This window comes from Variovorax sp. N23, assembly GCF_025486315.1.
Classification (GTDB): Bacteria; Pseudomonadota; Gammaproteobacteria; order Burkholderiales; family Burkholderiaceae_C; genus Variovorax.
Genome location: NZ_JAOOPY010000015.1, coordinates 113,573 through 154,798 on the forward strand (window position 1 = coordinate 113,573; position 41,226 = coordinate 154,798).

The 41,226-nt window shown below is 68.8% G+C and carries 42 protein-coding genes, 1 tRNA gene, 1 pseudogene and 1 riboswitch (1 of these 45 running past the window's edge); of the genes and pseudogenes, 18 read left to right on the forward strand and 26 right to left on the reverse strand.

Translation table 11 applies throughout. The features are described from left to right. The 5 genes in view from N8A90_RS20305 to N8A90_RS20325 are tightly spaced (at most 45 nt apart) and all read right to left on the reverse strand, a layout consistent with a single transcriptional unit that may run on beyond the window. A protein-coding gene (locus N8A90_RS20305; RefSeq protein WP_262076849.1) for a PAS domain S-box protein crosses the window boundary here: on the reverse strand, nt 1-820 show its beginning. The gene continues 1,196 nt to the left of window position 1, outside the view; the window shows 820 of its 2,016 coding nt (coding positions 1-820); it begins with the start codon at nt 818-820; its stop codon lies off the left edge, out of view. Nucleotides 821-834: 14 nt separating this feature from the next. After that, entirely contained in the window at nt 835-1,572 is a 738-nt protein-coding gene (locus tag N8A90_RS20310; RefSeq protein WP_262076851.1) for a winged helix-turn-helix domain-containing protein, read from the reverse strand. Between the two features lie 44 nt (nt 1,573-1,616). Continuing rightward, nucleotides 1,617-1,976: a TraR/DksA family transcriptional regulator gene (locus N8A90_RS20315; RefSeq protein WP_262076853.1), complete on the reverse strand. Its 360-nt coding sequence runs from the start codon at nt 1,974-1,976 to the stop codon at nt 1,617-1,619. Between the two features lie 44 nt (nt 1,977-2,020). Further along, nucleotides 2,021-2,674 (reverse strand): BON domain-containing protein, encoded by a 654-nt coding sequence (locus N8A90_RS20320; protein ID WP_262076854.1) that lies wholly within the window; start codon nt 2,672-2,674, stop codon nt 2,021-2,023. A 45-nt stretch (nt 2,675-2,719) separates the two neighbouring features. Further along, nucleotides 2,720-3,250 carry a universal stress protein gene (locus N8A90_RS20325; protein WP_262076856.1) on the reverse strand — a complete coding sequence of 177 codons (531 nt, stop codon included), beginning with the start codon at nt 3,248-3,250 and terminating at the stop codon, nt 2,720-2,722. Nucleotides 3,251-3,919: 669 nt separating this feature from the next. On the opposite strand from N8A90_RS20325, the gene N8A90_RS20330 reads away from it, so the two are divergent. Both N8A90_RS20330 and N8A90_RS20335 read left to right on the forward strand, forming a co-directional pair. Beyond that, complete coding sequence (locus N8A90_RS20330) at nt 3,920-4,069, forward strand: hypothetical protein (protein ID WP_262076858.1); 150 nt, start codon at nt 3,920-3,922, stop codon at nt 4,067-4,069. Nucleotides 4,070-4,289: 220 nt separating this feature from the next. Next, a complete protein-coding gene (locus N8A90_RS20335) occupies nt 4,290-4,493 on the forward strand; it encodes a hypothetical protein (protein WP_262076860.1) in 204 nt (67 codons plus the stop codon). Between the two features lie 54 nt (nt 4,494-4,547). On the opposite strand, the gene N8A90_RS20340 is transcribed toward N8A90_RS20335, so the two are convergent. Further along, the gene (locus N8A90_RS20340) at nt 4,548-5,069 is read right to left on the reverse strand and encodes a hypothetical protein (protein WP_262076862.1); all 522 of its coding nucleotides are present in this window, start codon (nt 5,067-5,069) and stop codon (nt 4,548-4,550) included. Nucleotides 5,070-5,257: 188 nt separating this feature from the next. Between N8A90_RS20340 and N8A90_RS20345 the strand changes: the two genes are divergently transcribed. Further along, nucleotides 5,258-5,491 (forward strand): hypothetical protein, encoded by a 234-nt coding sequence (locus N8A90_RS20345; RefSeq protein WP_262076864.1) that lies wholly within the window; start codon nt 5,258-5,260, stop codon nt 5,489-5,491. 135 nt (nt 5,492-5,626) lie between these two features. Here the strand turns inward: N8A90_RS20345 and N8A90_RS20350 are convergent. The 6 genes from N8A90_RS20350 to N8A90_RS20375 form a co-directional block, all read right to left on the reverse strand. Next, nucleotides 5,627-5,702 (reverse strand) — tRNA-Asn (locus N8A90_RS20350). Between the two features lie 68 nt (nt 5,703-5,770). Then, nucleotides 5,771-7,906 carry a TonB-dependent siderophore receptor gene (locus N8A90_RS20355; protein ID WP_262076866.1) on the reverse strand — a complete coding sequence of 712 codons (2,136 nt, stop codon included), beginning with the start codon at nt 7,904-7,906 and terminating at the stop codon, nt 5,771-5,773. 36 nt (nt 7,907-7,942) lie between these two features. Beyond that, the gene (locus N8A90_RS20360; protein ID WP_262076868.1) at nt 7,943-8,854 is read right to left on the reverse strand and encodes a thiamine phosphate synthase; all 912 of its coding nucleotides are present in this window, start codon (nt 8,852-8,854) and stop codon (nt 7,943-7,945) included. Beyond that, nucleotides 8,851-9,669, reverse strand: coding sequence for a thiazole synthase (locus tag N8A90_RS20365; RefSeq protein ID WP_262076869.1), 819 nt, complete (start codon nt 9,667-9,669; stop codon nt 8,851-8,853). Before N8A90_RS20365 ends, N8A90_RS20360 begins: the two co-directional genes overlap by 4 nt. Before the next feature lie 6 nt (nt 9,670-9,675). After that, entirely contained in the window at nt 9,676-9,873 is a 198-nt protein-coding gene (thiS, locus tag N8A90_RS20370; RefSeq protein ID WP_262076870.1) for a sulfur carrier protein ThiS, read from the reverse strand. After that, nucleotides 9,870-10,958: an FAD-dependent oxidoreductase gene (locus N8A90_RS20375; RefSeq protein ID WP_262076872.1), complete on the reverse strand. Its 1,089-nt coding sequence runs from the start codon at nt 10,956-10,958 to the stop codon at nt 9,870-9,872. The genes thiS and N8A90_RS20375 overlap by 4 nt, the downstream gene beginning before the upstream one ends. Before the next feature lie 47 nt (nt 10,959-11,005). Here N8A90_RS20375 and thiD point away from each other — a divergent pair, with 47 nt between their 5' ends. After that, on the forward strand, nt 11,006-11,863 hold the full coding sequence (thiD, locus tag N8A90_RS20380) for a bifunctional hydroxymethylpyrimidine kinase/phosphomethylpyrimidine kinase (RefSeq protein ID WP_262076873.1): 858 nt from the start codon (nt 11,006-11,008) through the stop codon (nt 11,861-11,863). A 96-nt stretch (nt 11,864-11,959) separates the two neighbouring features. After that, a riboswitch (TPP riboswitch) is annotated at nt 11,960-12,062 on the reverse strand. Between the two features lie 364 nt (nt 12,063-12,426). Continuing rightward, nucleotides 12,427-13,410: an NAD(P)H-quinone oxidoreductase gene (locus tag N8A90_RS20385; protein WP_262076874.1), complete on the forward strand. Its 984-nt coding sequence runs from the start codon at nt 12,427-12,429 to the stop codon at nt 13,408-13,410. On the opposite strand, the gene N8A90_RS20390 is transcribed toward N8A90_RS20385, so the two are convergent. From N8A90_RS20390 to N8A90_RS20430, 9 genes are all read right to left on the reverse strand, one after another. Then, on the reverse strand, nt 13,407-14,441 hold the full coding sequence (locus tag N8A90_RS20390; protein WP_262076875.1) for an NAD(P)/FAD-dependent oxidoreductase: 1,035 nt from the start codon (nt 14,439-14,441) through the stop codon (nt 13,407-13,409). The genes N8A90_RS20385 and N8A90_RS20390 overlap by 4 nt on opposite strands. Before the next feature lie 7 nt (nt 14,442-14,448). Then, a complete protein-coding gene (gene fdxA / locus N8A90_RS20395) occupies nt 14,449-14,778 on the reverse strand; it encodes a ferredoxin FdxA (protein WP_262076877.1) in 330 nt (109 codons plus the stop codon). Between the two features lie 74 nt (nt 14,779-14,852). After that, on the reverse strand, nt 14,853-16,175 hold the full coding sequence (locus tag N8A90_RS20400; protein WP_262076879.1) for a sulfate adenylyltransferase subunit 1: 1,323 nt from the start codon (nt 16,173-16,175) through the stop codon (nt 14,853-14,855). Next, on the reverse strand, nt 16,175-17,125 hold the full coding sequence (gene cysD / locus N8A90_RS20405) for a sulfate adenylyltransferase subunit CysD (RefSeq protein WP_262076880.1): 951 nt from the start codon (nt 17,123-17,125) through the stop codon (nt 16,175-16,177). The genes N8A90_RS20400 and cysD overlap by 1 nt, the downstream gene beginning before the upstream one ends. 12 nt (nt 17,126-17,137) lie before the next feature. Continuing rightward, the gene (locus N8A90_RS20410; protein WP_262076881.1) at nt 17,138-17,758 is read right to left on the reverse strand and encodes a phosphoadenosine phosphosulfate reductase family protein; all 621 of its coding nucleotides are present in this window, start codon (nt 17,756-17,758) and stop codon (nt 17,138-17,140) included. Between the two features lie 227 nt (nt 17,759-17,985). Then, nucleotides 17,986-18,384, reverse strand: coding sequence for a DUF934 domain-containing protein (locus N8A90_RS20415; protein ID WP_262076882.1), 399 nt, complete (start codon nt 18,382-18,384; stop codon nt 17,986-17,988). A 55-nt stretch (nt 18,385-18,439) separates the two neighbouring features. Beyond that, nucleotides 18,440-20,233, reverse strand: a complete 1,794-nt coding sequence (locus tag N8A90_RS20420; protein ID WP_262076883.1) for a nitrite/sulfite reductase — start codon at nt 20,231-20,233, stop codon at nt 18,440-18,442. A gap of 214 nt (nt 20,234-20,447) precedes the next feature. Next, nucleotides 20,448-21,344, reverse strand: a complete 897-nt coding sequence (locus N8A90_RS20425; protein ID WP_262076884.1) for a transglutaminase family protein — start codon at nt 21,342-21,344, stop codon at nt 20,448-20,450. A 69-nt stretch (nt 21,345-21,413) separates the two neighbouring features. After that, nucleotides 21,414-21,647 (reverse strand): hypothetical protein, encoded by a 234-nt coding sequence (locus N8A90_RS20430; RefSeq protein WP_262076885.1) that lies wholly within the window; start codon nt 21,645-21,647, stop codon nt 21,414-21,416. Between the two features lie 79 nt (nt 21,648-21,726). Here N8A90_RS20430 and N8A90_RS20435 point away from each other — a divergent pair, with 79 nt between their 5' ends. From N8A90_RS20435 to N8A90_RS20445, 4 genes are all read left to right on the forward strand, one after another. Beyond that, nucleotides 21,727-22,830, forward strand: a complete 1,104-nt coding sequence (locus N8A90_RS20435; RefSeq protein ID WP_262076886.1) for an SAM-dependent methyltransferase — start codon at nt 21,727-21,729, stop codon at nt 22,828-22,830. Continuing rightward, complete coding sequence (locus N8A90_RS20440; RefSeq protein WP_262076887.1) at nt 22,830-23,690, forward strand: DUF1295 domain-containing protein; 861 nt, start codon at nt 22,830-22,832, stop codon at nt 23,688-23,690. The genes N8A90_RS20435 and N8A90_RS20440 overlap by 1 nt, the downstream gene beginning before the upstream one ends. Then, complete coding sequence (locus N8A90_RS25415) at nt 23,687-23,785, forward strand: DUF6134 family protein (protein WP_316044025.1); 99 nt, start codon at nt 23,687-23,689, stop codon at nt 23,783-23,785. The genes N8A90_RS20440 and N8A90_RS25415 overlap by 4 nt, the downstream gene beginning before the upstream one ends. 73 nt (nt 23,786-23,858) lie before the next feature. Continuing rightward, nucleotides 23,859-24,272 carry a DUF2177 family protein gene (locus N8A90_RS20445; protein ID WP_262076889.1) on the forward strand — a complete coding sequence of 138 codons (414 nt, stop codon included), beginning with the start codon at nt 23,859-23,861 and terminating at the stop codon, nt 24,270-24,272. 30 nt (nt 24,273-24,302) lie between these two features. Here the strand turns inward: N8A90_RS20445 and N8A90_RS20450 are convergent, their stop codons facing one another. Continuing rightward, nucleotides 24,303-24,959, reverse strand: a complete 657-nt coding sequence (locus N8A90_RS20450; protein ID WP_262076890.1) for a ChrR family anti-sigma-E factor — start codon at nt 24,957-24,959, stop codon at nt 24,303-24,305. Then, nucleotides 24,956-25,513 carry a sigma-70 family RNA polymerase sigma factor gene (locus N8A90_RS20455; RefSeq protein ID WP_262076891.1) on the reverse strand — a complete coding sequence of 186 codons (558 nt, stop codon included), beginning with the start codon at nt 25,511-25,513 and terminating at the stop codon, nt 24,956-24,958. The genes N8A90_RS20450 and N8A90_RS20455 overlap by 4 nt, the downstream gene beginning before the upstream one ends. Nucleotides 25,514-25,721: 208 nt before the next feature. Here N8A90_RS20455 and N8A90_RS20460 point away from each other — a divergent pair, with 208 nt between their 5' ends. The 3 genes from N8A90_RS20460 to N8A90_RS20470 are packed head-to-tail and all read left to right on the forward strand — an operon-like array spanning nt 25,722 to nt 29,160. Continuing rightward, nucleotides 25,722-27,101 carry an NAD(P)/FAD-dependent oxidoreductase gene (locus N8A90_RS20460; RefSeq protein WP_262076892.1) on the forward strand — a complete coding sequence of 460 codons (1,380 nt, stop codon included), beginning with the start codon at nt 25,722-25,724 and terminating at the stop codon, nt 27,099-27,101. Continuing rightward, entirely contained in the window at nt 27,101-27,892 is a 792-nt protein-coding gene (locus N8A90_RS20465) for a DUF1365 domain-containing protein (RefSeq protein ID WP_262076905.1), read from the forward strand. Before N8A90_RS20460 ends, N8A90_RS20465 begins: the two co-directional genes overlap by 1 nt. Then, nucleotides 27,889-29,160, forward strand: coding sequence for an SAM-dependent methyltransferase (locus tag N8A90_RS20470; protein WP_262076893.1), 1,272 nt, complete (start codon nt 27,889-27,891; stop codon nt 29,158-29,160). Before N8A90_RS20465 ends, N8A90_RS20470 begins: the two co-directional genes overlap by 4 nt. 46 nt (nt 29,161-29,206) lie before the next feature. Here the strand turns inward: N8A90_RS20470 and N8A90_RS20475 are convergent, their stop codons facing one another. Together N8A90_RS20475 and N8A90_RS20480 are read right to left on the reverse strand one after the other, a co-directional pair. Next, nucleotides 29,207-29,698 (reverse strand): GAF domain-containing protein, encoded by a 492-nt coding sequence (locus N8A90_RS20475; RefSeq protein WP_262076894.1) that lies wholly within the window; start codon nt 29,696-29,698, stop codon nt 29,207-29,209. 74 nt (nt 29,699-29,772) lie between these two features. Beyond that, nucleotides 29,773-30,195 (reverse strand): hypothetical protein, encoded by a 423-nt coding sequence (locus N8A90_RS20480; protein ID WP_410087716.1) that lies wholly within the window; start codon nt 30,193-30,195, stop codon nt 29,773-29,775. 220 nt (nt 30,196-30,415) lie between these two features. Between N8A90_RS20480 and N8A90_RS20485 the strand changes: the two genes are divergently transcribed. The 6 genes and pseudogenes from N8A90_RS20485 (at nt 30,416) to N8A90_RS20510 (ending at nt 40,258) form a co-directional block, all read left to right on the forward strand. After that, complete coding sequence (locus tag N8A90_RS20485) at nt 30,416-31,636, forward strand: helix-turn-helix domain-containing protein (protein WP_262076895.1); 1,221 nt, start codon at nt 30,416-30,418, stop codon at nt 31,634-31,636. 44 nt (nt 31,637-31,680) lie between these two features. Further along, nucleotides 31,681-32,364, forward strand: a complete 684-nt coding sequence (locus N8A90_RS20490; RefSeq protein WP_262076896.1) for a hypothetical protein — start codon at nt 31,681-31,683, stop codon at nt 32,362-32,364. A 295-nt stretch (nt 32,365-32,659) separates the two neighbouring features. Next, a complete protein-coding gene (locus tag N8A90_RS20495; RefSeq protein WP_262076897.1) occupies nt 32,660-34,060 on the forward strand; it encodes an EAL and HDOD domain-containing protein in 1,401 nt (466 codons plus the stop codon). A 167-nt stretch (nt 34,061-34,227) separates the two neighbouring features. Next, nucleotides 34,228-36,348, forward strand: a complete 2,121-nt coding sequence (locus N8A90_RS20500; RefSeq protein WP_262076898.1) for a TonB-dependent siderophore receptor — start codon at nt 34,228-34,230, stop codon at nt 36,346-36,348. A gap of 14 nt (nt 36,349-36,362) precedes the next feature. Continuing rightward, nucleotides 36,363-38,783, forward strand: a complete 2,421-nt coding sequence (locus N8A90_RS20505) for a sulfite reductase flavoprotein subunit alpha (protein WP_316044026.1) — start codon at nt 36,363-36,365, stop codon at nt 38,781-38,783. Nucleotides 38,784-38,909: 126 nt separating this feature from the next. After that, nucleotides 38,910-40,258 (forward strand): annotated as a pseudogene (locus N8A90_RS20510) (IS5 family transposase). Nucleotides 40,259-40,447: 189 nt separating this feature from the next. Here the strand turns inward: N8A90_RS20510 and N8A90_RS20515 are convergent. Continuing rightward, on the reverse strand, nt 40,448-40,966 hold the full coding sequence (locus N8A90_RS20515) for a hypothetical protein (RefSeq protein ID WP_262076900.1): 519 nt from the start codon (nt 40,964-40,966) through the stop codon (nt 40,448-40,450). Between the last annotated feature and the right edge of the window lie 260 nt (nt 40,967-41,226).

The following is a 41,226-nucleotide window of genomic DNA, read 5'->3' on the forward strand; positions in this document are numbered from 1 at the left end:
AGCGCAGTTCGTCGTCGCCCAGGCGCTGCAGCGATGCGCAGCGCACCGCCAGTGCGCCGATGGTCCGGCCGCGATCCGACAGCGGGACGGCCAGGAGATGGCCGGCGTCGGCGGCGCACGAAGGCGAAGGGCTCGACCGTGCGGAGTCGCCGGTGGTGACCACGCGGGTGGCGAGTTCGAGCACATCCCGGGGCACGTTTGGGCCGGCGAACTTGTTCGCCGTGAGCCCGATACCGGCAGCGAGGCGAAAGCTTAGCCCGTCGGGCTCGAGCAGCAGCACCAGCGCGGCATCGGCCCCGAGCGCTTCGGCGGCCATGGCCGGCACCTGCGCGAGCAGCGCCTGGGTGTCGCGCGCGTCGACGGCGAGTCGACCGAAGTGCGCGAGGTGTTCCGCATAGCGCGCACGTTGCAGCGCCTGCTGCACGCGCGGGTAGCTGCCGACATCGCGAATGGCGGCCACCACGTAGGGCAGCCCGTGGTCGTGCAGGGGGCTCAGGGCGATCTCGACGCGCACTTCGGAGCCGTCGCGCCGCCTGGCGACCAGGTCCATCTGGGTGCCCATGGGACGGGAGCGCGGCTGCTCGCCGTAGGCGTGGCGGTAGGCGGCGTGGCGCGGGCGCACCGCGTCGGGCACGAGCGCCTCGACCGGCAGGCCGATCAGCGCGTCGCCGCTGTAGCCCAGGAGGTCGACGGCAAAGGGGTTCGCCAGGACGATGGTGCCCTCGGCGTTCACCAGCAGCAGCGCGTCGGGATAGGCCGCGAAGATCGAACGGAAGACCTTGCCGTCCTCGATGTCGAAGCTGAAGGGCTTGTGTTCCATGCGGGGGCGGCCGTTCAGGCCGTGTCGACCCGTGGTGCGAACAGATAGCCCGCGCCGCGTACCGACTTGATGAGCTGCGGGCTGTCGGCATCGCGCTCGAGCTTGCGGCGCAACCGTCCGATCTGCACGTCGATGGTCCGGTCGAAGGGACCGCCATCGCGCCCGCGGGTGCGTTCGAGCAGGTAGTCGCGTGAAAGCACCCGGCCCGGCGCGTCGCTCAGGGTGTGCAGCAGGTCGAACTCGCCGCTCGTGAGCACGACCTCGTGGCCTTGCGGCGCCATCAGCCGCCGTGCCGCGATGTCGAGCTCCCAGCCCTCGAAGCGCTTCACCGAGGGCGGTGGCGCGGGTGCCACCGCCGCCGCGCTCGCGGGTGTCGGTGCCGGCACGATGCGGCGCAGCACCGCCTTGATGCGGGCCAGCAGCTCGCGCAAGTCGAAGGGCTTGGTGACGTAGTCGTCCGCGCCCACCTCCAGGCCGACGACCTTGTCGACCGCGTCGCCGCGCCCGGTCACGATCACGAGGCCGCATTGCCAGTGTTCACGCAGCTGCCGGGCGATGGCGAAGCCGTCCTCCCCGGGCAGCCCCAGGTCGAGCAGCACCAGCACCGGGGCGTCGCGTGCCATCAGGGCGAGCAGGTCGGGGCCGCGGTGCAGCTGGCTGACGCGAAAGCCGTGGCCCTGCAGGTAGGTCGCCAGCAGCCGGGTGATGTCTTCTTCGTCGTCGAGGACGGCCAGATGGAGGAGGGAGGTCACTGCGGCATGTTAGCGCCTGCGCATGACCTTCCGCCACCAGGGAATCAGTGGGGCGTGTGCGCCTCGAACGCGGTCTGGCAGGCCGCGCAGCGCACGGCCGTGGGCTGCGCGAACAGCCGGGCGCGCGGAATGTCCTCGCCGCAATCGATGCACACGCCGTAGTCGCCCGTGCTCATGCGGTGCTCCGCGAGCGCGATATCCCGCACGGTGGCACGGTCGATCGCCGCTTCGGCCATGCGCATGTCGTCGACACGCTCGGTCTCGGCTTCGTCGGCCCGGTCATGCACCTCGGGGGCGACTTCGGTAGGCACGTCGACCTCGCGGAGTTCGTCGAGGGCCTGACGGCGCATCGCTTCGAGCTGACCGGCGAGGCTGACGAGGTCGGAGGGGCTGAGGTGCTTCATGGTGCAGTTCCTGAATGACGGGGCGGGGGCGGCGGGCGCGGCCGCTACGCTTCGACGATGAGGTCGTTGATCACCGCGGTGACGCCGGGGGCCGACCAAGCGGCGCCCTGAATGGCGGCGCGCTCGGTCCACGAATGCACGACGCCGCTCAGCGTGACCTCGGAGCCGCGCACCCCGACCTGGACGTGATTCGCCTGCCGGTCCGCCTGGCGCGCCAGGGCATCGTGGATGTTCTTCTCGACGTTGTGCGGGTCGAGCCGCGGCCGGATGTGGATGGCGTTGGTGACGCCGGTCACGCCCATCAGGTTGCGCACGGCACTTTCGGCCGCCTGCCGCTGGTAGCGCCATTCGACTTCGCCGTCGAGCGTGATCCAGCCGTTGTCGACCATCACCCGCACCTTGTCCTTCGGAACGAGCACATGCCACATCAGGCCGCGTTCGGCCGCCAGGGCGATGTCGGCGTCGCTGCGCTCGGCGTCGGCAGGCAGCTTGACGCTGAGGTCGATGGCCAGCGCCTTGACGCCCCGGACCCGCTGTGCCGCGTGTTCGGCGGCCTCTTTCTCGGCGTGGCTGGCGAGTTGGCCGGTGAGGGTCACCACGCCGTCCTTGACGATCACGCCGACCGTCGTGGCCTGGATGGCCGGGTCCCATTCGAGTTCGGCCATGACGTCGCGTTGGAGTTGTGCATCGGCTTTCATAGGGGTCTCCGGGTGGGTCGAAGTGAGGGGGGAATGGCGCGGCGGCTATTCGATGGACAGCGCGCCGCTGGGCAGGTGGACGCGCAGCGGCTTTTCGTCGGCGGTCTCCCGCACCGGTTCGGCCGGTGGCTCCGGGGCGCGCACCAGCAGCACGGGCACCGGCGACAGACGCAGCACATATTCCGCGCTGCTGCCCAGCACCAGGCGGCCGACGCCGCGGCGGCCGTGCGTGCCGATGACGATCACGTCGGCCGGCCACGTCTTGGCTTCGGACACGGTGAGTTCGTGCACGCGGCCTTCGACGCTGTCGTAGAGCACCGTCTCGGCTTCCAGGCCGGCAGCGGTGACCTGGGCCTTCGCGTCCTCGAGCACCTTGCGGCCGCCCTCGCGCAGGGCGCTCATCCAGTCGCCCGAATAGCCGGAGTAGGCGTCCATGGCGAGTGCGAAGGACAGGTCGTCCACGACGTGGATCAGCCGCAACTTGCCGTTGGTGAGGCGCGCGAGGCGGATGGCCTCTTGCAGGCCGCGATCGGACGTCGGACTGCCGTCGACGGGAACCAGGATTCGTTGGTACATGGAGGCGCTCCGTGGTGAGGAAGGCGTTCAGTATGGAAGCCGGAGGGTGACGACGGCTTGACGCGCGTCAAGCCATCGGGGGGCAGCGCCGGGTGCGCGGCTGAACGACGACCGCACGCAGGGCTGGGGCCCGTTCGGGCCGTGGCGCTCGGCACGGCCGCTGCTTGACAAAGCACTTCACAATGCAACATATTGCGGAAAGTGTCATGAAATGTGTCTTAAACAAGGGGTCGCAACTCCTGGCGATGCATAAGCGCGAAAAAGTCCCTCGGCCTTCGTGGCGGTAGCGACTACAAACCCGTCATCAAAGATTCACCGGAAGCACTATGACGAGTTCTGGACGATTGGCACTGAGTGTGAACGAGCTGGAGGAAGGCGAGTTTCACTATGTCTTGCTCGAGGCAGTCACGATGCCCGGAGAGCTGCTTTGTTTCCGACCCCGCGAAATGGGGGAGCGGGGCCACAACAGCCCCATCGACGCATGGTTCTCGGGTCTTGGCGTCGTGAGACGGCTCGAGGAGCGCTGACGCCGGGAGGGGCCCGTGGCAGCCTTGCCGCGTTGGCCGGATCGTTCTTTTTTGCGCCGCAGCCATCGTTTCCCTGTCTCGGACGGAATCGGTACTCGGTGCTTGATTCTTCCCCTTCGACGAGGGGTACCGTAAGGCTGCGATGGATTTCGAACTGTTTGTGGCGTTGTTCTGTGTGATCGGCATCGGGTGGCTCACGATCGTGCCGACCTACCGTGGATGGGGACATCTCGAACAGAAGATGGCCGAGCGTGTCGAGACGACCATCGCCGCCCTGGACGAGCCCGATTGATTCCCGCCGCGCGCAGGGCCGGCCCGCTGGGCGTTCGCCGGTTCTTGGATGCTGAGCGCGGCTTGTCTGCGCCGTGGCACGCCGCTGTGGCGCATCTGTAGTGCTTTGGACCTCGATGCTCGATGACGTGGACGAGCATCTGTGGCGGCGGGTGTAGGACGAGGAGGCATCTGTGACATTGATCACACAGCGTTTCTCGAGTTGTCCGCATGATGCGGACATGCACAAACTCATCGCACTTCTTCTGGGTCCGTTGGCGATGGCCGCATTGGTCTACAGCTTCGGCTTTGTTTCCATCCTGGTGTGCTTCGCCCTGGCACTGGCAACGCTCGTGTTCTCCAACGGACCGGGTGATGAGGAATCGGCCCGTTATGCCGCGGCCGAAGGTGCCGGCGAGCCCTCGACTTTCATGGGCGGACTCTGAGCGCCTCGGCGCCCTGTCGCGGACTCCTCGGCCCGCTCACGGCACCGGTCTTCTTCAGGCGTATTGCGGCTGTGCTTCGCTCGCAGCCCGGGAGCGCGCCGACACACGCCGAGCATCCACCAGACGCGCCGTGAGCTGCGCCGTCATCTCGACCAGGGCGGCGTCGCGCCGGCGTTCTTCTTCGCTCAGGCTCCTGCAGGGCGCATAGAGCGTGCCATAGTTTCGGCCGTCGGCCAGCAGCACCGGAACACGAATGAAGCACCGCCCCAACGGGCCGAACACCTGCCGGCAGACGGCCAGCACATAGACGTCGCCCGTCGCATCGTCATGGAATCCGCTGCGTGGCGGCATGATCGTCGCAGGCCTTAGCGGGGATTCGTCGCGCAGTTCGGCGACGAATGCCGCGTCGGTGCCGTGCTGCTCCTTCAACAGCGTCAAGACCTTTCGCACCGTCTCGTCGGCCATCGGATCGCGTGACTGCGGTGTGGTGACCACCAGATCGCAGGCCGTCACCTCGAGCGCGCCGAGGGAATACTCGAAGGAGAAGGGTTGCGAAGCATCGGACATGGTGGTCATCGGGATTCGGGCAGAGGCCTCTATTGGAAACCCGAAGCCGTCGAAAATGAATACCTTCGTGTTCCTGAAAACGGGCGTATTTCACGCAATGTATCGCTAAAGCGAACCAAGGTACTCATCGCCGAGCCGTTAGCATTTGCGCATGTCCCGCCATGTCGGCGGGGCCAACCACATGATCGAGCCCCCTCATGTCCCCCGAAGCTTCCCTGACGACGAGTGCTTGTCCGCTGTGCGTGGAACTGGTGAAGCACTCGGCCCGCGAGACGCCGCCGCATGCATCCCTGCGCCTGCTGAGTGCCAAGCCGTGGGCCGAGACGTTGAACCGGCGCGCGGCGGGCGCACTGGAGACTTACGTGTGCCAGGCATGTGGCAAGGAGCGGGTGCGCGACACCAGTCCGAGCTATTCGGCGCGGTGGATGTAAAGGGATCTTCGGCGCGGCCACCCCGCGCTGCGTGCGGCGACTGGGTGCGCTCGGCGGTTTTTCAGATCGGATGTCGGAAATGAAAATGCCCCGCTACGTGAGTAGCGGGGCATTCAGTCGCCTTGCGGCTAATTTTGGCTCCTCGACCTGGGCTCGAACCAGGGACCTACGGATTAACAGTCCGGCGCTCTACCAACTGAGCTATCGAGGAACAAGCCTCAGATTATAGCGTGGTTTTTGGGCCTCTTTGAAGAGGTGCGATGTTGCGCTGCAAAGTTTTTACAACGCTGCCGTGACGGCGAGTCGCAGCGTCCGCGGCGCACCGGGAAAGAGGTAGACGTGGCCGTACTGGTAGGGCGACTCTTTCCAGTAACGCTTGTCGGCGAGGTTCTCTATGCCGAAGGTCCATCGCGTGGCCACACCGCTGATCTTCGTGTCGTAGCGCAGCGCCGCATCGAAGCGCGTCCATGCGGGCAGCGTGATCGATCCGTCCGGCAGGACGTTGCGGCGACCCTCGTGCGACATCTGGCCCTGCAGCTCGAGGCCGGGGATGGTGGCGATGCGGTAGGCCGCTTGTGCCCGGAGGACTTGGCGCGGTACGTTGGTGGGGCGTTGGCCATTGATCGCCGTGTCGCCGCTGCCGCTGCGCTTCGCATCGATTAGCGTCAGGCCGCCCGCGAGGCGCCATGGGCCCTGCGTCCAGTCGCCATTGAGTTCGAGGCCGCGGTGTTCTGCCTTGCCGTCGTACTGCCCGGTGCACGACGCTCCCGTGTTGTTGCAGCTGTCGATGTTGGTCACGGGCCGTGAGATGTCGAACAGCGCCGCTTGCCAGTTGAGCGCGCCGGAGGTGCCCTTCAGGCCCAGCTCGCGCTGACGCGAGGTGAGGGCCGGCAGCGCCTCGCCGGCATTGCTGTATTGCGACACCTTGTTCGGCACGACCTGCGATTCCACACCTTCGCCCCAGCTGGCATAGGCCATGAGCCCCGGCTGCAGCGCATAACTGACCGCGACCCAGGGCGTCGTGAGGCCGTCCTTGTAGCCTGTGGGGCGGGAGCCATCGGTGCGCACGCTGTCGCGGTCGAGCCGCGTGTGGCGCACGCCGAGCCAGGTGGTGAAGCGGTCGTTCCAGCGGATCGCATCCTGCAGCGACAACTCGGTCGAACGCTCGTCGCGGTTGGTGTTGGCATCCGTCAGCGTCGGGTCGGCTGGAACGATCGCCGTGCCCCACACATTGCCGGTGCCGACGTAGTTGTAGGCCTGGTCCTGGAAGCGGTTGCGCACGCGGCTCGCCATGATGCCCATCGTGAGCTCGTGCCGCACACTGCCGGTCATCACGTTGCCCTTGAGGCTCAAATTGCCCGCGGTTTGCGTGCGGCGCTCATCGTCGCTGCGGAAGTCGTAGACGTCGTAGGTGCCGTCGGAACAGTAGCGGTCGTAGTTGCCCTCGGCGCCGCAGCCGAAGGCATAGGCGAGCCGGTCGTCGCTCTTGAGCCGCTGCTGGCCGACCTGCGCGCTCCAGCGCCAGTCGGCGTTGATCGCCTGCGTGAAGCGCAGCGTGCCGGTCAGCCCCTCGAACACCGAGGGCTGCGACCACGGCTGGTTGTTCAGGTTGATGCGCGGGTCGACCGGTGCCGGCAGCGTGTTGCCCAGCAGGCTGAAGCCGTTCTGGCTCGGCTGCGTCTTCTTGCTGTATTCGATCTCGGCCTCGATCACCGAGTCGCGCGTGATGCGCCAGTCGGTGGCGAGCGAAAACAGGTGGCGCTCGCCGTCGAGCGCGAAGGTGCGCGGCTTGAGGTCTTCGGTCGCGACGTTGATCCGGTAGCCGAACTGGCGGTCTTCACCGAAGCGCCCGCCCAGATCGACCGCGCCGAGCACGCTGCCGCGGCCCGACACCTCGGTGCGCACCTCGCGCAGGTCCTGCTCGGTCGGTCGCTTGACCACGTAGTTGACCAGGCCACCCGGTGCGCTGGTGCCGGCCTGGATGCCGCTGGTGCCGCGCAGGATTTCGACGCGCTCCTTGTTGTCGAGCGGGATGGCCGTCTCGGCGCTGATCGGCAGGCCCTCGCGCCGGTAGTTGAAGCGGTTGTCCAGCACGAAGCCGCGCACCGTCAGGTAGTCCCAGTAGCCCGCCGAGTTGTACGCGTCGGTCACCGACGGGTCGAACTGCGTGAGGTCGGCGAGCCGCCGCGCGCCGCTGGCTTGCAGTTGCCGGTTGTCGATGACGGTGGCGGAGATCGGCACGTCCTTCAGCGGCAGATCGCCGAAGCCGCTGATGTCGGCCTGCGGCGGCGTGCTGCGTGCGTCCACGGTGACGGGGGCCAGGGTGGCCTCCTGGGCGTGCGCGACGGCACCCGTCATCGAGAGCAGGGCGGCCGCGACGGCCAGGGCGATGGAGGTGGGGCGAGGGGTGTGCATGGAATGTTTGGGTACGGGGAAGGAAGTCATCGGGATTCAGTGCGCCGCGGCGATGGCGGCGTTCAATCGCGCGGCCATCGCTTCGGGGTCGTCGGCCGCGATCAGCGCACGCACCATCGCGGCCGAGCCGACGCCGGTGGCGAGCACGGCCGGCAGCCGCTCGGCATCGATGCCGCCGATCGCGACCTGCGGGTAGCCGCGCAGCAGCCGCGCGTAGGCATCGAGGCGAGCCACGCCCTGTGGCGCCGTCGCCATCTGCTTGAGCGTGGTGGGGAAGACGGCGCCCATCGCGATGTAGCTCGGGCTCACCGTGTCGGCACGCACCATCTCGGCATAGCCGTGCGTGCTCACGCCCAGCCGCAGGCCGGCCGCGCGGATGCGCCGCAGGTCGTCGGGTGCGAGCGCCTCGAGGTCTTCCTGCCCGAGGTGCACGCCGTAGGCGCCCGCGGCGATGGCGGCCCGCCAGTGGTCGTTGATGAAGAGCCGCGCGCCGGTGCCTTGCACGGCCTGGACGGCAGCGGCGACTTCGCGGTCGATGGCGCCGGCGTCGGCCGACTTGAAGCGCAGTTGCACCGTCGGCACGCCGGCGCGCGCCATGCGGCCGACCCAGGCGGCGTCGGGCAGCACGGCATAGAGGCCGAGGCGCTCGGGGCAGGGCGCGAAGGCGTCGCTGCGTGCGCCGGGCGGGAAGGCGCCCATGCCGAAATCCGCCGGTGCGTCGGGCCAGGCCCGTGCGTCGAAGCGCCCGGTGCGCACGCTCTGCGCATGCCAGGCACAGGCCAGGCATTCGGCATCGGCGTCGATGAAGCCGAGCGTCATGCAGGCCAGCTTGGCGGCGCGGTACACCGGATGCTCGGAGCGAAATTGCACCGGTGGCGGCATGACCGTGCCGAAGCGTCCGGCATGCGCGGCGACGATCTCGGCGGCGTGTGGAGTGATGTCGTTCATGCGGCGTCGTGATGCCAGAAGGGCGTGCCGAGGACCGGCGTGCTGGGTTGTGCGGATGCCTGCGCCGCCATCGCGCCCGCGCGGTGCGCGCTGCGGCCGGCCCGCACCGCGTCGGCGAAGGCGCCGGCCATCGAGGCAGGGTCTTGCGCCAGCGCCACGGCGGTGTTGAGCAGCACGCCGTCGTAGCCCCACTCCATCACCTGGCAGGCATGCGAGGGCAGGCCGAGGCCGGCGTCCACCAGCAGTGGTACGTCGAGCCGCTCGCGCAGCAACTGCAGCGCATACGGGTTCATCGGACCCCTGCCGGTGCCGATGGGCGCGGCCCATGGCATGACGGCCTGGCAGCCGACGTCGACCAGGCGCTGGCACAGCACCAGGTCGTCGGTGCAATAGGGCAGCACCTGGAAGCCGTCGCGGATGAGCCGCGCGGCGGCGTCGACCAGGTTCAGCGTGTCGGGCTGCAGCGTGTAGTCGTCGCCGATCAGCTCGAGCTTGATCCACGGCGTGTCGAACAGTTCGCGTGCCATCTGCGCGGTCGCGATGGCTTCCTGCACGCCGTGGCAGCCGGCGGTGTTGGGCAGCACCGGCACGCCGAGTTGCTTGAGCAGGCGCCAGAAGCCGTTGTCGTCATGGCCGCCGGTGCCGGGCACGGCGGTCTGCCGGCGCAGTGATGCCGTGAGCATGGCCGGCCGCGCGCGGCGCACCGCGGCCTCGAGCACGTCGGGCGAGGGGTAGCGCGCCGTGCCCAGCAGCAGGCGGCTGGGGAAGGTCTGGCCGTAGAGGACCAGCGGGTCGTCGGGTGTCGATGCGTTCATGGCGTTCTAGCCTCCGGTCACCGGTCGGATGACCTCGATGCGGTCGTCGTGCTTCAGCGCGTGCACGGCATAGGCCGAGCGCGGCACGAACGCGCGGTTCACCGCCACTGCGTAGGGCGGCACGGCGTTCATCGCGGCCAGGGCGTCGGCCACCGTGGCCGGCTCGGGCAAGGCGTGCGGGGTGTCGTTGATCAGCACCTTCATGCCGCCGTCTCCATCGGCAGGCCGAGCCGCTCGGCCAGTGCCGAATGCCCGGTGGCCAGCACCTCCAGCGCCATGTCCAGCATCGCGGGCGCGATCATGAAACCGTGCCGGTAGAGGCCGTTGATCTGCAGCACGCGCGGGCGCGGTTGGCGTATCGCCGGCAGGTTGTCGGGCAGCGTCGGCCGGCACTGCGTCGCGATTTCCAGGATGCGCGCTTCGGCGAAACCGCTGTGCACCGCATAGGCTGCGCTCAGTAGTTCGAGCGTCGAGCGCACGCTGGCCGGCGACAGGTCGGCCGACTCGATCTCGGTCGCGCCGATGACGAACACGCCCTCGGGCTTGGGCGCGATGTAGAGCGGGTAGCGCGGGTGCACCAGCCGCACCGGCCGCGTGATGGCGACCTCGGGCGCGTGCACGCGGACCACCTCGCCGCGCACCCCGCGCACGGCCGGCCACTGCGGGCGGGCGCCGAGTCCGCGGCAGTCGATCACGCGTTCATGGGGTTCGGGCGAAAAGTCTTCAGGCGAACGGGCGTCCTGCCAGTGCAGGCGCACGTTCGGCATCGCCTCCAGCGCGGCGCGCAGCGCACCGAGCAGCGCGCGGTTGTCGAGCTGGCCTTCTTCCGGTAGGAACAGGCCCTGCGCGAAGCGGGTGCCCAGGGCCGGCTCCAGCGCCGCGATGCGATCGGCATCGACGCGCTGCATCGCCGGCAGGGCGGGCACCTGTTGGCCGGTGCATTCGAGCACCCGCGCCAGGCGCGCCGCCTCGGCTGCGTCCTGCCGGTGCCACAGCACCAGCGTGCCCTCGCGCTGGAAGAAGACCGGCGTGTCGAGCGTGGCCAGCAGTGCCGGCCATCGCCCCAGCGCGTGGTGGCCCATGCGCACCACCGACGCGGGCGCCACGGCCGATTCGGCCAGCGGCGCGAGCATGGCGGCGGCCACGCGCGCCGCGGCCCCGTCGGCCTCCGGGCCGGCCGTATCGAACACGTCGACCTGGCAGCCGGCGCGCGCCAGGCCGAGCGCCATCAGGCGGCCCATCAGCCCGGCGCCGAGCACGGCGGCTGCATCGAAGGGCAAGGCACTCATCGCATCGCCGCGACGGTGCACCGCACCCATCGCCCATAATTTTCGGGATGACGAACCCGCCCGCCACCGACCCGCCGCCGACGCAGCGCTATGCCCGCGTGCTCTCCATCGCCGGGTCCGACAGCGGCGGCGGCGCCGGCATCCAGGCCGACCTCAAGACCTTCGCGGCGCTCGGCTGCTACGGCATGACGGCGATCACCGCGCTCACCGCGCAGAACACGCGCGGTGTCAGCGGTGTCCACGGCGTGCCGGCCGAATTCCTGAAGGCGCAGATCCAGGCGGTGGTCGAAGACATCGGTGTCGATGCCGTCAAGCTCGGCATGCTGCCGACGCCCGAAATCGTCGAGGTGGTGGCCTGGGCCATCGACCGCTACCGGCTGCCCAACGTCGTGCTCGACCCGGTGATGGTCGCGAGCAGCGGCCATCGCCTGATCGCATCCGAGACCGTGGCCCGGATGACGCAACTGCTGTTCCCGCGCGCAGTGCTCGTGACCCCGAACCTCGACGAGGCGGCATGGCTGATCGGCCACGGCATCGGCGGCATCGATGCGCTCGACAGTGCGGTCGACGCCCTGCTGGCGCAGGGCATGCGCGGCGTGCTGCTCAAGGGCGGGCATCTGTCGGGCGACGACCTGGTCGACGTGCTCGGGCTGCCGGGTGGGGCGCGCCACCGCTACGCATCGCCGCGCATCGCCAGCCGCAACCTGCACGGCACCGGCTGCACGCTCTCGTCGGCCATCGCCGCCCAGCTCGCGCTCGGCCATGCGGTGCCCGAGGCCGTGGGCCTGGCGCGCCGCTACGTGCTCGGCGCGATCGCCGCGGGCGCCGGCCTGCAGACCGGCGGCGGGCACGGCCCGCTCAACCACGGCTTCGCGCCGGTGCCGATGCATCGGCTGCCGCGGTGATCATGTGTGCCATCCATTTGCTCCATGCAAAGTGTTTGGCAGGTGGGCATGGCCCGAAAGCACAAGCGCGGCGACCGGCGTGCGGTGCGGCATTGCGGCGTGTCGGGCCGGCTTCCCTGCGCGAGGATTACCTCAATCAGGTTCAAAGGGACTCTCTCAGCCGTTGCACGCGTGTGCGTCGGCACCCCTAGCGGATCGCTGCACGGGTTGCGTGCAGCGGGGGTGATTCTAGGGCCTGTTAACGCTATTTCCGGAGATTGCGTTGCCCGGCCCAGGGGCTGGATGCAAGGCGCCCGGGCGCAGCAAGGCTGAAGCCTTGCAAGCGCGGGCAACGCCGCAGACGGCCCCTGGGCCGGGCAACCCGAAGGGAAGGTATGCCCAGGCCGACCACTCGGCGTTGCGCTCCTTGCATGTGCCGACGCACATGCGGCGTCACGCGCCTTGATTGGCCGGCCTGGGCATGCCTTCGCAACTCCGGAAATAGTGTTAACAGGCCCTCCACCGGCGCACGTCGCGCGTCTTGGGTAGGCTCACGCGCCTCATTCCGATTTCCTGATCTCCGCATGAAAGCCATCACCTTCGACGATTTCGGCACGGCCGATGTCCTGCAACTGACCGACGTTCCCGAGCCCGTGCTCCGCCCCGACGATTTGCTGGTGCGCAACCGCGCGGTGGGCGTCAACCGCGCCGACCTGAACCAGCGCCGTGGCGCCTATGGCCGCGCCGACTTCGGCGACTCGACGCTGATGGGCCTCGAGATCGCCGGCGAGGTGATCGCGATGGGGGCGAACGTGGCCGGCTTTGCGCTGGGCGACCACGTGATGGGCATCGTGGGCGGCGGCGCCTATGCCGAGATCGCGCGCATCGACCATCGCATGGCGATGCATGTGCCGCCAGGCCTCGACGACGCGCAGGCGGCGGCCGTGCCCGAGGTGTTCGTGACCGCGCACGAGGCCCTGGTGCATCTGGGCCGACTCGAGGCCGGCGAACGCGTGCTGATCCACGCGGCGGCCGGTGGCGTCGGCTCGGCCGCGGTGCAGCTCGCCCACGCCGTCGGCGCGCAGGTGTTCGCGAGCGCCAGCGGCGACAAGCTCGATCGCGTGCGCGCCCTGGGGGCCGACGTCGTCATCGACCACCGCACACAGGACTTCGCCGAGGTCGTCGCGGCCGAGACCGGCGGGCGCGGTGTCGATGTCGTCATCGACTTCGTCGGTGCCCCTTACTTCGAGCGCAACGTGCGTGCGCTGGCTGACGGCGGGCGGCTGGTGCAGGTCGGCGTGATGGGCGGCACGGCGGGCGCGAGCATGCCGATCGACCGGCTGCTGTTCGGCCATCTGCAGATCATGGGCACGGTGATGAAGTCGCGGACGCCAGCGGTGAAGCAGGCGATGACGCGGCGCTTCGCGCAGCGCTGGTTGGCGCAGTTCGGCGCGGGTGAACTGCGGCCGGTGATCGACACGGTGTTGCCGCTGGCACAGGCGGCCGAGGCGCATCGCCGGATGGAGGCGGGCCTCAACGTCGGGAAGATCGTCCTGTCGGTGCCTTAGCCGCCCACTGGGCCACCCACGCCCAGCAGCTGGTGCAGGCGTGTGCTGGTCGTCGTGTACTGCAGGTGGATCGCCTTGCCGGGGAACACCAGGGCGGCGGCGCCCCAGGCGGCCAGTGTGGCCTCGTGGAAGCCGCAGACGATCAGCTTCCTCTTGCCCGGGTAGGTGTTGATGTCGCCGACGGCGAAGACGCCGGGCGCGCGCGTCTCGAATTTCTCGGTGTCGACCGGCACCTGCTTGCGCTCGAGTTCGAGGCCCCAGTCGGCGATCGGTCCGAGGCGGGGCGAGATGCCCAGGCAGGCGATGAAGGCGTCGATCGGACGCGACACGATGCGGGTGTCGGGCAGCGTCACTTCCAACTCGCTCCCGTCGAATCCCGACGGCTGGCCCACGACGAAGTCGAGCGCGCCGTCGGCGACCTGGGCGCGCAGCGCCGCAACCTTGGCCGCATCGGCCTGGAACCCGTCGCGCCGGTGCAGCAGCGTGACGTGGGCGGCCTGGCCCACCAGTGCCAGGGCGGTGTCGAGCGCCGAGTCGTCGCCGCCGTTGACCACGACTGTCCGGCCCGCGAAGCGGTCGAGATCGTCGGGGTGATAGAACAGCTTGGAACCCTCGAACGCCTCGATGCCTTCGATGGCCACCCGGCGCGGCACGAAAGCGCCTACGCCGGCCGCGATGATGACGGTCTTCGCGAGGAATTCGGTGGCGTGGTCGGTGGACAGGCGCCAGCGCCCGTCGGGCTCGCGCGCCAGCGTCTCGACGCGTTCGCCCAGGTGCATCTCGGGCTTGAACGGGGCGACCTGCAGCAGCAGCGCATCGACCAGGCCACGGCCGGTGGTCGCCGGCGTGCCCGGGATGTCGTAGAGGGGTTTGTCGCCATACAGCTCGACGCACTGGCCGCCCGCGTGGGGCAGGGCGTCGACGATGTGGCAGGGGATCTCGAGCAGCCCCAGCTGGAAGGCCTGGAACAGCCCGACCGGGCCGGCGCCGATGATCAGCGCGTCGGTCTCGATCGGTGGGCGCGCCGGCATCTGGCGCTTACTTCACCAGCTGCGAGATCTTGTTCGGCTTGTCTTTCCAGTCGTCGGCATCCGGCAAGGGCGCCTTGCGCTTGGTGATGCTCTTCCAGCCATCGGCCAGCGCCAGTTCGGCATTGAGCTTGATGAAGGCGAGCTGGTCGGCCGGCAGGTCTTCTTCCGCGAAGATGGCGTTGGCCGGGCACTCGGGGATGCAGACGGCGCAGTCGATGCATTCGTCCGGATCGATCACCAGCATGTTCGGGCCTTCGCGGAAACAGTCCACGGGGCACACGTCGACGCAATCGGTGTATTTGCAGCGGATGCAGTTTTCGGAAACGACGTGTGTCATGAGAGTCTGTGCCGGCGGTTCTCGGCGTAGTGAAATCGGGGGAAACCCCGCATTTTAAGGGCTCGCGGAAAGCGTCAGCCCGCAGCCGGACGAACCAGCACCGCGGCCGCGGTCTTGTGGGTGGCCGTATCGACCAGCACGAGCGAGCCGAGCGCCCGCGATTGCGTGAAGGGCAGCACCGCCAGGGGCTGCTGCAGCGCCAGCACCACGTCGCCGATGGCGTTGGCTTCCAGCTGGGTGGCCGGCCTGGCTTCGAGCGTGGCGATGTCGAGCCGGTCGACGATCCGCGCCACCTTGGCCTTGACCCAGCGGTGGCCCTGCAGCGCCCAGTAGATGCGGCCCGGCACCAGCGGCTCGTCGTCGAGCCAGGCGACCGTGGCGGTGATCTCGCGCACCGGCGTGAAGGCGTCGGGCGCCAGCAGCCAGTCGCCGCGCGACACGTCCAGTTCGCGGTCGAGCACGATGCCCGCGCTGTGGCCGGCATGCACCGTTTTCGGCTGGCGCGTGTGGCCCAGCACCTGGGCCACCGTGGCGCTCTGGCCGCTGGGCATCACCGTGACTTGCTGGCCGGGCTCGACGTGGCCGCTGGCGACGCGGCCCCAGAACACGCGGCGGCCCTGCGAGGTGTCGGACGATGCCGAAAACTTTTCGACCCACTGAACGGGGAAGGCGAAGGGCACGTCTTCGTCCTGCGCGGTCACCGGCAGGCCTTCGAGCAGGTCGAGCAGGGCCGGGCCCTGGTAGCCGCACCAGCCTTCGTGGGCCGACACGACGTTCCAGCCCTTGAGGGCAGAGATCGGCACGATGGCGGCCACCTGCACGCCCGCGCTGGCGGCGAAGGCGTTCAGCGCGTTCGAGATGCGTTCGAAGGCCAGCTCGGCATCGGTGATGGCGTCGAGCTTGTTGACCGCGAACACGATCGACTGCACGCGCAGCAGATGGCACAGCAGCGTGTGGCGGCGCGTCTGGGCCAGCAACTCGCCCTTGACGACCTCGCCGTCGCCCACTTCGGCCGCCCAGGCCAGCTTGGTCGCGTCGACCAGCACGACAGCGGCGTCGGCGCTGGACGCGGCCGTGACCATGTTGCGCGTGTACTGCTCGTGGCCCGGCGCGTCGCCGATGATGAACTTGCGCCTGGCGGTGGCGAAGTAGCGGTAGGCCACGTCGATGGTGATGCCCTGTTCGCGCTCGGCCGAGAGGCCGTCGGTCAGCAGGGCCAGGTCGGTTTCACCGCCGCGCTGCACGCCGGCCAGTTGGTCCTGCAGCACGGTCTTGCTGTCGACCAGCAGGCGGCCGATCAGCGTGCTCTTGCCGTCGTCGACCGAGCCGCAGGTGATGAAGCGCAGGGCGGCGCCGGTGTCGGCGGCCACGTTGGATTCGAGGGTGGTGGCGGTCATCAGAAGTACCCGTCCTTTTTGCGTTTTTCCATGGAGGCTTCGGACGTCATGTCGTCCATGCGCGTGGCGCCGCGCTCGCTCACGTCGACGCTCAGCGTCTCGAGCACCACGTCGCCGGCATCGGCCGCGAGACTGGCGACCGGGCAGGTCGTCGTGATGTCGCCCACGGTGCGGAAGCGCACGTCGCGCGTCTGCACCGTCTCGCCATCGCGCGGCGGGGTCAGCGGCGTCACCGGCACCAGCAGGCCGCGGCGTTCGACCACTTCCCGCTTGTGCGTGTAGTAGATCGACGGCAGCGCGACGTTCTCGCGCTCGATGTACTGCCACACGTCGAGCTCGGTCCAGTTCGAGATCGGGAACACGCGGAAGTGCTCGCCGGGTGCCAGGCGCGTGTTGAACAGCGTCCAGAGTTCAGGGCGCTGATCTTTCGGCTGCCATTGGCCGAAGGCGTCGCGGTGCGAAAAGATGCGTTCCTTGGCGCGCGCCTTTTCCTCGTCGCGGCGGGCGCCGCCGATCAGTGCGTCGAAGCGGAACTCCTCGATGGCTTCGAGCAGCGTGACCGACTGGTGCGCATTGCGCGATTCGCCCGGGTGCGCCAGCCGCACGGTGCCACGCGCCATCGAGTCCTCGACGCTGCGCACGATCAGCTCGGCACCCAGTTCCTTGGCGCGGAAGTCACGGAAGTCGGTCACTTCGGGGAAGTTGTGGCCGGTGTCGATCATCAGCAGCGGGTAGGGCAGGCGGCCCGTGCCGAAGGCCTTCTCGGCGCACTTCAGCAGCACCAGCGAGTCCTTGCCGCCCGAGAACAGCAGTGTCGGGCGCTCGAAGGCAGCGGCGACCTCGCGCAGGATGAAGATGGCTTCTTCCTCGAGCGCGTCGAGGTGCGTGTTGGACAGTTGCGCGGGAGAGTGCATCGGTTGCAGCAGTTCGGAGTCGGTGCGGGCGTTCATCGGAGGGTTTCCTCAGTGCGACAGATGCAGACCGCACTCGCGGTTGTCTTCGCCCTTGGTCGGGTCCACGTAGTCGAAGTTGTTGGGCAGGCCGTGCTTCTCGCAATATTCGTAGAGGTCTTTCGACGACCAGTGCAGCAGCGGCGCAACCTTGATGAGGCCGTCGGGGTTGATGCTGACCGGGTCCATCTGCGCACGCACGGCCGTGTCGGTAGCGCGCAGCGCGGTGAACCACACCTTCGGCGCCGTCTCGCGCAAGGCGCGGGCGAAGGGTTCCAGCTTCACCTCTTCGGTGAAGGCGGCGTGCCGCGGGTCGTCCAGCGCCGGCGTGGGGCCGTCCACGGCTTCGCGGTGTGCCCGCGAGCGGCGCGGGAGGTAGATGTGCAGATCCAGCCCGAGCTGCTTCGTCACTTCGTCGGCGAAGCGGTAGGTCGCTTCGGTGTTGTAGCCGTTGTCCATCCAGACCACCGGCACGTCCGGCTTGGCGCGCGTGACCATGTGCAGGATCACGGCCTCGAAGGGGCGGAAGTTGGTCGTGATGATCGCGGGCTGGCCGAGGCCGATGGCCCAGTCGACCAGGCCGCTGGCGTTGCGGCCCAGTTCGGTGTTGACGTGTGCGAGATCGATGCGCATGAGGCGGAGTTTTCGGTGGGGAGCCCGAACTTTAGGGAGCTGCCTTATGGAAGCAAACGATCTTTTAGTTCGCGCCTTATGCGGATAAGCAAATGCGCCAGCGTTCATGCGGGTTGCGGGGCGATTCGGGCGTCAACCTGGATATGGGCCGTCACCGGGTCCCGCATCGAACGCGCGAAAAAAAAGCCGCGCACGAAGCGCGGCTGGGTGTGCGTATCGGAGGAACGTCAGGCGTGTTCGCGCTTGAAGATCGGGTCGGCCGTCACCGCATCGCCCTGGTAGAAGGCCGCGAATCGATCGAACTGGCGCTGGGCCGCCGAGGCGTCGACGCCTTCGCGCAGCACGGCGCTGGAAAAGCCCATGCGCTGCATCTGCACCAGCTGGTCGATCAGCACGTCGCCGGTGGCGCGGATCTCGCCCTGGAAGCCCAGGCGCCGGCGCAGCAGGAAGGCCTGGCTGTAGGCCCGGCCGTCGGTGAACTTCGGGAAGTGCAGGTCGATGCGCTCGATGTCCTGCAGACACACTTCGATGGCGAGCGGGTCGGCGTCGTTCGCGAGCTGCAGCACCTTCGGGCTGCCGTCGTCGACATGGTCTTCGGCGGCGATCAGTTGCAGGGTCTTGTTCATTCGGAAACCTCCGCGCTACGCGCTGCGGTATTCGCCTTGGGAGCGGCCCGGCGGCTCATGCGGCCACCTCTTCGGCCTTGAAGCGCGCGCCGTTGGCGGCGGCCTTGAACGGGTCGGGGCCGACCCGGCGCAGCGTGTCGATGAAGGTCTCGCGCTTGCCGTCGACGATTTGGCGGGTGTCGCGGTAGGTCGAGAGCACGGCCTCGATCACCTCCGGCACTTCGGCCGCGGTGAAGGACGGGCCGACCACCTTGCCGGCCTGCGGCGCGCCGCTCAGGTCGGAGCCGTCGGAGCCGGCCAGCGTGACCTGGTACCACTCCTTGCCGTCCTTGTCGACGCCCAGGATGCCGATGTGGCCGCTGTGGTGGTGGCCGCAGCTGTTGATGCAGCCGCTGATGTGCAGGTCGATCTCGCCCAGGTCGTCGAGTTCGTCCAGGTCCTGGTAGCGCTCGGTGATGGCTTCGGCGATCGGGATGGAGCGCGCGTTGGCCAGGTCGCAGAAGTCGCCGCCGGGGCAGGCGATCATGTCGGTCAAGAGGCGCACGTTGGCGCTCGCGAAGCCGGCCTCGCGGGCCGCCAGCCACAGCGCGTGCAGGTCTTCGGCATGCACCCAGGGCAGCAGCAGGTTCTGGTCGTGCGTGACGCGGGCTTCGCCGGCGCTGAAGCGGTCGGCCAGGCGCGCGGCCGTGTCGAGCTGGTCGGCCGACGCGTCGCCGGGCGCCTGCTTCAGGCGCTTGAATGACAGCGTGACAGCGCGCAGCGCGGGGTTCTGGTGCGGCGCCACGTTGCGGGCCAGCCAGCGCGCGAACTGCACATCGTCGGCCGCGTGCTGGCGCAGCTCGGCCTCGGTCTTGTCGGCGCTCTGCAGCACGCGGGTGGCCAGCGTCGGCGGCACGAAGGACGCGGCCACGCGGTCGAACTCGGCCTGCGTGATGGTGTGCGGCGCGCCGTCGTGCTCGATGATCTGCTGGTACTCGGCCTCGACGTCGTCGATGTAGCGCTGGCCTTCGGCCTTCACCAGGATCTTGATGCGCGCCTTGTAGATGTTGTCACGGCGGCCGTAGCGGTTGTAGACCCGCACCACGGCTTCCAGGTAATTCATGATCTGGTTCCACGGCAGGAACTCGCGCAGCACGGTGCCGATGATCGGCGTGCGGCCCATGCCGCCGCCCACCTGCACGCGGAAGCCCAGCTCGCCGGCCTCGTTCTTCACCAGGTGCAGCCCGACGTCGTGCCAGCCGGTGGCGGCGCGGTCTTCGGCGGCGCCGGTGATCGCGATCTTGAACTTGCGCGGCAGGAAGGCGAATTCGGGGTGCAGCGTGCTCCACTGCCGCATGATCTCGGCGAAGGGGCGCGGGTCGGCGATCTCGTCGTGCGCAACGCCGGCGCGCTCGTCGCTGGTGATGTTGCGGATGCAGTTGCCGCTGGTCTGGATGCCGTGCATGTCGACCGTGGCCAGCAGGTCCATCACGTCGGCGCTCTTGGCCAGGGGAATCCAGTTGAACTGGACGTTCTGGCGCGTCGTGAAGTGGCCGTAATGGGTCGGCATGTGCTTCGTGCCCAGCAGGCCCTGCTTTTCGGTGGCGCGGCGGTAGACCTCGGCCTCGGGTTCGTCGTATTCGCGGGCGATGCGGGCGAGCACGCGCAATTGCTTGCTCGACAGTTCGCCGTAGGGCACGGCCACGCGCAGCATCGGGGCGTAGCGCTGCACGTACCAGCCGTTCTGCAACCGCAGCGGCTTGAATTCGTCCTCGGCGAGCCTGCCGGCCTGCCAGCGCTCGAGTTGATCGCGGAACTGCGCCGCGCGCTGGCGCACGAACTGGCGATCGAAGTCTGTGTATTGGTACATCGTGTGTGGGTCTTGACGCGCGGTGCATTCGGCACCGCCCGGAGGGCATCGACTTTAGAAGTCGCGCTCAGGGAAACCAACTACTTTTTGGTTCGCGCATTATGCGGATAAGCATATTCACCAGCAGCCATGCGGGTTGCCGGGCGATCGAAGGCCTTGTGCGGATAAGGGCGCGCCACGCTGTCCGGGCCTGCGGCGCGAGGCCGCAGCGCCGTCAGCCGGGGCGGCGCTTCACCTGGACGGTGGCTTCCAGGCCTTCGTAGGCATCGCGCTCCCCATACCAGCTTCCGGACACCGGCGCCGCGAAGGCCGGGTCGCGCGCCACCGCCACGCGAATCAGCTGGCCGCTGCCGAGCAGGTTGTTGGTCGGGTCGTAGGCCACCCAGCCGGCGCCCGGCAGGTAGGCCTGCAGCCAGGCGTGCGTCGCACCCGCGCCGGTGATCGCTTCGCCCGGGCCGACCGTGGTGTCGTCGAGCGCCGCGTCGTACAGGTAGCCCGAAACGAAGCGCGTGGCCACGCCCAGCCGCCGCGCCGCTTCCATCATCAGCAGCGCGTAGTCGCGGCAACTGCCGCTGGCCAGGGCCAGCGTCTGCAGCGGCGTCTGCGTGCCTTCCTCGTCCCGCGTTTCGTAGCGGAAGTTCTGGTTGATGTGCTGGTTCATGCGCTCGAGCAGGTCGCGCGTGCCGGTGGGCCCGTCGTGCCGGAAGAACTGGTGGGCCCAGGCGATGAGCTTGCCGTCCGGGTCGTCGTGGTGGGGGCGCAGGTAATGCTCCAGGTCGAACCGGTCCTGCACCGAATAGGCGAAGGGCAGGTGTTCGGCCGAAGGCGACAGCAGCGACAGGTCCTGCGTCAGGTCGGCCCGCTCGATGGTGAACGAGCACACCAGCCGCAGCTCGGTGGCCGGCCGGATGGGCTGCACCAGCGCCACGGAGTTGGAGTGCGGGTCCTGGATCATCCGGACGATCGCTTCGGGGCTGACCTGCAGGTCGGTGGCCAGCACCCGCAGGTCATGGCTGTCGCGCGGGCGGAACATCACGCGGTGCTCGCCGAAGGTCACGGGCGTGCGGTAGCGGTAGACCGTGGTGTGGACGATGTCGTAGCGGATGGGCATGCGGGCATTCTGCGCGAGCAGCGTGCCCGATGACCAGCGAATGCGGATGTCGACGGCCCGTGGCGTGCGTCAGAAGATCAACTTGCCCAGGCCGAGCACGACGGCCAGGCCGATCAGAAAGATGATGAAGATGATCCACAAGATGATTTTCATGGGCGGGGTTCCAGTTGGGGCGTGTGAGGGGGCGTGTGATTTCGGACAGCGCACAGCGTGCCGCGAACGAGGGCCGAAGGTGCTCGGCTGGCGCGCAGTCGTCGTGTAGGAGCGGACCACGGGCCGCGGCAAGGCGACGAGGGACGCCACCGACTGATCCAGGGCGGCGCTCGCTGCGTATGCCTGGCAGGCCATCCGCCTCCGGGGGGCCTTGCACCAGGACACGCCCATGCCGTACGCCACCGAACTCGCCCTCCGATCCGTCGAGCGGGGGCTGGTGCCCGACCCGCTCGTGCGCATCGGCATCCGCCGCCTGCTGAAGGCCCGCCTCGCCCAGATGCGCGCCGGGTCGACGGACGAGGCTGCCGACCTGGCCTTCGCTTTTCTCCATGAGATGCGCGAGGCCGCGCTGGCGCCGCTGCCCGAGAAGGCCAACGAGCAGCACTACGAAGTGCCCGCGGCCTTCTTCGGCGAGGTGCTGGGCGCGCACCGCAAGTACAGCTGCGGCTACTGGCCCGAAGGCGTGAAGACGCTCGCGGCCGCCGAAGCCGCCGCGCTCGACCTCACCTGCGCGCGCGCCGGGTTGGCCGACGGGCAGGACGTGCTCGAACTCGGCTGCGGCTGGGGTTCGCTCACGCTGTGGATGGCGGCGCAGTACCCGGGCAGCCGCATCACCGCGCTGTCGAACTCGCATTCGCAGCGCGCCCACATCGAGGCCGAGGCCGAGCGCCGCGGGCTGACCAACGTGCGTGTCGTTACCTGCGACATCAACGTGTTCGACACGGCCGCGCGCTTCGACCGCGTGGTGTCCGTCGAGATGTTCGAGCACCTGCGCAACTGGCCGCGGGCCTTCGCCAGCGTGGCCCGCTGGCTGCGCGACGAGGGGCGCTTCTTCATGCACGTCTTCGCCTACCGCGGGGCGCCGTACCCCTTCGTCGAGCGCGATGCGAGCGACTGGATGAGCCGCCATTTCTTCTCCGGCGGCATGATGCCCAGCGACGACCTTGCGCTGCACTGCCAGGACGACCTGCGCGTGCTGCAGCAGTGGCGCTGGAACGGCACCCACTACCAGCGCACCGCCGAGGCCTGGCTGCGCAACATGGACGATCGGGCGGCGACGCTGATGCCGCTGTTTCGACAGACCTACGGCGCCGATGCCTCGGTGTGGTGGGTGCGGTGGCGGCTGTTCTTCCTGTCGGTGGCGGAGCTCTTCGGCTACGACGGCGGGCAGCGCTGGTGGGTCAGCCACTACCTGTTCGAGAAGCGGGTGCGTGTCGAGACGATGCGGCCGGCACCGCAGTCGGCACCGAGCGTCGCCTCGCTGGCCGCGTGATGCCGGTGGCGTCGGGGTACTTCGGGGATGCGGCATCGACGGGTGGCGTGGCCTTCGCCGGCCTGGCCTTCACGGTGGGCCTGCTGCTGCTCACCTGGGTGGCCAGCCTGGTGCGGCGCGATGCGAGCCTGGTCGACCGGGTGTGGTCGATCGCCATCGTCGGCGCGGGTTGGGTGTTCTTCCTGCAGGCGCCCGAAGCCGGCCAGCCCGGCGGCCGTCCGCTGTGGATGCTGGTGCTGGGCAGCGTCTGGGCGCTGCGCCTGAGCCTGTTCATCACCTGGCGCAACTGGGGCCATGGCGAAGACCGGCGCTACCGGCAGATCCGCGCGCGCAACCAGCCGAACTTCGGGGGGAAGAGCCTGTACCTGGTGTTCCTGCTGCAGGCGGTGCTGGCCTGGGTGGTGGCGGCGCCCTTCCTGGCCGGCCTCGGCGACATCGGCGACATCGGCGGCATGCGGCCGTGGGGCGTGCTCGACGTCGCCGGGCTGGCGCTCGCGGCCTTCGGCCTCGTCTTCGAGGCGGTGGGCGACGCGCAGATGGCGCGCTTCAAGGCCGATCCCCGTCATCAGGGCCAGGTGATGGACCGCGGCCTCTGGCGTTACACCCGCCATCCCAACTACTTCGGCGAGGCCTGCGTGTGGTGGGGCCTGTGGCTGGTCGCGCTGGGTGGCGCGGGCTGGGGCGCGGCGTGGAGCGTGGTGTCGCCGCTGCTGATGACCGTGCTGCTGCTCAAGGTGTCGGGCGTGCGCCTGCTGGAAAAGGACATCACCGAGCGTCGCCCGGCCTACCGCGATTACATCGCGCGCACCAACGCCTTCGTGCCGGGGCCGCCGAAGGGCCCGACGCGCGCACGGTGGTGAGCGATGCGCGTTTCACTGTCAAGTTGCTGGGCCTCACGGTCTGTCGCTACACGCATCGGGCGGTTGAGCAGTGGCGCGGCAACTGCCTGCGGTGATCCGGGCGCGCGCCCGATGCGTAGGGAAACCAGGCACGACCCGTGCCGCACCATCGATTCCAGGAGCAGCCCCATGTCCATCCGGCAGTACGCCATCGCCTACGTGGCCACGGCCGTCGTCTTTCTGGCGCTCGATGCCGTCTGGCTCGGCACGATGGCCGACCGGCTCTATCGGCCCGCGATGGGCTCGATCATGCTGGAGCGTTTCGCGCTGGCACCCGCCGCGGCGTTCTATCTGATCTATATCGTGGGTGTCGTGGTCTTCGCGGTGGCGCCGGCCCTGCAAAGCGGCCGTTGGACGACCGCGCTGGGCTACGGCGCGATGCTCGGGCTCATGGCTTACGCGACCTACGACCTCACGAACCAGGCGACGCTCAAGGACTGGTCGTGGACCGTGACCATCGCCGACCTCTGCTGGGGCACCTTCGTCACGGCCGTGTCGGCTGCGGCGGCGGCGCGAATCACTATGGCGATCACGGCCCGCTGATCGGTCGGCCCGCCGCGCGGGCCGCCGAACTCACATGCCCACCAGCGCGCCCAGCGTGCGCGCGATCGCGCCCTTGAACAGCACGCGCCCGTCGACCGAGGCCAGGCAGATGCATTCGCCGCCGGCCTCGACCACCGGCTGGTGCTCGAAGCTGCCGTCCGCTTCGTCGAAGTCGCCGGGGCCGAAGCGGGCGCGTCCGTCGTGGAAGGCGCCATACAGCACCTGGGTCAGCTCGCAGTCGCTGTGGGTGTGCGCCGGCAGGTTCTTGCCGGCGCCGATGCGCAGCAGGAAGACGTTGGCCGCGGCGGCGTCGGGCAGCGTCACGCGGCTCCACCGCATGCCGGGGCCGAGCCAGCGCCAGCGGGTGGCTCGGCACCCGGCCAGCGATTGCGGCCAGCGCATGCCGGGCGGCAACTCGGGGTGCGGTGCCGGCTTGCGCGCGTCGACGCGTTCCACCGGCGCGTCGATGGCGGCCATCGTGCGGGCCAGCGCTTCCGGCGCCAGCAGGGCAGGCGGGAGCGCCTCCAGCATCGCGCCGCCCACGGCTTCGAGCGTCTCGACCCGCTGCCGGCAATGCGCGCACTGTTCCAGGTGGCTGGCCACGACCACCGAGGGGCCGCGCGCCAGGCTACCGGCCGCCAGGGCAAGGAGCAGGTCGTCGTCGGGATGGTGTTGGATCGTCATCATTCGAGTCCGTCGAGAAGTCGGCGCAGGTGCATCACCGCCAGGCGCACGCGCGATTTGACCGTGCCGAGCGGGATGCCGAGTTCGCGCGCGATCTGCGCATGGGGCTGCTCCTCGTAGAAAGAAAGGCGCAGCACCCGCGCCTGCTCTGCGGGCAGCTTGTCGAGCGCCTGACGCAAGCCGGCTTCCCGCTGATGGATCAGCAGCAGCTCGTCGGGCTGGGGCAGGCTGTCGGGCGCCTCCTCGGCGTCCGGCTCCTGCGCATCGACGATGCGGTTGCCCAGGCGGCGGAAGTGGTCCACGCGCAGATTTCGTGCGATGGTGAAGATCCATGTGGAGACGCTGGCGCGCGCCGCATCGAAGCTCGCCGCCTTGCGCCAGACCAGCACCATCGCTTCCTGCGTGAGTTCCTCGGCCAGGCCGTCGGACGTGCCCAGCCGCACGAGGTAGGTCTTCACGCGGGGCGCGAAGTGCTTGAACAGCGCCGCGAAAGCCTGTCGATCGGCCGAGCGTGCCACGGCCTCGGCCAACCGGTTGAGTTCTTCGCTTGTGGGCATCGTGTCGCGGCTCGGGTGCAGTGTCACGATCGACAGCCAGGGCGACCGGGGTGGAATCCGCGAGGCGGCTGGCGCCGTGGTGTGTCGGGCGGTGTGCATGCCCTGGCGTACGCACCCCCGCAGGAATTAGATCACAGCGATGCCGAAACCAATCCAAATGCGCCGTGGCTGCGTAGAAGGGCCGACACATGATCTTCCGGAGTTGCCCATGACCATCGCCACCGCCCACGACGGCGGGCTGCCGTCCACCCGCGGCCCTGCGGGCCCGGTGCTCGACATCGCTGTCATCGGCAGCGGCATTTCGGGGCTGTCGGCCGCCTGGCTGCTGTCGCAGCGGCACCGCGTGACGCTGTTCGAGGCCGACAGCCGGCCCGGTGGGCACAGCAACACGGTGGCGGTGCAGGGCGCGCGGGGCCGCATCGCGGTCGACACCGGCTTCATCGTCTACAACGAGGCGGCGTACCCGAACCTGACGGCGCTGTTCGCGCACCTCGGCGTGGCGACCCAGGCGTCGGAAATGTCCTTCGCTGTCAGCCTGGACCAGGGCGCGCTCGAGTATTCGGGCACCGACCTGCGCGGCCTGTTCGCGCAGCGCAGCAACCTGGTGAGCCGGCGCTTCTGGTCGATGCTGCGCGACCTGGTGCGCTTCTACCGCCAGGCGCCCGGCGACGCGGCGCGCTTCGGGCTCGTTCCGCTCGACAGCTACCTCGACGTGCGCGGCTACAGCCAGGCCTTCCGCGACGACCACCTGTACCCGATGGCCGCCGCCATCTGGTCGACCCCGGCGGCGCGCGTGGGCGACTACCCGACCGAAGCCTTCGTGCGCTTCTGCGAGAACCATCACCTGCTGCAGCTGACCAAGCGCCCGCGCTGGCGCACCGTGACCGGCGGCAGTGCGCGCTACGTCGAGCGGCTGACAGAGGGCCTGGGCGAGCGGCTGCGGCTGGACAGCGCGGCGGTCGAGGTGCGCCGCGGCGCCGACGGCGTGTCGGTGCGCACCGAGGGCGCCGGCGCTGCCGGGCGCTTCGACCAGGTCGTGATCGCCACGCACGCCGACCAGGCGCTGCGCCTGCTGCCCGACGCCAGCGACGACGAGCAGCGCGTGCTGGGGGCCTTCGGCTACAGCCGCAACCGGGCGGTGCTGCACAGCGACCCGGCACTGATGCCGCAGCGCCGCGCCGTGTGGTCGAGCTGGAACTACGCGGCCGACCGCCGCCGCCACGACCCGCCGTGCGTCACCTACTGGATGAACCGGCTGCAGGACATCCCGCAGGAGACGCCGCTGTTCCTGACGTTGAACCCGACCCGCGAGCCGCGGCCCGAGCACCTGATCCGCAGCGAGATCTACGAGCACCCGCTGTTCAACATGGCGGCGATCCGCGCGCAGGACGCACTGTGGTCGCTGCAGGGACGCCGTCGCACCTGGTTCTGCGGCGCGTACTTCGGCGCGGGCTTTCATGAAGACGGCCTGCAGGCGGGCCTGGCCGTGGCCGAGGCGCTGGGCGGCGTCCGCCGGCCGTGGTCGGTGGCCAACGAGTCCGGCCGCATCCGGCTGCCGGCCCGGCCGGTGGTCGAGGCACGCGCTTGATGGCGGACGGCGCGCTCTATGTCGGCCGCGTGATGCACCAGCGGCTGCGTCCGGCGCGGCATCGCCTGCAGTACCGCGTGTTCTCGCTGCTGCTGGACATCGATGCGCTGCCGGCGTTGGCGCAGCGGCTGCGCCTGTTCTCGCTCAACCGCTTCAACCTGTTCAGCCTGCATGAACATGACTACGGCGCGGGGACGGGTGTCGGCTTGCGCGAGCACGTCGAGCGGCAGCTGCATGCGGCCGGCCTGGCGGGCGGCGGCGCGATCGGGCTGCTCACCATGCCGCGCATCCTCGGCTACGCCTTCAACCCGCTGAGCGTGTACTTCTGCGACCGGCCCGAGGGTGGGCTGCAGGCCATCCTCTACGAGGTCAACAACACCTTCGGCCAGCGCCACAGCTACCTGATTCCGGTCGACGACGCGCAGCGCGAGGCGGCGCACATCGAGCAGCACTGCGCCAAGCGCTTCCACGTGTCGCCCTTCATGGACCTCGACATGCGCTACGCCTTCCGCGTCGAGCCGCCGGCGGCCGAGCGCCCGGGGCTGGCGGTGGGCATCACCGTGGCCGATGCCGACGGGGCCGTGCTGATCGCCCGCTTCGACGCGCGCCGCCAGCCGCTGGGCGACGGTGCGCTGGCGCGGGTCTTTCTCACGCATCCGCTGCTGACCCTGAAGGTGGTGGCGGCCATCCACTGGGAGGCGTTGCGGCTGTGGCTGAAGGGCGCACCCTTTCGCCGATGCCCGCCGGCACCCGCACAGTCCGTCACCATCGCGGCACCTCCCGAACCATGAGCACTTCCACCTCCGCATCGAACGGCCTGGAGGCCGATGTTCTCCATCTTGCCGACGGCACCACGATGGCTTCGTGGACGCGGCGGCCGCTGCGCCGTCTGCTGGTGCGGCTGCTGCGCGGGGTGGCCTGCGGGGCGCTCCTGGTCGAGCTGCCCAACGGCGAGCGCGTGCTCGGCCGCGGCGCGCGGACCGGCCCGCATGCCGCTCTCACGCTGCACCGCTGGCGGCCGCTCGCACGCCTGGTGCTGCGCGGCGACATCGGCCTGGCCGAGAGCTACCGCGACGGCGACTGGTCGAGTCCCGACCTGAGCGCGTTGCTCGAATTCGGCATCCGCAACGAGGCCGGCTGCGGCCGCGCCTGCGAGCCCTCGCTGCCGGCGCGCTGGCTGGGCCGCATCGCGCACCGGCTGCGCGCCAACACGCGGCGCGGCAGCCGCCAGAACATCGCGTTCCACTACGACCTGGGCAACGCCTTCTACGCGCAGTGGCTCGACCCGCAGATGATCTATTCGAGCGCGCTCTACACCCGCGGCGACCAGACGCTCGAACAGGCGCAGGCCGACAAGATCGCGCGCGTCGTCGAACTGCTCGATCTCGAGCCCGGTTCGACCGTGCTCGAGATCGGCTGCGGCTGGGGCGCGCTGGCGCTGGCGATGGGCGGGCAGGGCGGCGCGCAGGTCACCGGCCTCACGCTGTCGACCGAGCAGCTGGCGCATGCGCGCGAGCAGGTTGCGGCGCAGGGGCTGGGCGCGCGCATCGACCTGCGCCTGCAGGACTACCGCGACGTGGCGGGCCGCTACGACCGCATCGTCTCCATCGAGATGCTCGAAGCCGTCGGCGAGCGCTACTGGCCGGTGTACTTCGACACGCTGCGCGACCGGCTGGCGGACGACGGCGTGGCGGTGGTGCAGGTCATCACCATCGACGACGCGCAGTTCGCGTCGTACCGCGACACGCCCGACTTCATCCAGCGCTTCATCTTCCCCGGTGGCATGCTGCCGCCGCTGGAGGCGTTGCGCACGCAGGCCGCGCGGGCCGGGCTGACGCTCGAGGTGGCCGAGTCTTTCGGCATGAGCTATGCGGCCACGCTGGCCGAATGGCGGCGTCGCTTCCTGGCGGCGTGGCCGGCCATCGAGCCGCTGGGCTTCGATGCCGCATTCAAGCGGCTGTGGGAGTACTACCTCTGCTACTGCGAAGCCGGCTTCCGTGCCGGACGGGTCGACGTGCGGCTGCTCAGGCTGCGCCACGCCGACGCGGAACAGCACTGACGTTCTTTCCACAGAAATGCGCGCCGGGCCGCAGGGCGAAGGCGGGCTACCGCTCGGTAGCGGCGTCAGGGCGCTTGGCGACCTGCAAAGACGGCAGACAGGCCGCAAGGGTGCGGGCCGTCAACTGCAGCAGCTCGAAATCCTCGTCGGCAAGCGGAGCGGCGTCCAGGTCGAAATGGCAAATCGTTCCCGTCGCTTCACCCTCGTCGCCGACGAAGGGCACAGCGTGATACGAGTTGAGCAGCCCTCTGTACGGATGCCCGTCGAGGCGGGGGTCCGTGGACGAATCGGATGTTCGAAACTCACCGTAGGCAAAGGTGAATTGGCAGAAGCTCATGCCATACGGCACGGCCAGCAGGTGTTCGGGAAACGGCATGTCGAGCTTGTCGACGAACGCGATGTTCTCCAATCGCCGATCCGGCGTCACGCGGTACACCGCGCTGTAGCGTTGAACGACGCGCTCGTTGAGCAGCTTGAGCGCAGCGATCAGGTCGCCTGCCTCGAGCGCCGCCTTTATCGCGTCGAATGTTCCATCCATTTCTACACCTCGAGAGATGTTGGGGTAAAGCTCATTCTGTACCTCGAGCGCCGTTGCGTCCAACCGGCCATGGGTCAGCGGCGGTACTCGTCGCGCCGGTTGTCGTAGCCGTCGTAGCGATCGGGAATGCCGTCGTGGTCGCGGTCGCGGCGGTAACCGGGCGGCGGATAGCGGCGGTCGTCGTAGTAGCGCGGCCGCGGCACCGCGTAGTAGGGCGCGTAGCCCGGCGCAGGGACGTACTGCACGGGAGGCGGCTGCAGGTACACCGGTGGGCGATACACCGGCGGCGGCGCGTAGTACACCGGTGGCGGGGCGTAATACACGGGCGGCGGCGGTGGCGCATAGATGGGCGCCGGGGCGTAACCGGGCGACACCACCACGCCAGGAATGCCGATGCTGACGTCGATGTCGGTGCGCGCCTGCGCGCCGGCACCGGCCAGCAGCGCCATGAAGAAGAAAGTCGTCGTGCCGAGGCGGCGCAGGATGGGGTGTGTCATGAACCGTGGTGAAGTGGTGTGCACTCCAACGCCTGACCCCCTGCAGAAGTCGACAGCGCATTGCGAAACAATCTGTGCCGAAGGCTCGGAGGCAGAATCGGCGCATGCTGCGTATCGGCCTCTCCTGGACACCTGCGGTCTGCTGCGCGCCGATGCCCCCCGCCTTGCCGGCCGGGTGCGAGCACCTCGTGCGTGCGTCGCGCCGAGTCGCGTCGAGCCCATGGATTCGCTGATCGCCGCCGCCGCGCGCGCCCTCGCCACGGGCGATGCGCTCGGTGCGCTCCGGCGCGTGGCGCTGCGCGACGACCCGCCGGCGCTGGCGCTGCGCGGCATCGCGATGGCGCAGCTCGGCGAGCATGCGCGCGCCCGCGAACTGCTGCGGCGTGCGGCCAGCGGTTTCGGCGCGCACGAGCCGCTGGCGCAGGCGCGCTGCGTCGTGGCGGAGGCGGAGGTCGCGCTGGCCACGCGCGACCTCGCCGAATCGGCGCGCCATCTCGCAGCCGCCGCGGCCACGCTCGACGCGCGCGGCGATGCCGCGAACGCCGTGCAGGCGCGGCTGATCGCTGTGCGCCGGCTGCTGCTGATCGGCCGGCTCGACGAGGCGCGTGCCGCACTGGCGCAGGTCGATGCGCGTGGGTTGGCGCCGGCGCTGGCCGCGGTGGCCGATCTCGTCGCCGCCGAGCTGGACCTGCGCGCGCTGCGCGTGGATGCCGCGCGCGCGGCACTGGCTCGCGCGCAGGCCGCGGCGGCGCGCTCGGGCGTGCCGGCGCTCGTGGCTGAGGCGGCGGATGCGCAGAGGGTGCTCGAGCGCCCGGCCGCGCGGCTTCGAGACGCGACGGGCGAGCACCTGCTGCGGCTCGACGAGGTCGCGGCATGGCTGGGCAGCGGGGCCCTGGTCGTCGATGCGTGCCGCCACGGGCTGCGCGCGGGCGACCAGGCGCTGTCGCTGGCGCGCCGGCCGGTGCTGTTCGTCCTGGCGTGCGCGCTGGCCGAGGCCTGGCCGGGCGATGCCGCGCGCGATGCGTTGATCGCACGGGCCTTTCGCACCCGCCGGCCCGACGAAACGCACCGTGCGCGGTTGCGGGTCGAGATCGGCCGCCTGCGCGCACTCGCTCGACCCTTCGCGGGCATCGACGCCACGGCGCGCGGCTTCGTGCTGCGGCCGCATGGCGGGCGCGATGTCGCGGTGCTGGCGCCGCCGATCGATGGCGATTCGGCCGCGTTGCTGGCGCTGTTGTCCGACGGCGCCGCGTGGTCGACCTCGGCCCTGGCGCTGGCGTTGGGGGCGAGCCAGCGCACGGTGCAGCGCGCGTTGGCCGAACTGGAGGCCGATGCCCGCGTGCGCGCCATCGGCCGCGCGCGGTCACGCCGCTGGCTGGCGCCGTCGCTGGCCGGATTCGCGACGATCTTGTTACTCCCCGCCGCGCTGCCGTCTGCCTAAAGTGCGCTCACGGCACCGATGTGTGCGTGCCGAAGGAGCCACAGATGAACCACCAAACCCTGGACAGACCGACCCTCCCCGCCGTGCGCGCCGCCGAGATCGTGCGCGAATTCGGCCCCTTCCCCGACACCACGGCCGTGCACGGCGTGACCCACGACGGCCGCCAGGTCTGGGCCGCCACCGATGCCCGGCTCGTGGCCTTCGACGGCCGCAGCGGCAAGACCCTGCGCACGATCGAGCGCCCCTGCGACGCCGGCACCGCGTTCGACGGCACCCACCTCTGGCAGATCGCCGAAGCGCGCATCGACAAGATCGACCCGGCCAGCGGCGAGGTGCTGGCGAGTATTCCGGCGCCAGGCCACGGCGCGGATTCGGGCCTCACCTGGGCCGAAGGCAGCCTGTGGGTCGGCCAGTACCGCGACCGCAAGATCCACCGGATCGACCCGGAAACCGGGGCGCTGCTGCGCACCATCGAATCCAACCGCTTCGTCACCGGCGTGACCTGGGTCGACGGCCAGTTGTGGCACGGCACCTGGGAGGGCGACGAGAGCGAGCTGCGTCGCATCGACGCGGACAGCGGTGCCGTGCTGGAGCGGCTCGCGATGCCCGCGGGCACCGGCGTCAGCGGGCTGGAATTCGACGGCGCCGATCTCTTCTACTGCGGCGGGGGCGGCAGCGGCAAGGTCCGGGCGGTGCGGCGGCCCGGCATGCCCGCAGAAGACCATTGAAAGAAGCGTGCGGCCCAAGCGCAAGTGGGCGAATTGACGGGCACCGCAGCGTGCGCGATTCAAATGGCAATTCAACTGATATCGGCTCGCCAACCTGTTTTCTACAGTGGTGTTTTCAGAAATTTTTGCACTGTCGCCGTCGACTATCATTCTCCGCAACCTGGAATATTCATCGATTTCCTCGGTGCTGCGAAGTAGGCGGATTTACTTAATCCATGTGATTTGAATTCCGCCTCGCATCGAGGCGGCGTTTGAAACAATACGGCGCTCTGCGCGTCGGCATGGAATAACGGCAATGCCATTCAATTTCTTCCGGCGGCACGAGCCCGAAGCCACCCCGCCACCCGCCCAAGCGGTGATCGCAGCGCCCGTTGCAGAGCCGGCCGCGCCCGCGCCGGTCGACGGTTTTCTGACCTACGCGCTGCAGCTGGACGCGCAACGGCACATCAAGGGCTACAAATTGGAATGGCGCGCGGCGTCCGGCAGCACGCATGCTTCCGACGACTTCCGCGCGCTGCTGTCCACCGTCGCCTCGAACCTGAACGGCGTCAAGGCCGGCTGGCGCCTGGGCAAGCTGATGGTCTACCTCGACGCGACCGCCGATGGCCTGGCCTTCGAGGAATTGCAGGCATTGCCGCCGAAAAGCGTCGTGCTTTGCCTGCGCCTGACCGAGTTGGCGGACAAGAAGATCTGGCCCACGGTGGAAGCACTGCGCGCCCAAGGCTTCGGCATCATGCTGTGCGACGTGGAGGCCTTGCCCGAAGCGCCTGCAGCGGCCGACACGCCCGCGGCCTCCGAAGCACCCGAAGGGGGCGAGCCCACCGATGAACCGGAAGCGCCGGACCCCTTCGGCGCGCTGGCCCTCATCACGCACCTGGACGTGCGCGAGGGGCGCAAGGAACTGGTCGACGGTGCGCGGCAGCTTCGGGGGCCGGGGAAGCCGGCCATCCATCCGATCGCCACCCGCATCGCCAGCTGGGCCGAGTTCGACGCCTGCGCCGCGCGCCGGCTCGACGCCTTCGTGCGCGGCAAGGAAGCCATCGTGGCCGAGACGCAGGCGGGCGCCGCCCTGCAGCCCGAGTCCGTGCTGATCATCCGCGTCATGCAGATGATCCAGCGCAACGAGGACGTGCGGGCCATCGAGGCGGCGCTGCAGCACGACGAGGCGCTCACCGCCCGGCTGCTGCACCACATCAACACGCTGACCATGGGCCACAACGTGGAGGTGCACTCGCTGCACCACGCGGTCGCCTTGCTCGGTTTCGGGCCCCTGTTCCGCTGGCTGTCGCTGCTGCTGGCCACCAGCACCAAGGCCAGCAGCATGGCGTACATGACGAAGAAGGCCATCATGCGGGGCCGATTCGTCGAGTTGATGGGGCAGGGCACGCTGCCGGCGGACGAGGCCAACAACCTGTTCGTGGCGGGCATGTTCTCGCTGATCGACCGCGTGCTGGGCGTTCCCATGGAGGAAGTGCTCGCCAAGGTGCACCTGCCCGAGGCGGTCCAGGAAGCCGTCCGGACGCGCGGCGGCCTCTACGGCCCCTTCGTCGCGCTCGCCGAATCGTGCGAGGTCGACGCCGTCGAGGCGGCCGCACTGGCGGCGTCGATCGGGGTGAGCGCCGAGAAGGTCAACGCATCGCACCTCGCCGCGATGGCCTGGGCGCTGGATGTGAGTCCGGCAGAAGTGACCTACTGAGGTCGCCGCCGCTGCGGGCGGGGCGGGACAGGACTGTGGCGCACAACCACCATGTCCCGTTGCTAATGAGAATTACTATCGATAATAATCGGGGTTATCCCTAGCGCTGCACGGTTGCACGCGCGGATCGGCGATCCGCCGAGAACTCAGCAGACACGAGGACCCCCATGAGGAACCTGTATTTCGGCCTGGCGCTGGCCGCCGTGCCGTTGGCGGCTGTGCACGCCCAGACCACATCGACCCGCACCGGCAGCGCGACCGGCGAACTCGCCACCATCAACGTCGACGCATCGCGCACCAACGGCTTCGTGCCGAGCACCGTCGAAGCCGGCACCTTCCGCGGCACCAACCTGATGGACGTGCCCGCCACGGTCAACACCGTGACGCGCGAAGTCATCGAACTGCAGGGCGCCGCGGGCGTGTACGACGTGCTGCGCAATACGGCCGGCGTCACGCGCCAGCAGAATGGCGGCGACACCTTCGACCAGCTGGTCATCCGCGGTATTCCGGTGGAGAACCGCACCAACTACCGGCTCAACGGGGCGCTCGCGATCCCGAACATCTCCGAGATCCCGATGGAGAACAAGGAGCGCGTCGAAGTGCTCAAGGGCGCCTCGGCGCTGTATTACGGCTTCACCTCGCCGGCCGGGGTGATCAACTTCGTGACGAAGCGCGCCGGCGCGACGCCGGTGACTTCGCTGGGCCTGGTGGTCGACGAGCACGGCACGGCGCAGGGCGCGATGGACATCGGCCGCCAGTTCGGCGACGAGAACCAGTTCGGCCTGCGCGTGAACGCTGCTGGCGGCCGCATCGGTTCGTCGATCGAGGGCATCGACGGCAACCGCCAGTTCGGCTCGGCCGCCTTCGACTGGCGCGTCAACAGCCGCCTCACGCTGCGCGCCGACATTGAGCAGTACCACAAGGAGATCGTCGAGCAGGCCGGCATCACGCGGCCGGCGGCGGTCAACGGCGTGATCACGCTGCCGGCGCTGCCCGACCCGACGAAACGGCTGGGGCCGCTCTCGGCAGTCTTCGATGCCAAGGTGACCAACACGCAACTGCGCGCCGACTACGCGCTGAGCGACCACTGGGCGTTGATGGTCGAGGCGGGCCATTCGGAAGGCGAACGCGACCGGCGCCTGGCGTCCTTCAGCAACTACAACGTGCGCACCGGCACGGGCCGCATCACCGGCAACGACCAGCACCTGGAGCAAAGCTCCGACCTGTTCCGCACCGAACTCTTCGGCACCTTCGCCACGGGCGGCGTGCAGCACGAGCTCACGATCGGCGCGGCGCGCAGCGACAAGACGCAGGACCCGATCTACCAGCGCACCTACGGCGGCGCGACGACGGTGCAGAACCTCTACAACCCGGTGTCGATCGGCACGCTCACCTCTTCGGCGACGCCCTCGCGGCCGACCAGCGGTGGGCTCGACAGCGAAGAGCTCGGCCTCTATGCGCTCGACCGCATCACGCTGACGCCGCAGTGGCAGCTGGTGATCGGCGCACGCCACACGCAGTACGAGAGCACGCAGGACGCGAGCGCCACGCTGCCGCGCATCGCCTACGACGTGAGCAAGACCACGCCGCTGGCCGCGCTGAGCTACAAGTTCACGCCCGATCTCGTGGGCTATGTGTCGTACGCGCAAGGCGTGGAAGAGGGCGACGTTGCGCCGGCAGGCACCGCGAACCAGAACACCCGCATGGCGCCCGGCGTGAGCAAGCAGAAGGAGCTGGGCTTGCGCTGGCTCACCGGAAGCGGCACGCTGCTGTCGACCGCGCTGTTCGACATCGAGCGTCCCGGCACCTACACGAATGCGGCCAACGTCTACGTGGCCGACGGCCGCCAGACCTACCGCGGCATCGAGATGTCGGCGCAGGGCCGGCTGACCCGCGCGCTCGCCTGGCAGGTGTCGGCGCAGTGGCTCGACGCCGAGTTCGCCGACATCAATGCGCAGTACAACGGCAAGATGCCCGAGAACACCGCGCGCAAGACGGCCAGCATGTTCCTGGCCTACGACATCGCCGCGCTGCCGGGGCTGTCGGTCAACGGCGGTGCGTACTTCACGGGCCGCCGCCCGATCGACGACCTGAACCAGGGCTTCATCCCCGGCACCACGATCTACGCCGCCGGCGTGCGCTACGTGAGCCAGCTGATGGGCCGTCGCACCACCTGGCAGCTGAACGTCGACAACCTGGCCGACAAGCGCTACTGGTCGGCCGCCGGCACGCGCCTGGCGGTGGGCACGCCACGCACCCTGCGTGCCGGCCTCAAGGTCGACTTCTAAGAATCGCCATGGGCATGCTGCGACGCGTCTGGTTCCAGATCCACTGGTTCATCGGCATCACCGCCGGCACGGTGCTGGTCGTGATCGGCCTGACCGGTGCGGCCCTGTCGTTCCGCGCCGAGATCGTCGATGCGATGAACCCCGGCTTGAGCCACCCGGGCGCAGCACTCGGCGCGGTGGCACTGCCGCCGCCGGCGCTGCTGGCCGCACTGGAAGCCAAGCTCGACGGCCGACGGGTGAATGCGCTGACCGTCTTCGCCGACACCGGCCACGCGGCACGCGCCAACCTGGCGCCGCTGCCTGGCCAGGCACGGGGCGAGACGCGCAGCGTCGACCCCTACACCGGCGCGCTGCTGCCCGAACCGCGCGGCGACGCGTTCTTCGAGTTCGTCGAACGGCTGCACCGCTGGCTGCTGCTGCCGCGCGACGACGGCAAGGTCGTTACCGGCACGCTGGCGGCTGGGCTGTTGCTGCTGGCGCTGTCGGGCCTGTACCTGCGCTGGCCCCGCCGGCCGCTCGCCTGGCGGGCCTGGCTGCGGCTGGACTTCGGGCTCACCGGCCGCGCCTTCCTGTGGAACCTGCATGCCGTCGTCGGCACCGTGGCGCTTCTGGCCTATCTGGTGTCGAGCGCGACCGGCATCTACTGGGGCTTCGACGCGGTCCGCACGCTGGTGGACACCGCTGCCGGTGAGGGCCGTGCCGTGCGCGCGCAACGCATGCAGGGCGGTGGCGATGCGGGGGCGAAACCTGCGCCCGTGAAGCTCGATCTCGCACGCGTCTGGCAAGGCTTCGGCGCGGCCACGCAAGGCGACTGGAGCCAGGTCACGCTGCGGCTGCCGGCGCGTGGCGCATCGAGCGTCGAGGCGACCTACCTGCGCGCGCAGCCCGAGCATGAACGCGCGCGCAACCGGCTCTATCTGCAGGCCGCCACCGGCGAGGTGACGCGCCACGAACGCTATGCCGACAAGGCGCTGGCCGGTCGGCTGGTCCACAGCATCTACCCGCTGCACATGGGCACCTACTGGGGCCTGCCGGGTCGCATTGTCATGGCGCTGAGCAGCCTGGCGCTGGCCCTGTTCGCGATCACCGGCTGGATGCTCTACCTGGGCCGGCGACGCACGAAGAAGGCCGTGCGCGCCGAACGTGCGCGGCTCGGCCAGGGCGCGCCGTCGAGCGGCGGCGAAGCGGTGCTTGTCGCCTTCGCCACGCAGACGGGGCAGGCCGAGGGACTCGCGCTGCAGACCGCAGGGGCACTGCAGTCCGCAGGCATCGCGGCAGTGGTCAAGCCGGTGTCGGAGCTGACGGCCGACGTGCTGGCGCATTTCAAGAAGGCGCTGTGGATCGTCAGCACCTTCGGCGAAGGCGACCCGCCCGACACCGCCCGTGCCTTTGCCCGTGGCTTCACGCGGCTCGGCCCCGATCTGCTGCACCTGCAGTACGGTGTGCTCGCGCTGGGCGACCGGCGCTACGCCACCTTCTGCGGCTTCGGCCGCAAGCTCGACCACGACCTGCGCAGCCGGCGTGCGCAGGCGCTGTTCCCGATGGTCGAGGTCGATGCGAACGACGGCGCTGCGCTCGGCACCTGGCGTGCGTCGCTGGCGCGCGTGTTCGGCCTGTCGGGCGATGCCGCCTCGTCGTGGACCACGGCCGACACCGCGACCCGTGCGCCGGTGTTCGAGCCCTGGCGCCTGAAGGGACGCCGCCTGCTCAACCCGGGCAGCGAAGGCGATCCGCTGTACGAGATCGAGCTGTCCGGCCGGCCGACGGCGACCTGGGCGCCTGGCGCGCTGGTGGAACTTCTGCCGCCCGCGCCACCCGCGGCGGGCGATGCCGTGATGGCACCGCGCAGCTATTCGGTGGCTTCGCTGCCGTCCGACGGCGCGCTGCAACTGCTGGTGCGCCAGGCGCGCCATGCCAACGGCCTGGGCGTCGCCTCCGGCTGGCTGACCGAGGGGGCCGCCATCGGCGCCGAGGTGCCGCTGCGCCTGGTCGCCAACCCGGCCTTCGCGTTGGTGGACGACGCGCAGCCCTGCATCTTCATCGGCAACGGCTCGGGCTTCGCCGGCCTGCGCGCGCACCTGCGCGAACGCGTGCGCCGCGGGCACGGGCGCAATTGGCTCGTGTACGGCGAACGCGCATCGCGGCACGATGCCTTCTTCGTCGATGAACTCGCCATGTGGCGCACACGCGGCCTACTGGCACGCGCCGACATCGCCTACTCGCGCGACCAGCCGGAGCGCATCTACGTGCAGGACAAGCTCCGCGCCGCCGCCGACGAACTGACCGCGTGGGTGAGCGAAGGCGCAGTGATCTACGTCTGCGGCAGTCTCGCCGGCATGGCGCCGGGCGTGGATGCAGCCCTGGCCGACATTCTGGGCGCAGACGTCTTCGACGAACTCATCGCGCTGGGGCGGTATCGGCGGGATGTCTATTGAGTCCGGCCTGAACAATCCGCAACCCGTTGATGTAGCGTGAGATTTGCGGCTTTCCCTGGCGCACGACTTGCGAGGTAGATCGTTGTAGAACGGCGTTTCCTTGCAAATTCCGACGAGGTTTGAACGATGGGACCCAAGCCTGCAGCGCCCGAGAGCGACGAGTTGTTCATCTCCCGGCTCGACGAGTTGATCAACATGCGCCATCCGCTGGTGCGCCTGGCCGGCCTGATCGATTGGGCCGAGATCGAGCGCATCTTCGGCGCTCACTTCAGTTCCGGCCGCGGTCGACCCGCACTGCCGCCTCGCCTGGTCGCCGGCCTGCTGTACCTGCAACACGCCTTCGATGCTTCTGACGAAGCCGTGGTCAACACCTGGGTCGAGAATCCGTACTGGCAGTACTTCTGCGGCGAGGTGTACCTCCAGACCGAAGCGCCCATGGACCCGAGCAGCCTCACGCGCTGGAGGAAGCGCATCGGCGAGGAAGGCGTGGAGACCTTGCTGATGGCGACCATCGAGGCAGCCCGGCGCGGCGGCGTCGTGAGGGCATCCAGCATGGATCGGTCATCGTCGACACCACCGTCATGCCCAAGGCGATTGCGCACCCCACCGACAGTCGCCTGCTGGAGAAGAGCCGCCAGCATCTGGTGAAGGTCGCCGAGGAACACGGCATTGCTCTGCGCCAGAACTACAACCAGATCGCCCCGAGGCTTGCTGCGCAGATCGGCCGCTATGCCCACGCCAAGCAGTTCAAGCGCATGAGGAAAGCCGTGCGGACCTTGCGCACGCGGGTGGGTCGCGTGCAGCGCGAAGTGGCTCGCCAGCTCGCCGCGTTGCCCGAGCAGGCGCAAGCCAAGGTCAACGATCTGCTGGTGCGCACGGGCCGCATCCTCACCCAGCGCACGAAAGACAAGAACAAGCTCTACGCGCTGCATGCTCCCGAGGTCGAATGCATCAGCAAGGGCAAGGCCCGAACCCCCTACGAATTCGGCGTGAAGGTGAGCATTGCGACGACCTTGAAGGAGGGGCTGGTGGTGGGCATGCGCAGCATGCCGGGCAACCCGTATGACGGCCATACGTTGGAAGAAGCGCTGGAGCAGGTCGCCATCCTGGCTGAGCGCAAGCCGACAACGGCCATCGTGGACAAGGGCTATCGGGGCGTGGAGATCGAAGGGGTGCGCATCCTGCGCTCGAGCCAGAAGCGGGGCATCACGCGAACCTTGAAGGCGATGATCCATCGGCGCAGTGCCATCGAGCCGGCCATCGGGCACATGAAGATGGACGGGCGCTTGGGCCGAAACCCGCTCAAGGGCGCGTTGGGCGATGCGCTGCATGCGGTGATGTGTGGCGCCGGGCACAACCTGCGACTGATCCTGGCGAAGCTGCGGCTTTTTGCCGCCCGATTCGGGCTCGCGTTGCATGCGCTACTGGCGATTTTTTCCTCGCCAGTGGGCCGCACTCAACTCGCGCACCGTTGAAAACGGGATTGTTCAGGGCGGACTATTGAGCATGTCGCCCGCTGGTTGCTCAGCCGATAGAGTGAGTGGTTGAAATAGGTAGGTCGCTGCTGGCGAGGGCCGGTTGTGGTTAATCATCAGGGTGGGTTTTGGGTTTTCGAGGCCTGATAGTGGGGTATGCTGGCACGCTGCTTCAGAGAGATTCAAAGATCAATTTGACATAGGGATCTTTGAAACGCCTCGCATTTTTCGAGAATCAAAACGCATCAGCGCTAGCATCTCAGTAAAAGCTACTGTCGCATCGCGATTGATTTTGCGTTGGGCATCGCCCTGAGCTGTTTCGGCTGAAAAATATGCTTCTGACCTCACGTTGACTAAGCCAACGTACTTCTGGAAAAGTTGCGTGTATGTTTCTCCCAGTAAATATCGGCGCGCCGTGATGGCAGAAAATGCGTTTGTCCTGGCTTGAGCAACCGCCTCGCTGAGCGCTGGGTCCTCAGGAGGCGCGCTGGTTAATCGTAAAAGGAGCCTTGTTTCATCGAGTTTGGAAGCTTCTCTCTCATAAGCATAGACCGCTGCCCAGACTTCGGTGCAGGCGTGATCGAATGCATCGATTGCTGCGGCACGCTGTGCTTCATCGGATTTATAGCGTTCGGTGTGTATTCCTGCTATGAAAGTGGCGAGCGTCAATGCTGCTGTGCCCAGAACTGCCCAGAAACGCTCGAACATTTTTCCTCCTATGTGTCGCTCGCAGCATGCTTTTAAATTCATTTCTAGATTCTAACTTGATAAAAATAAAATAATGAATCAAGCGCGCGAAATCATTCCTATGACGCAGAAAGTGAAGCGCTGCTCGCAGTGGACTCATGATTCTCTATCTGAAAATTTCCTAAACGGATCAATCTAACTCCTTAACAGGCTGCTGAAATACTCCCCCTGCGGACGAGCCCGTTCCTTCGCCGAGGGCTGCTTTTCACATGGCGAGCTGC

Excerpts from the sequence above, each read along its gene's own strand:
- N8A90_RS20390 (WP_262076875.1), bottom strand. The coding sequence starts at position 14,441 with ATGCCGGCGCGCCCACCGATCGAGACCGACGCGCTGATCATCGGCGCC.
- N8A90_RS20515 (WP_262076900.1), bottom strand. The coding sequence starts at position 40,966 with ATGTTCGAGCGTTTCTGGGCAGTTCTGGGCACAGCAGCATTGACGCTC.
- N8A90_RS20315 (WP_262076853.1), bottom strand. The coding sequence starts at position 1,976 with ATGAAGCACCTCAGCCCCTCCGACCTCGTCAGCCTCGCCGGTCAGCTC.
- N8A90_RS20355 (WP_262076866.1), bottom strand. The coding sequence starts at position 7,906 with ATGCACACCCCTCGCCCCACCTCCATCGCCCTGGCCGTCGCGGCCGCC.
- N8A90_RS20500 (WP_262076898.1), top strand. The coding sequence starts at position 34,228 with ATGAGGAACCTGTATTTCGGCCTGGCGCTGGCCGCCGTGCCGTTGGCG.
- N8A90_RS20425 (WP_262076884.1), bottom strand. The coding sequence starts at position 21,344 with ATGCCCATCCGCTACGACATCGTCCACACCACGGTCTACCGCTACCGC.
- N8A90_RS20495 (WP_262076897.1), top strand. The coding sequence starts at position 32,660 with ATGCCATTCAATTTCTTCCGGCGGCACGAGCCCGAAGCCACCCCGCCA.
- thiD (WP_262076873.1), top strand. The coding sequence starts at position 11,006 with ATGACGAACCCGCCCGCCACCGACCCGCCGCCGACGCAGCGCTATGCC.
- N8A90_RS20445 (WP_262076889.1), top strand. The coding sequence starts at position 23,859 with ATGTCCATCCGGCAGTACGCCATCGCCTACGTGGCCACGGCCGTCGTC.
- N8A90_RS20440 (WP_262076887.1), top strand. The coding sequence starts at position 22,830 with ATGCCGGTGGCGTCGGGGTACTTCGGGGATGCGGCATCGACGGGTGGC.
- N8A90_RS20420 (WP_262076883.1), bottom strand. The coding sequence starts at position 20,233 with ATGTACCAATACACAGACTTCGATCGCCAGTTCGTGCGCCAGCGCGCG.
- cysD (WP_262076880.1), bottom strand. The coding sequence starts at position 17,125 with ATGAACGCCCGCACCGACTCCGAACTGCTGCAACCGATGCACTCTCCC.
- N8A90_RS20460 (WP_262076892.1), top strand. The coding sequence starts at position 25,722 with ATGACCATCGCCACCGCCCACGACGGCGGGCTGCCGTCCACCCGCGGC.
- N8A90_RS20400 (WP_262076879.1), bottom strand. The coding sequence starts at position 16,175 with ATGACCGCCACCACCCTCGAATCCAACGTGGCCGCCGACACCGGCGCC.
- N8A90_RS20330 (WP_262076858.1), top strand. The coding sequence starts at position 3,920 with ATGGATTTCGAACTGTTTGTGGCGTTGTTCTGTGTGATCGGCATCGGG.
- N8A90_RS20485 (WP_262076895.1), top strand. The coding sequence starts at position 30,416 with ATGGATTCGCTGATCGCCGCCGCCGCGCGCGCCCTCGCCACGGGCGAT.
- N8A90_RS20475 (WP_262076894.1), bottom strand. The coding sequence starts at position 29,698 with ATGGATGGAACATTCGACGCGATAAAGGCGGCGCTCGAGGCAGGCGAC.
- N8A90_RS20480 (WP_410087716.1), bottom strand. The coding sequence starts at position 30,195 with ATGACACACCCCATCCTGCGCCGCCTCGGCACGACGACTTTCTTCTTC.
- N8A90_RS20360 (WP_262076868.1), bottom strand. The coding sequence starts at position 8,854 with ATGAACGACATCACTCCACACGCCGCCGAGATCGTCGCCGCGCATGCC.
- N8A90_RS20365 (WP_262076869.1), bottom strand. The coding sequence starts at position 9,669 with ATGAACGCATCGACACCCGACGACCCGCTGGTCCTCTACGGCCAGACC.
- N8A90_RS20415 (WP_262076882.1), bottom strand. The coding sequence starts at position 18,384 with ATGAACAAGACCCTGCAACTGATCGCCGCCGAAGACCATGTCGACGAC.
- N8A90_RS20505 (WP_316044026.1), top strand. The coding sequence starts at position 36,363 with ATGCTGCGACGCGTCTGGTTCCAGATCCACTGGTTCATCGGCATCACC.
- N8A90_RS20410 (WP_262076881.1), bottom strand. The coding sequence starts at position 17,758 with ATGCGCATCGATCTCGCACACGTCAACACCGAACTGGGCCGCAACGCC.
- N8A90_RS20335 (WP_262076860.1), top strand. The coding sequence starts at position 4,290 with ATGCACAAACTCATCGCACTTCTTCTGGGTCCGTTGGCGATGGCCGCA.
- N8A90_RS20465 (WP_262076905.1), top strand. The coding sequence starts at position 27,101 with ATGGCGGACGGCGCGCTCTATGTCGGCCGCGTGATGCACCAGCGGCTG.
- N8A90_RS20435 (WP_262076886.1), top strand. The coding sequence starts at position 21,727 with ATGCCGTACGCCACCGAACTCGCCCTCCGATCCGTCGAGCGGGGGCTG.
- N8A90_RS20325 (WP_262076856.1), bottom strand. The coding sequence starts at position 3,250 with ATGTACCAACGAATCCTGGTTCCCGTCGACGGCAGTCCGACGTCCGAT.
- N8A90_RS20470 (WP_262076893.1), top strand. The coding sequence starts at position 27,889 with ATGAGCACTTCCACCTCCGCATCGAACGGCCTGGAGGCCGATGTTCTC.
- N8A90_RS20385 (WP_262076874.1), top strand. The coding sequence starts at position 12,427 with ATGAAAGCCATCACCTTCGACGATTTCGGCACGGCCGATGTCCTGCAA.
- N8A90_RS20345 (WP_262076864.1), top strand. The coding sequence starts at position 5,258 with ATGTCCCCCGAAGCTTCCCTGACGACGAGTGCTTGTCCGCTGTGCGTG.
- N8A90_RS20490 (WP_262076896.1), top strand. The coding sequence starts at position 31,681 with ATGAACCACCAAACCCTGGACAGACCGACCCTCCCCGCCGTGCGCGCC.
- N8A90_RS20450 (WP_262076890.1), bottom strand. The coding sequence starts at position 24,959 with ATGATGACGATCCAACACCATCCCGACGACGACCTGCTCCTTGCCCTG.
- thiS (WP_262076870.1), bottom strand. The coding sequence starts at position 9,873 with ATGAAGGTGCTGATCAACGACACCCCGCACGCCTTGCCCGAGCCGGCC.
- N8A90_RS20375 (WP_262076872.1), bottom strand. The coding sequence starts at position 10,958 with ATGAGTGCCTTGCCCTTCGATGCAGCCGCCGTGCTCGGCGCCGGGCTG.
- N8A90_RS20320 (WP_262076854.1), bottom strand. The coding sequence starts at position 2,674 with ATGAAAGCCGATGCACAACTCCAACGCGACGTCATGGCCGAACTCGAA.
- N8A90_RS20455 (WP_262076891.1), bottom strand. The coding sequence starts at position 25,513 with ATGCCCACAAGCGAAGAACTCAACCGGTTGGCCGAGGCCGTGGCACGC.
- N8A90_RS20340 (WP_262076862.1), bottom strand. The coding sequence starts at position 5,069 with ATGACCACCATGTCCGATGCTTCGCAACCCTTCTCCTTCGAGTATTCC.
- fdxA (WP_262076877.1), bottom strand. The coding sequence starts at position 14,778 with ATGACACACGTCGTTTCCGAAAACTGCATCCGCTGCAAATACACCGAT.